This is a genomic window from bacterium (assembly GCA_019695305.1).
Lineage (GTDB): Bacteria > UBA10199 > UBA10199 > UBA10199 > JAIBAG01 > JAIBAG01.
Window position 1 is genome coordinate 1 of sequence record JAIBAG010000005.1, and the last position, 57,671, is coordinate 57,671.

Consider the following 57,671-nt stretch of genomic DNA (forward strand, 5'->3'; position numbering starts at 1 on the left):
AAAACTATGGACTCACCGGGTTAGTGAACAAAAAATGGGTTAATAAAAATAAAAAGTTCAAGACAAAAATGAAAAAAATGTAAATTTTTTTCAAATTAGTGTTGACATTTTTTTTATAAACTTCGTATAATTCAAACAGTTAAGCAATTTTATTAACCCACACCACCTAAAAGGAGGGCAACATGGCTGCAAAGAAAAAAGCTGCTAAGAAAAAAACAGCTAAAAAGAAAACCGCTAAGAAGAAAAAGAAATAACTTAGCGATTCTTTCAAAGAATCAAACCCCCCGCGCAATCGGGGGGTTTTTTTTTGCCTTAAAAAATTTCTGGAACGCTTTCTTGTAACAGACTATCTTCAAAATTATGAAACCGCTCAAAGGAATTACCATTATCGATCTCTCTCGTTTGCTTCCCGGACCTATGTGTACGTATATTTTGGCAACCATGGGGGCTAAAGTTATTAAAGTGGAGGATACGGGCACCGGCGATTATCTCAAAACCATCCCTCCCTTTCTTAAAAATGGGCAGTCGGCACTGTACCAACATTTAAATGGCAATAAAAAAATATCCTTCATTGATTATAAATCCGAAAAAGGACGCTCTAAACTTTTAAGCCTTATTAAAAAGGCAGATGTGGTGGTTGAATCGTTCCGTCCAGGAGCCATGGATCATTTTAAACTTTCCTTTAAAGATCTTAAAAAGATAAATCCTAAAATCATTCTTGCTTCCATTACAGGCTATGGCCAAAAAGGAAAGCTATCGCAAATGGCGGGTCATGATATGAATTTTATGGGCTATGCAGGCTTGCTTGATGCACCTCATCTTTCCAAAGTTCAATGGGCCGATATTGTGGGTGGAGGTGTGATGGGGGCTTTTAAAATTGTGAGTAGTCTTGTGACACCCCGTAAAAACAGAAAAGCCCAGCATTTGGATATTGCCATGGTAAGCGAGATGCTCTCTTTATCGTCTATCCGTACCATTTTTTATAGCCATGGTATGGATGAGCATGCCTTTACAGGTTTATTAGGGCGTTATCGCATTTATGAGACTTTAGATGGCAAATTTGTAGCCATGGGAGCCTTAGAAGAGAAGTTTTGGAACAAGTTTTGTACGCATGTGGGTAAAACCGAATGGATGAATCAGGGCTATATTGATGCTTCTCCTCAAGTGTGTGATGAACTGAAAACAATTTTTAAAAGTAAAACGCGCGATGAATGGGAAGAGATTGGCTTAAAGCTTGATTGTTGTCTTTCTCCCATCCTGGCACCGGGGGAATATGAGGGGGGATAGTGGATGGTGAATGGTGAATGGTCAAAGAAAGCTCTTTCCATTCACTATCCACTATCCACCATTCACTTAATCTTTTGACACTCTATATTGTTTCAACGCCCATTGGTAATTTAAGCGATATCACATTCCGCGCTGTGGAGACTCTTAAAACAGTTGATGCCATTTTAGCTGAAGATACCCGCCATACGCGTCCGCTTTTAAACCATTATGGTATTCAAAAAGAACTCATTTCTTACTTTGAGTATTCCAAAAGCAACAAGGAAGATTATATTTTAAGGCGCCTGGAAGCTGGGGAAAGTATGGCTCTTGTCAGCGATGCCGGAACGCCCACCTTATCTGATCCGGGTGCCCGTTTAGTGGCCGCCGCCTTAGAAAAAGGGATTGAGGTTGTTCCTATTCCGGGGGTATCGGCCTTAATTACAGCACTTTCAGTAGCCGGTTTACCCACCGAACCTTTGCATTTTTGGGGCTTTTTGTCGCCCAAGCCTTCCAAGCGTAAAAGGGTTTACGACAAAGTGTTAAGTTTGGAAGAGGGGATACACTGTTTTTATGAAACCACGCATAAAATAGAGAAGCGTTTAGTGGAGTGGAACGAATATTTTAAAGACTATCATTTTTGTGTAGGACGTGAGATGACCAAAAAGTTTGAAAGTTTTTATTATGGTACCTTGGAAACAATTATCCCTCAAATTAAGGGAGATCAAACCAAGGGCGAATTTGTGGTGTTGTTATCTAAAGAAAAATTCTAATCTGTTAGCAGTATTTCCCCTCCTTTGTAAGGAGGGGTTAGGGGAGGTAGCCAACTTTGACTCCGCCCTGTAGTCCCCCTTACAAAGGGAGACAAGTAAACAAAAGTATTTATGAGCAAAGATTCAAGTTTTTTCCGTGTTAAAAAATCCGAAAAAGGAGTGTGCTTAGAGGCTTTTCTCTATGGCAAATACCCGGATTGGACACACAAAAAAATCAAACAAGTTATCGATCAAAAGCGTGTTCTTGTGAATAACAAAACCGTCTATATTGCCTCGTGGAATTTAAAAGGAGGCGATAGAGTTAATATTTTAGAGGGTGATGCAAGTCTTGATACCATGCCTGAGGCCGCTACAGGCCGTTACCACTTTGTGAACACTCTTTACGAAGACGATTATATTCTAGCGGCAGTAAAACCTGCATTTATCGATTACGATAGTTTTGTGAGCCAGGTGGCGGCTTATCTTAAACGTAAGGTAAAAGGTTCTCATCCCTATTTAGGGCAAATGCATCGTCTCGATAAAGAAACTTCGGGTATTCTGCTTTTTACCAAAAAGAAAATTGCCAACACCTTGGCCGATCAATTTCGCAATAGAACAATTACAAAAGAATATGTGGCTGTGGTGGAAGGGGATGTAGAAAAAGAATATGAACTCATTAAAGAAAAGCTGGTAAAAGGTCAGTTTAAGGGGGGTAAAAAATCACGGGTAGCCGATGAAGATGATGAAGATGCTCTTGAAGCCCGTACCGAGTATTGGGTTAAAGAACGCTATGGAAAGGCTACTTTGCTCTTTGTACGGATTGGTACCGGCCGTACCCATCAAATACGTGTGCATATGAGTAACCTGGGTTACCCTTTAGTGGGTGATAAGGTGTATGGAACTGCCGAAAAAAAGAAGGCTTTTCCTATCAATCGCATGGCTCTTCATGCCCATAAAGTGGAGTTTTATCATCCAATTACGGCTAAAAAGCTAAAGCTTACGGCCCCGCTTCCCGACGACATGAATACTCTCATCGATCGCTTGAGAATGGAGTCTTAATCCTATGATATTACTAAAAAAATACCCCAATCTTTGATTTTTTCATTGCCAGAGCATTATCTATAATATATATACGTGTCCTTAGTTTTGGTTCTACTGGGCCAGAATGGATCTTTCCTTTCTGGCTTTTTTTTTAGTCTTTTACCAAAAAGATTCGTACAGCGTACGAATGTTTTTGGATAAAAGACTTATCCCGCAGTTTGGGGATTACCTTTTACCGAAAAGAGGCATGTATTGCATGGCTGTTTTCGGATAAAAGACTTATCCCGTAGTTGGGGATTATAAATGACAGCAATAACAGACAAAGTATTAGGCGAAATATCTCCTCTAGTTGAGGCTGAAGGTTTTGAAGTAGTGGATGTAGAATGGACCAAAGATTTGGGTCGCAATGTTTTAAGAGTTTATCTGGATAAAGAGGGTGGGGTTAATTTGGACGATTGCTCCAAAGTAAGCCAAATGATTGATACGGTAATTGATGTAAAGTGTGATATCCCGCACCGTTATGATTTAGAAGTGTCGTCTCCAGGTGTTAATCGTCCTTTAAAAAAGAAAAAGCATTTTGAGGCCGCTTTGGGAAAAATGGTAAAGGTAAAAACCCAAATGCCTATTGATGGACGTCAGAATTATAAAGGGGTTTTAAAAAAGTTGGACGAAAAACAAATGGTGATTGAAATTGATAAGAAAGATTTTTTAGTCCCGTTTGATTTGGTTTTAAAAGCTAATTTGGAAGTTTTATAAGGAGAAAAGTATGATGCAGGATTTAAACCGCGTATTAGAACAAATTGAAAAAGATAAAAGTATTCCGCGCAAAGCGCTGGTGGAGGCTATTGAATCGGCTATGCTGATGGCCGCCCGTAAAAAATACGGTTTTTTGGGTGACTTGGAAGCCACCTATAACGAAGAATTGGGAGAAGTAGAAATTTTTGAATTTAAAACCGTTGCCGAAACAATTACCAATCCCCATACCGAAGTATCGGTAGCCGAAGCCGCCAAGCTCGATCCGGATGCAACCGTTGGCGATAGTATTGGTCAAAAAGTTGATGCCTCCATTTTAGGCCGCATTGCTGCTCAAACCGCTAAACAAGTTATTATTCAAAAGTTGCGCGATGCCGAACGTGATGTGATTTTCCAGGAATACAAAGACCGCGTGGGTCAGGTTATCTCAGGTGTGGTTCGTCGTTTTGAAAAAGGAAACCTGATTGTAGATTTGGGTAAAACGGAAGCTATTATTCCTTACAAAGAACAATCTCCTACCGAATCCTATAAAACCAACGATCGTATTCAGGCTTACTTTTTAGAGCTCAACAACTCGGGTAGAGGTTCGCAGGTTATTTTATCGCGCCGTCATCCTGGCTTGGTAAAAGCGTTGTTTGAAATGGAAGTTCCCGAAATTGCCGAAGGGATTGTAGAAATTAAAAGTTGTGCTCGCGAACCCGGAGTGCGTGCCAAGGTAGCTGTTTACTCGGCTGATGGTGATGTGGATCCAGTGGGTGCGTGTGTGGGGATGAAAGGTTCTCGCGTGCAGAGTGTGGTTCAGGAACTGCGCGGTGAAAAAATTGATATTGTGTTGTGGGATGAAGATCCGGCTAAATTTGTTTGTAATGCTATTGCTCCTGCCGAAGTGAGCAAGGTTATTATTAAAGATAACGAAAAAGCCATGGAAATTATTGTAGCCGATGATCAGTTGTCGCTGGCTATTGGTCGTAAAGGACAAAACGTACGCTTGGCCGCCAACCTCACCGGTTGGAATATTGATATTTATTCCGAAACCAAAATGGAAGAATTGGCCAAAATGGCCAAGCAAAAACTGGTGGAAGATTTGGGTATTGATGATGCTACGGCCACCGTTCTTTACAGTCATGCTTTCCGTTCTGCCGAAGAAATTGCCGAAATTGGTTTGGAATCGTTTGTTCAAATTCCAGGTATGTCTAAAGACGTGTTAAACGGTATTTTTGAAAAAGCCAAAGTAATAAATGATGCCAAAAAAGCGGAGGAAGCTGCCGCTCGTGCCCGTTCGGCCGATGTAAAATTAAGAAAGGCCGAAACGGCAGTTGATGACGAAGAACCTACCGAGGTTCTGAGTGCCGATGAACAGGCTTAAAAAATTATGGATGATAAAATTGAAGTCGTTGAAAAACGTGTAAAAACTAACATCATTCGTCGCCGTGCCAAGGCAACGGATGCTCCGGCGCCAGTTGCCGAAGAAATAAAGGTAAAGCCGGCAGAGACTGTTAAAGCTGCGCCCCCTAAGACTATTGTGCCTTCACAGCCTGTAGCGGAACAAGCGCCTCCTACTGCCAAAGTAGGTTCTAGTCGTACTGTGGTTCTTGATAAAAATCATCCTCCCCAGCAAAAAGTAGTAACCGTTATTAAAGCTCCTGATGTGGGTCAGCCTTCTCTTGCTAAGCAAAAAGAATTGCAAGAGCTAGAAGCTAAAAAAGCAAAAGAAGCAATTGTGGCTGAAAATTTGCGCAATGCCAAGCAGGCCGCTAGTGGTGCTGCGGCTCCCGCCAATGGTGAGGTGTCTGCTGTTGATATAGAAGATGAAGAAGATACAAAAAAGAACAAGGCTGCAAAAAAAGGTGGCAAAAAACGTGGTATTGATAGCTTGGATGAGTTTGAAGGTTTTGGGCGTGTAGCTTCTGTAACTCAGCTGAGTCGTTTGGCTGGTAGTGACGCCATTACACGTATTTTTCAACCCTCTAAAGGCGGCGCTAAAAAGAAAAAAATCATTAGCAAAAAAGGACTTAAAAAAACCTCCATTACACAAATTAAAGCTTCTAAGCGTATTGTAGAAGTTGATCAGGCTATTACTGTTGCTAATCTTGCTCAGCAAATGAACGTGAAGGCTGGTGAGCTTATTAAAAAATTGATGGGCATGGGTAGTATGGCTACTCAAAATCAGGCTATCGATATTGAAACAGCAACCTTGCTCGCGCAAGAGTTTGGATACGAAGTGCGCGATGTGGCCTTTAACGAAGAAAAAGTATTGCAAGAATTAAGTATTGAAAGTGAAGAGGGCATGGAACACCGTCCTCCTGTTGTCACCATCATGGGACACGTGGATCATGGTAAAACATCTCTTTTAGATGCTATTCGTTCGGCCAATGTGGCCTCTGGCGAAGCGGGTGGTATTACTCAGCACATTGGCGCCTACACAATTACAATTCCTAAGGGAAAAATTACCTTTCTTGATACGCCTGGCCACGCAGCTTTTACCGCCATGCGTGCCCGTGGGGCCAGTGTTACCGATATTGTGGTGTTAGTTGTGGCTGCAGACGACGGTATTATGCCGCAGACGATTGAATCAATCGATCATGCGCGTGCTGCCGAAGTACCTATTGTGGTGGCTATTAATAAAATTGATAAACCTGAAGCTAATCTCGATCGCATCAAGCGTCAACTTTCCGAAAAAGGACTCTTGATTGAAGATTGGGGTGGTGATGTTTTAAGTTTTGAAGTGTCGGCCAAAACCAAAGTGGGTATTCAAGAATTACTGGATGGTATTTTGCTTCAATCGGAAGTTTTAGAATTAAGAGCCGATCCCTCGGTATTAGCCAAGGGCGTTGTGATTGAATCGGAGTTAGATAAGCAAAAAGGAGCTGTTGCTACTTTATTGGTACAGCAAGGTACGCTTAAGGTAGGAGATGTGTTAGTTGCTGGATTTCATCAAGGTAAAGTACGTGCCATGCTTAATTATCGTGGCGAAATGGTCACCGAAGCCAAGCCTTCGGATGCAGTTCAAATATTAGGTTTAGCAGGTGTTCCTCAGGCTTCCGATACTTTTAACGTATTTAAAGATGAGCAAACAGCTGCCGAAGTAGTTGCAAACCGCGTTGCCGCAAAACGTGCTCAAGATGCCGCTAACCAATCTAAAGTTACTTTGGAAGATTTCTTTGCAAAAGCTGCGGAAGGCGAAGTTAAAGAATTGCCAGTGGTGCTTAAAACAGACGTTTTTGGTTCACTCGAAGCTATTCGTGAAGCCTTAGTGAAACTGTCTACCGAAAAAGTAAAACTTAAAATTATTCACTCATCAGTGGGTGGTATAAATGAATCCGATGTTCTCTTAGCTTCCGCTTCTAACGCTATCATCATTGGTTTTAACGTTCGTCCCGAAACCAAAGCTATTGGTACTGCCAAAGGTGAAGGTGTGGATATTAAGGTTTATAAAATTATCTACGAAATGGTGGAAGATGTAAAACTTGCCATGAAGGGTTTGCTTGCTCCTACTCGCAAAGAAACCTATTTGGGCCGCGCCGAAGTTCGCGATACTTTTACGGTTTCCAAAATTGGTCTTATTGCCGGTTGTATGGTGATTGATGGCAAGGTAACCCGTACCGCCAACCTGCGTCTGTTGCGTGATAACGTCATCTTGTTTGAAGGTAAGATTGGCTCTTTAAAGCGCTTTAAGGACGATGCCAAAGAAGTAGCTCAAGGTATGGAATGCGGTGTTGGTCTTTCGGGTTATCAGGATATTAAACCTGGTGACGTACTTGAATTCTACAATCTCGAATTAATTGCCACCGAATTATAGGAACCGGCCATGGATGACGGACGTCGCATAAAACGTGTTTCGGCCGAGTATTTTGAAGAATTATCCAAAATGCTGATCACCGAAATTAACGAACCTAAATTAAAACACGCCCGTGTTACCGAAGTTTCCTTTACTAAAGATCTCCATTTAGCGCGCGTTTATTATGTAGTGGATGGGGAAAACCCTAATGTTGCTGAAGCAGATAAAGGATTTAAAAAATGCCGCGGTTTTTTAAAGCGTGAACTTTCACAGCGTATACCTCTTCGATATGCCCCCGATTTAGAATTTATCTTTGATGATAAGTACGAATCCAACTTAAGGCTGGAAAAAATCTTCAGCGATCTGGATAAAACTAAAGAAAAAGCAGAGTAGGTCTAATTATGCACGGTTTTTTCCTCATCGATAAACCAGCCGGAATTTCGTCTAACAAGGCGCTTAGCCAAATTAAAAGAAATCTTAAAATTAAAAAAATGGGCCACACGGGCACGCTCGATCCTTTTGCCCAAGGTTTACTGGTGGCTGCCTCGGGCGAGGCCACAAAGTTTATATATTATCTGGAGGCAGCTGATAAATGCTATGAAGCAAAGCTTCAATTAGGTGTTAAAACTGATACTTTAGATAGTTATGGACAAATACTTGAAAAACAAGATATTTCTAAAATAGATAAAGATAAAATTGAGTCTGTTTTTAATCAGTTTTTAGGCCCTCAACTACAAATACCACCGATGTTTTCGGCTAAAAAAGTGGATGGAGATAAACTGTATGACTTAGCCCGGAAGGGAATCGAAGTGGAGCGGAAGGCATGTTCCATTGAGATTAAAAAACTAGTGTTATTGGATCAGCAGTCCGATTCAATGAGCTTTGAAGTCGTCTGTTCCAAAGGAACCTATGTGCGGGTGTTGGGCGAAGATATTGCGGGGGCCTTAGGTAACTTGGGACACTTAAGTTATCTTAAACGGATATCGAGTGACGGGTTTAATGTGAAGGATGCCTTGGCGCCGGAAAAACTTAGCGGGATGAGTATTCCACTTGAGAAACTTCACCATTACCTCAAATATCCATTATTCACTTTGGATGAGACTAGTATCACAGCGTTAAAGGCAGGAAAGTTTGTAGCGCACTCTCAAGCAGGAGGTTTATACTCCGTTCTAAATGACAAGGAAGAGTTCTGTGGCTTGGTTAAAAGCGAAGGCGCGCTTTTAAAACCAGAGCGCATGGCAATGGTGTGAAGAGTAACCCACCCTGTCCCTCCCTTAATCTAAGGGAGGGAACGTTCTTGGCCCCTCCCACTTAAATTAAGGGGGAGGACGGGAGGGGGTTACTCCCCGTACAGCAAATACTTCTCACTACTTTTCACAAACGCTTTTGTCTCCGTCTCCCAACTTTGATACAGCTTGTTCAAATCACCTTTTTCTTCCACGCATTCCCGGTAAGCCGAACTTCCGGTTAGAAGATCAATGGCCGGAATCTCATCAACAAATTCATAAGGCTTGGCTCTCCATTTAAAATCGTTCGGGTAAAGATCTTTCAGTGTTTTAAGCAATACACAGGAGAGATAAAGCGGGATAATTTTGTTTCGATCGGTAATGTGAATCTGCAAGCCGCCACAATTCTGCATGGCTGCCTTTTGAAAAGTAGGGCGATAATAAATGGGACGGAGATGAAAGCCATCGAAACGATAATTATTTAAGGTCTCTAGCCAACGATACGGATCGATAAAGGGAGCGCCGATAAATTCAAAGGGTTTTGTTGTGCCGCGGCCTTCTGATAAGTCTGTTGCTTCTACCAAACACTGGCCGGGATAAACAAGGGCAGCTTCAAGTGTTGGCATGTTGGGTGACGGAAGGACCCAGGGAAGGCCGGTGTCGTCAAAATACATCGTCCTTTTCCACCCCTTCATTTTAATGATTTGCAACTTACATCCAATATTAAATTCTGTATTAAAAAGAAGAGCTAGCTCGCCAACTGTCATGCCGTGGCGATTAGGAAGAGGGTAATAGCCAACAAATGATTCGAACCCTTTTTGAACAAGAGGCCCTTCAACATCAACACCATTAATGGGATTAGGACGATCGAGAACGATCACTTCTACGCCGGTTTTAGCGGCTGTTTGCATGCAAAAAGCGATGGTATAAATAAAGGTATAGTAACGCGATCCAATATCTTGCAAATCGCACACCAGCACATCGATATTTTTAAAATCATTTTCGGTAGGTTTTAACGATTCGAGTGTTGGTCCATACAGGCTTTTTACCGGAAGACCGGTTTGGGAGTCTACCGACGAATCCACATGATCCATATCCTGGGCTTCGCCACGGATACCGTGCTCGGGGCCAAAAAGTTGGGTGATATTGATTTTATTTTTGAGAAGTAAATCTACAATGTGGTTGAATTGACTATCCACACTGGCTGGGTGAGCCAACACACCCACGCGTTTCTTTTTAAGTTTGGGTAAGAAAGATGAAAGTTGACCTAATCCTGTTTTAACCATGGAGTAGTTCTAGGCTATTTAACTCTTTTTTTCTATCTTAAAATCTGTCATTCAAGAGTAACCCCCTCCTGACCTCCCCCTTACTCTAAGGGGGAGGGACGTGTGCTTCTAATAATATCTAGTTATTAGTTCTCCTCCCTTAAGGTAAGGGAGGAGACAGAGGTGGGTTACTCTTCGTTTGGGAAAGTTTTATGACAACTTATTTTACTGAAACCCACAACCAACTCAAAACTACCATTCATAAATTTGTTGAAAAAGAAATTTTGCCTCATATTCACACTTGGGAGGAAAAAAATGAATTTCCCAAGGAACTTTATAAAAAAGTAGGCGACTTGGGTTTTTTAGGTTTGGGATTTGATCCGGCTTTTGGTGGGGTAGAATCGGATATTTTTCACACGATGGTGTTGGTGACTGAAATGATGCGTTCTACCTCGCAGGGTTTGCTGGCGTCTCTTTTTTCTCATTCTATTGCCATTCCGCCTATTGATAAATTAGGAACCGACGAACAAAAAAATAAATTTATGAAACCGGTGTTGGCTGGAAATAAAATTGCCGCACTAGCCATTACCGAGCCTAATGCCGGTTCGGATGTGGCACATATTCAAACTAAGGCTAAACAACAGGGCAATCATTATCTTGTTAATGGATCCAAGATGTTTATCACCAGTGGTTGCCGCGCAGATTTTTATACTACGGCCGTGCGCACTGGTGGAGAAGGGCATGAAGGGATTTCGCTCTTGTTGATTGAACGCAACACACCGGGTCTTGCGGTGGAAAAGAAATTGGACAAGATGGGCTGGTGGGCATCCGATACAGCGCTCATTAGTTTTAACGACTGTAAAGTGCCCGTAGATAATCTCCTCGGCGAAGAAAATAAAGGGTTTTATGGCATCATGGCTAATTTTGAAAGTGAGCGCTTGTTTTTAGCGGGGATGGCAGTGGGGAGTGCTCAAGTTGCCTATGAAAAAGCTTTGGAGTACGCTCAAACACGCGAGGCGTTTGGTGGTGCGCTCATAAAAAAACAAGTGATCCGTCATAAACTGGCCGAGATGACAACCCTTCTTACTGTTTCTCGAGAATATTTATACTCCGTTTGCCAAAAGAAAAAAGACGGCGAACCCATTCTTAAAGAAGCAGCTATGGCTAAAAACTTTTGTGTGACCTCCTGTCAAACGGTAGTGGATGAAGCCGTCCAGATTTTTGGAGGGATGGGCTATATGCGCGAAAACCCCGTGGAACGTCTTTACAGGGATATGCGCCTGCTTTCTATTGGAGGCGGCACGCATGAAGTGATGAATGAAATCATTGCTAAGTTTTTATAGGAATTTCAATGTGTTACAATTAAATTAAATTAAATTAGTGATAACAACTTGTTGCCGCTTTCTATCTAACTCCCTATTTTTTTAGACATTTTTTTGTCCTATTTAGCCGATAACTATAATGGGTGAAAGTTTATAGTTATGGGGAAAGTATCTGTCGAGAAACATCTTTTGGTATTAACTGATCAGGCCGCTAAGGAAGACGTATCGTCAAATCCCCACAAGTCTACTCATCATGATCTTTCATTACACTGGTTTAAAAAGGTCCAAGAACGTTACGATAAAAAACTAAAACCACTAGATGAGTTTGTTGATGATTCCAAAAAAATAATACTGACAAGATCTAAAAGTATGGGGAGTGCATTTGTACCTTCCTTTTTAGCACGCAATCCAAGTTTGGATGTTTCTTTTATTTCGCAAGATCCTATTCCTATAACTCATTTGCGGTTGGGAGCTGAAGGTAAAACCCATGACCTTGATAATGCAACAGAAACGCTAAAGGACAAACTGAAAGTTGTAGAAAGCAAACTTCGTATGTTGAGTATGGCGCAAGCCGAGTTGCGAAAAAAAATACCCGAATCTGAAATGAGAGAAGCAGAGAGTGACGATTTTAAAAATAAATTAAGTCTAGCAGCTAGCACTTTGAAGGGTACGCCCTCATGGGTGAGTAGTGAGGGTAATAAAGAATATGCCTTGGATGCCTACAATGATATTCGTCAGGCTGTGAGTTTATATCAGGATCATATCCGGGATGTACGCCAGAAAGTGGGAGAGTACGAAAAACAATTACGCGGTTTAGATGAACAGTATACGGCTCTCATGCGCGATAAAATTAATTTAGAGATTGATAACCTTGTTTTGATGGCTAAAGCGGGTCAACCCGGTGTGCAAGAACGATTGGAAACTTTGCCATTATGGCTGGCAAATTTGCCAGCCGAATGGATTCCTCAGCGTATGCGGGTTGCTGTTGCGGATGTGCGTCAGTCGCTTGTTGCTAAATCTCCCGACTCTCTTTTGCTGGGCGCTCTCGCTAAAAAAGATTCCACCACAGCCATTGATCAGGCTGCTTGGCTTTATGAGCATAACAATCCACAGCTAAAAAGTGTTCGCGAGTTTGACGAATCGGTGCGCAAATTGGGTAATATTCACGATGATATCAATTACCTCGCAATTTTAAAGTCTGTACCAGGCCAAAAACCCGAAAATATTGCGGCTTTAAGCAAGTTATCCCGCGAACAATTACAGGAGTTGTATGCTATTTCTCTTAGTCAATATGGGAATGTGCAACCAAATTATGAGCTTATTGTAAAAAAATATCCTCAACTTCAAAGTGCTGCGCAAACTGTTATAAAGCAATTTATTGAGAAGGGTTATTATTGCGTTTTTTTGGGGGGATATCCAAATGCTCAGCAACTTAATGATCCCAAGTATTGGGCTTTTGTATGCTTTGAAAATGATAATGATTTTTGGACGGTGTCACGTCTTAATAATTGGTTAGTTAAAAACGGTGAAACAGAGGGGAGTACTTATGTGTCAATGGTATTAGACTATAGTAGCATAACTCTTTTTGAAACAGACGATGTAAAAAAACTTTTAGGTACCCAAGAGCCCGAAGCCGAATTGATGAATAACGTTTTAACTCAAGTTTGGCCTATGGAGGAGTTGAGAAAAGCCGCTCAGGAATTGTGTGGTTGGCAAGAAATTTTAGGTGCTATTACCGGTGCATTGCAAAACCCGCAAACTTACAAAACATCACTGGGAATTGAGGGGCTACGGCACGCTATACGTTGTTTAGAATCGGTTTCTCGAGATGCTATACAAACTGTACGTGAGTTTTTTAGGGAACATGCAGAAGAAGTAGCAAAGTTGGAATCTCTGTTTATTCCTGCTGTTGGTGGAAGCAAGGCCGAACAAACGCTTGCTTATACCCGCAATATGATTTTGGGTTTAAGGGCTATTTTGGGTGATGGTACCCATAAGCAAAGTGGATCGCTCGCTCAATTAAAAATTTATGCCGACGAAGCCATGCCCGATGATTTTTGGAAGTTTTCTCAAAGCTTTTTAGTGCCTACATTGTTATCGGTTGCCACATCGTGTGTCCTGATGCGCATGGCAGGTGTAGGCCTCGCCCGGCTTGGTGTGTGGTTGACAGGCGGAGAAGACTTACTGCTGGCAAGCGGAAGTGCCGAACTTTTTTTAACTACACAGGCATTGTCGGGGTTTGTACAAACAGCAACTCAGGAAGTTGTTAGATATGAATATGATGAAAAATTGAATAAATCAACTCATTGTGCCGGTAGTATTTATAAATGGGTGCATGGGGAAAAAAGTTTATTGGAAGCTTTGGATGATTTTTCTGAATCCTGGCTTGAGGCGTCGGTTGCCTCCGCAGGTACCAGCATTGGTGGCAAAGCCTGGGGAGGGGTTGCAGGAATTTTACAAGAATCAAAACAACCGCTTTTAAAAGCTTTAGGCAAGGCCTCGGATGTTTTTGCCAGAATTTTTGATGATGTAGATGATCAGTTAGGCGAACTCTCTTCAAAATTCTACAAAAAACCGCTGATAGATAGTGTTGGAAAGGAAATGTGGGAGGAGAGCGGTTCGTATTTTATGCAGGTTAATATCGATCCTCTCATGCCTGATTGGTTACCTGTATCCGCCAGTACATTATATGATATGGCAGCTGGAGGTCACAGTAGTAAGGCTTTTGATTCTCAAATTCAAGTGATTAGATCAGAACCTATAATTGCTTCCAATATTTTTTCTGATTTGCAGGCTATCGATTTTGAAACCGCCGCTTATTTACAATGGGCAAAGGATAACAAAGTTGTTGTTCGTTATGTAGAAGGCACACAGGTTGTGTTTAACTTGGCGAGTCAGGAAATTTTAATTGGCAATAATTCTCCAGAAGCACAAACCCCTGCTTTGTTAGTGAGCACCTTGGTGCACGAAATCCGTCACCGACAGGTGCAAGAAGCATTATCCAAGCAAGAAACACCGGCTACAATGACACGTGAGGAATTTATAGCTCTCAATTTAGAGTCCGAGCGTGAAGCATTTGAAGCCCAGCTGTTGGCTGCTGGCCGATTGCAGCGCATCGGTAAACATCCAGGCTTGGTGTTGAGCGGTCAAAAGCCTGATGGCAGTATACTAGCAATTGATGCCGAAACATTTTTATCTAGCTATGAAAATAATCCAGCCGCTGCCAGAAAACAGCTAAGTACATGGATTAATGAAGCAGCTGTTAAGCTTGCTGGTATAATTCAAACTTATCCCCGTTATTATGGAAATATGTTTGATGAAACTTCACACGATTTAGGAGGTATAGATAAGCTGAATCAGCCCATGGCCATAAAAGCTGCTTCTAATACAAGATTTTTTTATGTTTGGAATGATACCTCCCTTGAAGAAAAGGTTTTTGAGGAGCTTAATAGAGCTTCGGCCTTCGTATGGGCTAACAAGAATGGCCAATGGAAGGAACGAGTTTTTCTTGGAATTATCGATGAATCAACTATTTCAAAATCAGAGCTATGGATGACAATCCGTATTTTAGACGAAAAGTTATCATTTACTTACACAGAAGATGGAATTTCTAAAGCTCTTTTGGATTTGATTAATAGATTTATTATAGAAGCAGAAAGTAAAATAATTCATGATAACTTTACCAGCGAAGAAAAACCTAATGATAATATAAAATATAAAAAAAATTCGGCAAATTTGCCTAGTGATATGCAGGAAGCTATCAGGATCTTGGATGATCCTGATGCAGAGCCATTATTTAAAGCATATCTGATTTACGAGCTTTTTGGATATAATAATGGAAATCCTTCAGTGGCCTTTGATTCTTTAAGGCTACTCCCTCCCATGCCCGAGATAGCTATTATAGTGAGCGAAGTAGAGGCTTTTACAGGTTTGTCTAGCTCCCAGGTAAAAATTTTGTATGACGCAATCCAGAGAATGATATCGGCTTTTAAAAAACCAAGCAATATAGATGAGCTATCTATACGGGAATTAGATATAGCCATGGCCTTGGAATCCTTATGCAGTAAGCATGAGCTAACTCAAGATCAACTAGATGAAATTACTAAAGATGTTTCCAATTTACAAGACGCGAGAAATAAGGCCAGGGTTTATTATGCCTTATCAAGAAATTCAAGATTATCGGATGATGTTAAAACTCATTTTAAACAATTAGCAATAGGGACAGATCATGAGACCTCTTCGACAGCTGTTCTAGGGGAAGGTGAGAGTCGGTTTTTTGACCAATATCCAGAATTTGCTATCACTCAGCTGGAAGAGATTAAAAAATTGGGAAATATTTTTTCCAATGCATCGGAACGAGCCCGTTTTGTAGAATTGTATAATAGGGATTCTGTTAATTTTGATAAAATTAGCTTAGACGATACTGATAGACATTTGCGCAATGCAATTACAGTTTATATTGAATTCTTATGCGGGAAATGCCCTTTGGAGTATGCCGTCAACAATTCTAGCATTATGGCGATACGTTATGGTGATCTCAATCGCAATAAAAATACGCGATTATTGTATGCCATAGGTATATCTGACGATTTTAATCCCCAACAAAAATTATTTTATTTTAGGGCTCACGAAAGTGGCCTGACACTTCCTCTTGATCAAATCCTGCCCCTTGCTAGGCATTTTGATGGAAATGAGTACTGGTTAAATAATTTATACAGAACTTCCTATTCACAACTAACGGATAAACTATTTGTATCATTACAGGGTCTATCTGCCACAATGTCAACAGACGAGCATCAGGGCGTGGTGGAGTTGGCTCGGAAATTTTTGGAACTTCCCTATACTGAACAATTAGCAGCTTTAAAGACTGTTGGTTTCAATGCTGATTTGATTGATATTGATACCAATATTCGTAAGATCGCTGATTCACAGAGCCCAGCAGATTGTATTGCCCTTATATCAAAGTTAGAGCGGTCTCTTAATATAAGCAATGGTGCATTAGACGGCATGACTCCATTAAGAGTTTTAAGTGATGATCAAATTATAGTCCCTGTTCGTAGAGTTATTGTAAAAGATGCAGGTCATTATGATCCTATTGAAAATGATTTTGTTAATGTTGTTTTAAATCAAGAGCTGGAAGGTTCTCATTATGCCGCCTTTCGGGCTGAACGTTTGGCCTATTTTAAAATTAAAAGAATTAACATTAACGAACAAACCTATTTAAGGATTATGGCGGAGTATGCTCTACAACGTTTATTAGATATTTTTAAAAGTGTTTCTTTAAGCTACCCAGACTCTGATGATGTGAGTGTGAGTGAATATCTTAAAAAAGCTGGTGACGTTGTAATAATGGGCTTTGAGGAACTATTAGGCTTGCCTGGCATTGAGGATGATCCACTTTTTCAAAAAATGTGGGGAGATGCTGCCTCTTATCGTATTACTCATTTATTGGGATATGAAGGAAATGACTCTGCACATAGGATGTTGTATAACAAATATCCTCGGGTTTATATGAAAATAAATCCTTTGCCGGCCGATATGACCAACTATGCGGCCTTACTACGAGCTCTTAGGTCGGGTGATTTTTTTGCGCCGGGTGTCGTGCATGCAATGAGTACTGTTCCAGATTGTTTTAAACAGACTTCTGATATGGCGATTGATGTTTATGAAGCTCTGTTAAGAGAATCATTTCATAACACTCCTATCCAATATCATCAGATGGTCTATCTTTATTTTTGGTACCAATGGGCCTTAGCCAATGGACAAGAAGTAGAGGTTGGTAGAAGAATAGTAATTTTATTGAGTATAGCAAGCAGAACAGATATGGGAGCGGTATCGGACTTAATCAGCGATTTAAATTTGAAAGACACAGCAAATATATTTCAACCAGTAATAATTCAATTTGAAACAGCTTCCGCTATTAAACTTGGAAGCCCCTATGCGGCTTCAGTGAGTGATTTTAAAATCGGGAATGAGTCTGCAAGAAACCCTGCCCGCGCAGCCAATATTTTACAGGCAAATGGCTTATTTCCAGGATATAAGCCGCAGCTAAAAACTCAACCTTATGGAGCCATGATGCTTTTAAGAAGATTGCCTCCAATGGAAATAAGTCCATCACCATTTGTACCAGTCTATTCTCATATAGAAGCATATGCAAAACCAAGAGGCACTCATTTTTTAGGTATGATTCAAAGTTTTGCAGACTTGATAAAGCAACCTATAAAGATAGATAGCAGTGCTGTTTCCCAAGGCTCTGAGCCGTTAGCTACAGCTTCTGGGTTAGTTAATTTGTCGCTTGAGGGTTTTAGGGGAGATATAAGAATGGCCTACATTTTTAATTCAGGTGGCAAGGCTACATTCAATAATCAAAGTTTTCCCGCATCCTATTCCAGTTGGGGCGGAGTTAGAGCTTATCTTACTCCAAACAATGGTGACTTTTATTTAAAAAGGGGAGCACCCTTAGCAACTACGATGCTGAGAAGTGTTGATAATTTTTATATTAGCCCTACTCAAGTACTTTTTCCGTCGGGTCAGACTTTTTTAGGAGAAGGAAGCGGAATTAGTAGTAGAAGAAATTTGATTATCTCTTCAGGAACTTCTCTTGCAGATACAAATAAAAATGTTTTTGATAGTTTCGCGGCGAGACTTCCTGCCTCTATCGATTTTAGAATGCTAAAGGTTGAACCGTTTGCAAATGATGCCTTCAAGCGTTTAGATTATATTCGTTATTTGGCAGCCCAATATTTTGTTTTTGATGCCAACATTGATAATGATGCAGTATATCAGCAATTAATAGTTAGCGGAAATGCTGGTTTGGAAAATGAAGAGGGCATGAGAAATTTATGGGGATTTATGACAAATCCTGAATCGTTACCACTGGGAAAAATTGCCAGGGGAGGTTACCGAGAGCTCACTCTTTTTATCTTGGTTTTGGCGTCGCGAGCCAATCTCTCGGTGGATGCTGGTAAGATAGCACGTGTAGCGCCGGATGGTGATACTTATTTAACCGATTATCCTGTTTTTAAATTTAAAGAACGACACAACAATGATGTTTTTTTAGCCGTTGCAGAAATTCCTGTGGCGGGGGATTCCCTTATTATGGATGAGAGGTTGGCTGCGATTGTTGATGAAATTAATAAAACGCTAAGAGGAAATGTCAAAGGAAGGCAAGTTACTACAAATGATGCAAAATCTTATCCAGCAGCTATTTCAAAAAATACTGTTATGCGGCCGCACACTTCTGATTTAACAACACTCGATGGAAGTGAAAATCTTTTTACTTATAAGGTCTATGGTACAAGGAAACATCCTTCTTTTATTACTATTTCATACTCTTCCGACTATTCTAATGAACATGCGCTAGGTGATACTTTTATTCAAATCACTCAAAGCCCTGCAGAAGCTCTGCCTTCTACATCAACTGTAACTGTCCAATTAACTGAAAACGGAAAAAAAGCTTATCGTGGTAAGATGCCTCCTGTTTCTTTCCCAGAAGCAAGAGGAATAGAGTATATAAATAATGTTGCTGTGTTTGGAATTGATGAGATGTCGATAAATTGGGAAGCATTTTTAAATAATGAATTGGTAAGCGAGGCTATTCATAGATCTTTATTTGAAACAGAAGTTCCGCGCGATATGATTGTTGCGACGCATCCAAAACTTGAATTTATAATGTCTTTAAGACCAGCAAACCGATATCAGGAGGTTCTTAGATTATTTAGGGAGCACTATATTTATAATGTTAATCCCTCACAAGACTTAATACATAAGCAATTTTCTGAAGGGTTTACAGGTAATTTGCAAAGTTATTGGGAGCATATTCATAATCCCACTAGAATGGTAAGAGGTAAATATCCCGGCGCTTGCCCAGAACATAGTTTTGTTTTGGTGCAAATGCTAAGAGCTGTTGGCTTGCCAGCACTTTATGGCAGGGGCGTATTAGCGTTATCAAATGGAAAAACTAGTGGCTATCATGCCAATGCCATACTTCTTTGGACAGATGAAACTGGCTCCCCTCGTATGCTAACGGTGGATCAAAGTAGTGAAACGGACAAACCTGTACCGGAAAGCATGAGAGAAAATGCCATGCCCATGCAAGCTGATAACTTGCGTATGCAAATAGGCAATCCAATAGATTGGTTGAAGGGCGCCTGGCAGATGGTATCGGCCCCCGTAGCTTACCTGCAAACGGCTTGGGATATGGCGAGAGACTTATTGGATAGTGCGTACCATTATTATGAACTCTACCGGGGTGAAGAAGCAATAGATCCTTTGGAATTAACAATTTCAAGTGAGCCTGTTGTTTTACCTAATCCTGATATTATTTTAGAAGCCTTGGGCGGTGTTACAGTACCACGCAATATATCGCCATCGGCGTTAGTGGCATGTGGCCACATTTTGGCCGATCTCACCCATGAAGGCATATTGGCAATAAATGTATTGAGGGATTCAAAGAAAGCTTTCTTATTGTCCGATTTGGAAGAAGTCATTCGTAAAGATATTTTTAGGATTCCGGAAGACAGTTTTTTTGATGTACAAGCTATGACAAATAAATGGAATGACGTTGACGTCAAGGTGCAGATCGCCATGGTGCGCACTATCGCACTTGAAAGAGTATCCCCTAAATCGAAAAAAATAGTTAAAGCCCTCGAAGACCTCCAAAGACAATGGAGTGCTTTAACTACTGACGAGCAGAAAATAGCCTTTTTACAAAGCCATGGCGCTTTGAATGTGGCCTTGCCTGGCATGCCAGCAAAAATGATGTGGGATTACAGCCGTTATTCGCCGCAGGATTTTTCGATGGCTTTGGATTATTTGATTGGTATTTTTAAACAACTGGAAACAGATAAAGTGCCCCCCATTCCAGAATAGTCTCAAAATCGGACTGTGTGAGACTCAAAATCGGACTCCTATAATTTTTTATTTTTATCTAGTTTTTATAAATCTTTGATTTTTCTTGTTTTTACTCTTCACCTTTCACTCTTCACCCTTCACTGTCTTTTGGCACTAATTTTGAATAATACCTCGGCATGTTATCCAAGGTTTCATCAGCAGGACTTGTTGGGATAGAAGCTTATCCATTAGACGTGGAAGTAGATATTGCCATGCAGGGCATGCCTCAATGGCATACGGTGGGACTTCCCGAAAGCGAAGTGAAGGAAAGTAAAGAACGGGTTATATCGGCTATTAAAAATAGCGGATACGATTTTGCCCAGCGGAAAATAACCATTAACCTGGCTCCCGCCGATGTGCGGAAGGAAGGGACAGCGCTGGATTTACCAATTGCTTTGGGCTTACTGGCGTCGTCAAGTCTGATAACCAATCCTGATTTATCCCGTTTTCTTTGTTTGGGCGAGTTATCGCTTAATGGTGACTTGCGTCCTATAAAAGGAGCGCTCCCAATGGCGATGATGGCCAGTCCTCATTTATATACCGGAATTATTTTACCAAAGGTGAATGCGCCGGAAGCAGCCATGGTGGGAAAGGTACCGGTTTATGGCGTTAAACATTTAAGTGAAGCGGTAGAATTTATTGAGGGACGTTTACACTTAGCTCCCGAACCAAAAACTGAATTTAATAGTTTACATGCAGCACCCACGCCCGGAACGGATTTTGAAGATATTTGTGGGCAGTATCAAGCCAAACGGGCGCTGGAGGTAGCCGCCAGTGGTGGACACAATATCTTATTTTTAGGACCGCCTGGATCGGGAAAAACGATGCTGGCTTCGCGACTACCCAGTATTTTACCGCCACTAACTTTTGAAGAATCTCTTGAGACCAGCCGCGTTTATTCGGTTGTTTCACTCTTAAAAGAACAATCGCTTATGAGCGAGCGTCCGTTCAGGTCCCCGCATCATAGTATATCCGATGCAGGCTTGGTGGGAGGAGGAGGGTATCCAAGGCCAGGCGAAGTAAGTTTGGCGCACAATGGTGTTTTGTTTTTGGATGAATTACCCGAGTTTAAAAAGAATGTTTTGGAACTTTTGCGTCAACCGCTCGAATCGTCTAGCGTTACTATTTCGCGTGCGGCCACAAGTCTTACTTATCCGGCCCGCTTTATGTTGGTGGCCGCCATGAACCCATGTCCGTGTGGTTACTATGGGCATCCGCGTACCGCTTGCCGTTGTACCACATCAAGCTTACATAAATACAAAACCAAGTTATCAGGTCCTCTTTTAGATCGTATCGATATTCAAATTGAAGTTCCGCCGGTTTCATTTAACGACATGGTCAAGCGTGATGAAAAGCGGGAGACCTCGCTTGAAATTCGCGAAAGAGTTAATCAAGTGAGAGCCATACAAAAAGAGCGCTATAAAAATGAAAAAGTTTTGGTGAATGCTCAAATGACGGCGAAGCATTTAAAAAAATACGGAAAGCTCAATAACGAATGTCAGCAAATTATGAAAGGCATCATGGAAAAATTTCAATTATCGGGACGGGCGTTTGATAGAATTTTACGCGTGGCTAAAACCTTGGCTGATATGGAAAGGGTAGATGATATTCAAACGGCCCATCTCTTGGAAGCGGTACAATATCGTTGTTTGGATAGGCAGTATCTATAATTTTTTGTTTTTTTGACTTTTACAAACTCATTGTTTATGGTGACGATATGGTAAAAAAAGATCTTGAAAAGATAGAGCATTATAATGCTGTTTTACTAGAAGAAATGAATTCTAAGCTTAAATTTGTGGTGGAATATGTTCAATCGACGGATGAAAGATATCAGAAAAAAATTGATGAATTTAGACAGAAACATGATCAGGACATAGAAGATATCAAGCTGATTTTAAAAATGCATGAAAAACGCTTTGATTCCATTGAGTTTACTTTGGATTTACATGGCAAGTTACTGATTCAGAATGAAAAACGCTGGGATGAAAATAATAGACGCTGGGATGAAAATCAAAAACAATGGACTGAAAATCAGCAACGCTGGGATCTAAATCAAGAACGGTGGGAAGGAAATAACCTGCAGTTGCAGGGCATGCATCAATTACTTAATATTTTAGTAAACGAAGTAAAGGATATTAAATTGCATCTTATAAACAGGGATAACTATTTCCAGACCGAAATCAGCACCATTAAAACTCACTTAAATTTGTAAATTTATTCTTCAGTCGCTTCTTCTTCTGTGGCGCTTGCTTCTAAGCGACGCACTTTGCCAAAAGCAATTTCTCGGAGCGATTCAACGATGTTTTTGTTTTTGCTGCCAATCATGCGGTAAGCGCCTTTTTCAAGCTGACGCACGCGGCGGGAAGCCACATGAACTAACACAAAGCGGTTTTCAACATGTTCTAAACAATCTTCTACAGTAACTCTTGCCATAAATTCTCCAAAGAAAAAGGTAAAATAACTTATTGATATATATTATCTTTTAATTAAATATACCCCCTCCCGTCAAGGGATTTTATGAAAATTGCCCTCATACAGCTCAATACCCTGGTAGGAGATATTGCTGGGAATACTCAAAAAGTCATCCGCTCGCTTGAAAAAGCCCAAAAAGAGGGCGCCAAGCTCGCGATTTTTCAGGAGATGGTGTTAACGGGCTATCCGCCACGCGATTTGCTTTATTTGCCTTACTTTATGGCCCAGCACGAAGAAGCGCTGAAAAATATTTTGCCCTACACTCAGGGTATTGCCTGTGTTTTGGGGGGGATTGTAGTTAATAAGAACGTTGAAGGTTTGCCCTTATATAATGCCGCTTTCTGGTGTCAGGACGGAACGATTCGGGAGGTGGCGAGAAAACGCTTATTGCCTATGTATGATGTGTTCGATGAGAACCGTTATTTTGAACCGGGCCAAGAGGCGGTGGTGGTGGCGTATCAAGGCTATCATTTTGGCCTCAGTATTTGTGAAGATATCTGGAGAGGTGGTTTGTATTCGGTTGATCCTGTAAGTGAACTTAAAACTGCCGGCGCTCAGGTGCTTATCAATATTTCGGCGTCTCCTTATAGCTGTGGCAAGATTAAGGAACGGCGAAAAATTTTGTCTCAATTATCATCCAAATATTTTCTTAAAAGCATTTATGTGAATCAGGTGGGCGGTAACGATGAACTTGTTTTTGATGGCGGATCGATGATTTACAATGCTCAAGGCGATTTGTGTCATCAATCCCCATTTTTTAAAGAAGATACACAAGTTATCGACCTTGATCATCTTCAAAAAGTAGAATTAGTAGACGATGAATTGAATTCATTGGAACAGGCCTTAATTCTAGGTTTGAAAGATTATGTAAAAAAATGTGGCTTTAAAAAAGTTGCCTTGGGTTTATCGGGCGGGATCGATTCGGCTCTTGTTGCCACCCTTGCTGCTAAAGCTTTAGGAAAAGATCATGTGTTGGGGCTTATGATGCCATCCCGCTATTCCAGCAAGGGGAGTGTGGCCGATTCTAAAAAATTAGCCAAAAATTTGGGTATAAAAACAAAACTGTTGCCTATTGATGGCCAGCATAAAGCCTACGAAAAAAGTTTTAAAACAATGTTTAGAGGTAAAAAGCCGGATACCACTGAAGAAAATATTCAGGCCCGTATACGCGGTAACTTGTTGATGGCGGTTTCTAATAAGTTGGGGCACCTGGTTCTGACCACCGGTAACAAATCGGAAGTGGCTACTGGGTATTGCACGCTTTATGGTGACATGGCTGGTGGGTTAGCGGTTATTTCGGATGTTCCCAAAACTTTGGTTTACGATTTGTGTCGGTATATTAATCGTAAAAAGGAAATTATTCCCCAAACCATTATTGATAAAGAGCCATCAGCTGAGCTGCGTCCTAATCAGCGGGATCAGGATAGTTTGCCGCCCTATGAGGTGCTCGATAAAATCATGCGATCTTATGTGGAAGATTTAAAAAGTGAAGAAGAAATTATTGCCGAAGGCCATGATGCTGTAACAGTCAAAAGAATCATCCGCCTTATTAAACTTAACGAATACAAACGTCGCCAGGCGGCCCCTGGTTTAAAAGTAACTTCTAAAGCGTTTGGAGTAGGGCGGCGCTTTCCTATTGCGGCAAAATTTTAAACTTTGGTGGTAGCGCTTGCGCCTTGTTGTAAATTGCGAATCGCTTCTTCCATGCGTTGACGAATAAGACGGCGTGATTCTTGAGCACTGTTTAGGTGTTCATCTGCAATTGACACTTTATAATTTTCTGCTTCCGCTTTTTTAGATGCTTCTTGAGCTTTGACGCCATAATCACCAGCTTTTTTGTTATGAGGGTTAATTGACATAAGGCCCTGACAGAGCCCTTGTACAAATTTATTGGCAATAGTGAGTGCGGGAGCTGCAGCTGGAAAAATAATACTTAACGCTCCTAAAACACCACTTACTATATTGGCAAACATCCCAACAAAGAAATTAAAAAAGCCGCCTTTACCAATTTGATCCTGTTGTTTTTTTAGGAAAGCAATGTTTTTATCAAGCTCTACCATGCGTTTATCACATTGAATTTTTTTCATCAGTTGATTATCTTTTTTGATGTCACCCATGGCCTGGTCGGCCTCCCCTAAGAGAGTAACTAAATCAACATTACCGCTGGTTGTAGATGGAATATTCATAAATTTCTCCTTATAGAGCCTTTAAGCAGTCGTTAGACTGGTATTTGGGCTCATTTTTTCTTGTGTAAGCTAGATTTTATTCAAAGTCGAAAAAGACTGTTCAATTTCATTTAATATTTCCATAATGCGTTGGCTTTCCTTGTTTGTATGCTCGTCTAATTGTTGTAAGTGTGATGTGTCATCGGACATCATTTTTTTTAGTGAGTCGATGACTTTAAGTATTTCCTGACTTTTTACCTTGAGCCCCAAAAGCGCCTGTTGATTTTTAGCATCCTTAAGCATGTCCAATGTTTTGGTAAGCTCAATTTTAAATTGTCCCATAGTAACGGCTGAGAGCGGTTTTAAGAGAAAGTCAAAAACTTTGGTGACTACTCTTAAAAATTTAAAACATCCACCACCCACTGCATGGTGCATTTGTCTTTTTAAGTTATCAATGTAATCGGCCCGCTTATCGCGTATTTTATGTGCTTGTGAGGAAATTTGGGCCTTACTGGCTTTTTTGTCCTCAATATCTCCCTTGCCAAAATCAGCGGCCAGGTTATTGAGCATGCTTTCCATGTCCAAATTGCCCGTGGGGTTAATACTTGTCATAATTATCCTTTGATATTTCGCACGATGTTGGATAGACCTTCATCCTGTTTATTGATGAGATTACTTACCGAATCGAGAGCGATTTTACGTTGACTTGTAATTGACTGAAGGCTTAATGAGCTTATTTCGCTTTGTTCATTTAGACCTTCCATTTTTTGCTTTAAGGTTTCAATTTTGGTTTCGATATCCTTTTTAAGGACACTACAACTTTCGATAGTACTTGAATTTTTCATTTTCCCTGTTTTTTTGTCTTTTATTTGAACATATTTGATATCCGATTTTGCAGATTTTTCCATTAGCTTATCTTTTTGTAAATCATCGCTCTTATCTTTAGTTAGATGCCGATAGTCATCAGTGAGTTTCCCTTCACTATTAATTCTATAATCAGGATTTTTATTTACTAAAAAATTATATTCGTCCCCTGATACTTTAACTTTAGGATTATCCTTATCGCCGACGTTTTCTCTTCCCAAAAGAGACTGTAACTGCTCAATGTCTTTGCGGTATGCGCCTTTAAGAGTGGTTATATTTTTTATTTCCTTTCCCATGCTTTTTAGTTGAGCATCATAGTCCTGGACTAAAAGAAGCTGTATATAAATGAGGGAATCAACTCCCGAGAAAGATGAGCTATTTATATTTATTGCCGATAAGTTAGCGGTGGCGCTGCTGATATTGCTGGTCATAGTTTCTCCTTAACCACAGGGTGGCTAGTTTTTGATGTTCCTCACGATAGCCGACAATGTTTCATTGTTTGAGGCCATCATGTTGGATAATAACATCATCATGTTTTTACGTTGGTCCATGAGCGACTGCACTTTAAGCATGCTTAGTTCGTCCATGGAGTTTAAATTTTGTTTTTGTGTTTTAAAATTTTCGGATAAGGCATTAACGGATTCGGGGGTGACATAGAGTTGCCCGTCAACTTCTTTAAAATTCTCTTCTTTTAAACCCAGCTCTTTTAATTTTTCTTTTTCCTCGGCGCTTATTGTTAAATACAAAACATTATCGATGGTTTGTGGGGTGTGGGTTGAAATGGTGCCTAAATAATTTGTTTTTTCATCCAGAGCCTGTTTTTGCTCAAGGCTACTTTGTAAATCTTGACTCATTTGAGTAAGTTGCGTGTTGATGTCGTCTATTAATCCTGTAGCTACCGACACCTCCAAGTCATGATCCGATTTAAGAGAAGTAGAAGATGTGCCAGATGTTCTGCTAACACCAATATTAATGTTTTGTGTGTACATAGTTATACCCTCAGTCCGGCCATCATTTTTAAACTTTTATGACCGTCCATGTAGTGCCGGCTTTTTTCAACCGACCGTGTTTTTAAATCGTCTTTCATTTTTTCGTATTTCTTTTTAAAAGTTTCATCCTGCATATTAAAATTTTTGGCCACATACTCACGGGTTGCTTCAAAAAGCGCCTTTGGAGTTACACCCGCTTTTTTCCAAAATGGATGGTTTTCAAATTCTATTTGAGATTCATGTATCATCTTTAATGCCTTTTCTTCCGATTCCATTTTTTTAAACAACCCCCACTTGGCAAATGGCAAAGCGTGGGTCTAGTTCTTGAAACGACAACACGGTAATGTTTGGGAAATAAGCATCCAATAATTTTTTAACGTGTCGCCTAATTTCAAGCTGGGTTAAAATGACAAACTTTTTGTTGATTTCTGGGGTTATGCGGTCGAAACCTTCCGACACTTGCTTGATAATAGATTCAATGTTGGCAGGGTCTAATACCAAATAATTTTCGCTGCCATTTTTTTGAATGCCCGATTGTATTTCTTCTTCAACATTTTTATCTAAAAGCACGGCATGGATTTCGCGTCCGTTGGCATGCATTTGGGTAATGGTACGCGATAGACCAATACGAACTTGCTCGGTTAACGTTACGGGATCTTTCATGTCGGGTTGGCTTACTGCAATGGTTTCTAAAATGCGGCGCATATCTTTAACCGGAATACCTTCTTCTACCAGGCGTTTTACAACCTCGGTTAGTTTTTGCAGCGAGATATAACGAGGGAATACTTCCTTTACCAGCTCAGGATAATGCGCTTCGGTCATATCTAGCATGTGACGTACTTCTTGAATGCCTACAAATTCGGCTGCGTGTATTTTAAGTGTTTTGGCAATATGGCGCAGGAGCATTTCTTCCGGTTTTAAAGCATTAAAGCCCTGGTTTTTAAGCCATTCAATTTTATTTAAATCCCATAACCCAAAGCGTGAACCGTGTGTGGTGTTCATTTCGGAAGAGCCTTCGGTGTTACCGGCAACCAAACACGAATCGGGATACAAGGTGCCTTGATCAACTTCCTCTCCGTACACCAGAAGACTGTAGTGGTGCATCCCCATCGCTTGGGGGGAAGCGATGAGGCGCACTTCGGGGAAATGAATACCCATGTATTGTCCAAGATAGCGGCGCATTTTAGGCAGCATATGACCAAACAAATTTTTCCAGCGATCTTCCTTTGAGAATAAATTAAACAGGTAGGGGCTTACCATCACGCTAAAAGCAGATGCCGGCGCCGGGGCTATAGACTGATCATCTGTTAATTCCAGATGCGACTCAATGGGCATGGGCTCCTGTATTTTTTTATGGGCTATGTACAGGATGAGTAACCCGGCGCCGGATAAGAGGGCTGCAATGAAGGCAAAAGGAAGAAAAGGAAATCCTGGTAAACATGACATTACTAACGATAAACCCGAGGCTCCAATGAGTGTTTTGGGTTTTTCTAAAATTTCGCGGCCAATATCGGCTCCAAGCGAACGTGTATTTTTTTCATCGGCAACACGTGTGACTACAAAGCCTGCCGTGATGGTCATGATGAGGGCTGGAATTTGTGTGACTAAACCATCACCAATGGTGAGTATGGTATACAAGCTCAAAGCCTTACTTAAGCTTAATCCATTTGATAAAACGCCTACGGCAAAGCCGCCCAGTATGTTGACAAACACAATAAGAATACCGGCAATAGCATCGCCTTTTACAAATTTCATGGCGCCGTCCATAGAGCCGTAAAGTTTAGATTCGCGGTGTAAATTATCACGCGCTGTTTTTGCTTCTTCGCTTGTAAGAAGGCCGGCTCGTAAATCGGCATCAATGCTCATCTGCTTGCCGGGTAGGGCATCTAAGGTAAATCGGGCGGCTACTTCCGAAACGCGTTCGGCGCCTTTGGCTATCACAATAAATTGAATGATGGTGAGAACTACAAAAATTACAAAACCTACAGCTAAATTGCCGCCTGTTACCATTTCGCCAAAAGTGTGAATAATATGTCCGGCTTCACCAGTAGTAAGGATGAGACGTGTGGACGATACATTAAGTGCCATTCTAAAAAGAGTGGCAACCAAAAGAAGCGAAGGAAAAGTGGAGAGCTTCATTGGATTTCCCACCGATAAAGCTACAAATAATAATGTTAAGGTTGCCATAATGTTAATAGCCAACAAAACATCGAGCATCCATGAATGAAGAGGATAGATGAGCATCACAACCACAAACGAGAGCCCGCCAATTAAAAAAAGATGCGTAAAGCTTGAAAACCGGCTGATAATACCTTGGCGTATCAGGGTTGATTTTTCGGTCAGTGACATCATGATACCTTGTTAAAGCAAGGGGAGTGCCAACAGAAGAGGTGGATGGTGGATAGTGGATGGTGGATAGAAAAAGATGAAAAAACAAGAGCTTATGATTTTATGACTTATTGTGAAGAGTGGAGAAAATAAGGAAAGAGTCCGATGATGAGACTGGAGAGTCCGATTTTGAGACTATGGATGAGACTCTACTTGTGGCGTTTGATGATTTGGCCCGAACTTAAATAGCCCCACAACATTCCCATTGCTAGACCAACACCATGCACTGTATTGGCTACAGGCCCTAAAAGACCTGTAAGGCAAACAAAAAACCAAACAATCATCATCACCACAACCTGTTTATTTAAAATAATATGATAGTAGGGGTCGCATTTACCGCGAATCCATAAAAAGCCCAATAAACCATAGACCACACCCGACATCCCCCCAAAGGAGGGACCACTCACTAAAAACTGGGCCAGGTTAGAAGCGCCGGCAATCACCAGCATCAGAATAATATAATAGAGAGAGCCATGATGCTTTTCAATAATACTGCCCAAATCTTTAAGCCACATCATGTTAAATACCAGGTGTAAAATGCCAAAATGTAAAAAAATGGGTGTAAAGAGGCGATAAAAATCAAAACCAAGGTATTGAGATAGCTGTGTGGAGTAACTAATATAGCGACCGGCCTTTTCAAAATTGGTGATGTATAAAAAAGAAACCGGATCGGTATTACGCCCTAATTGACTGACCAGAGCTACTAAAACAGAAATACCTATAAAAGTTATAGTGATAGGCCCCCATGAACGGTTAGAAACAGCAAGAGAACGGCGTAAATCTTTTACTTCTTTTTCGTATTGGCGTTGCTCTTTAGCTTGAGTTTTTTCAAGGGCTCGTGCTGCACCCTTGCTCTTTAAATATTTTTCATCAAAGGGATTAAAAATATACTGGTTTAACTCGCTTGTGGCTAGGTCTAATTGACTGTCATTTAAAACCCATATTTCAAAAAAACTTTCTTCGGTACGCACCTGGTTTTCAATATCAAGAGAGGCCAGGTAATCGCTAAAAGTATGGGCCATTTCTAAACTTCTAACGCTTCCAATTTTACGCATAAAAATTACTCTTACATGTTATTCCAAGTGTATCAAGAAAATGTTGTTTGTACGGTTCTTGTTTTGCGATTGCAATTTGTACAGCGTTTGTTAAAAACTGTTTTCTTATGGCACCTCAAAAAGAAACTATTGGCATTATTGGCGGCAGTGGCCTTTATGCCATGAAAGATTTTAAGCTTACCAAAAAAGTAAATTTAAAAACACCGTTTGGAAAACCATCCGATTCCTTCATGTGCGGAACTCTTGAAGGGAAGAGCGTAGTGTTTTTGCCACGTCACGGAGTGGGGCATCGTATTAATCCTTCCGAAATTAATTTTAAGGCTAACATCTGGGGGATGAAAAAACTGGGTGTTACCAGTATTTTTTCGGTATCCGCTGTAGGATCCCTTAAAGAAGAAATTAAACCGGGACATATGGTGGTGATCGATCAATTTATTGATCGTACCCGTTTGCGACCGTCTACATTTTACGAAAAGGGAATTGTAGCGCATGTTAGTTTTGCCGATCCGGTATGCTCTCATGTGAGAGAAAATTTAATTACATCATCTCGTTCTTGCGGGTTAGTGACGCACGATAAGGGGACATATGTGTGCATGGAAGGCCCCATGTTTTCCACACGTGCCGAGTCTCATTGGTATCGTAGTCTTAATGCTTCGGTGATTGGAATGACCAATTTACAAGAGGCTAAACTCGCCCGTGAAGCCGAAATTTGCTACGCCACTCTTGCGCTATCAACCGATTATGATTGCTGGCATGAATCGGAAGAGCCGGTGACCACCGATCAAATTTTGGCTATTTTGCATCAAAATATTGAAGCCGCACAAAGTATTATTAAAACAGCGGTTAAAAATTATTCAGGCTTGTCCTCGTGTTCGTGCCGCAGTGCAGTGGCTCATGCCATATTAACAGATAAGAAAAAAATAAGCCCGGTGGCTAAACAACGTTTAAAACTTTTAATTGGGAGATACCTATGAGTATTTTAGTGGTGGGAACCGTAGCCCTGGATACTGTTTCAACACCTTTTGGTAAAATAGATGAAGGGCTGGGTGGTTCGGCCATGCACTTTGCAGTTTCTTCTTCTTACTACACGCCTGTTTCAATTGTTGCCATTGTGGGGCAAGATTTTCCTCAAAAACATCTCGATTTTTTAAAAAGCCGTAACATTAATATAGATGGTATTCACCGTCATGAAGGTAAAACCTTTCGCTGGACAGGTAAATATGACTACGATTTAAACAATGCCCAAACTCTTAAAACCGAACTCAATGTGCTGCTTGAGTTTTCACCAAAACTGACCGACGCACAAAAAAAGAACGATTTTTTATTTTTGGCCAATGTCGATCCCGATATTCAACGTCAGGTGATTGAGCAAATGCCGCGTCCCAAACTAATTGCCTGCGATACTATGAATTTTTGGATTGAAGGCAAAAAAGATTCTCTCTTAAAAACATTTAAGATGGTGGATATGGTTACCATCAACGAAGGCGAAGCTCGATTACTTTCCGGTGAAGCTAATTTAATGAAAGCAGCCAAAGCTATCATTAAGATGGGTCCTAAAACCGTGGTGATTAAACAGGGAGAGTACGGAGCTTTGCTGTTTCACGATAATCATGTATTCTCGGCCCCCGGATTACCTTTAGAAACGGTTATGGATCCAACGGGTGCGGGTGATAGTTTTGCTGGCGGCCTGATGGGTTATTTATCGCGTGCTGGTGAAGTGAATTTAAAAAACTTAAAGCAAGGTTTAATTGCCGGTAGCGTGATGGCTTCACTGAATGTGGAAGCTTTTAGCTGTGAAAGAATTAAAAATCTTTCCGAAGCCGATTTAAAAAACCGCTATGCCGAATTTAGGGCTTTAAGTCATTTTGAAGATTTAAGTTTCTGATAACTCAAACGCGTCGGACTTGTCCGGCTGGTTTGAGTCCGACTATGGCTCGTCAAACTATTCAGGGTATTTACGATACGGCCTTTAGGCTGTTGCGCCATCATGCTACCGATAATTTAAAAAAGCTTCTTTTTCGCCTGCATCCTGCAGATTTAGCCGATGTTATTCAAAAATTTACAGTTCACGACCAAGACGTGATTATTGGTCTTATTCACGATTATTCAAAATTGCCCGAAATGTTTTCCGAATTAGAAGGTGATTTTTTAAAAGAATATTTGGAACGTAACAATAACTTTGCCTGGCTTTCTGAAATTTTACAAAAGTTACCCTCCGACGATTTAACCGATTTGGTGGGGAAATTGCCCCAGGAAATGGCAGATGAACTTTTAAGTCATTTTCAAACCGAACAATCACAGGATGTAACCGGCTTGTTGCAATATCAAGAATCTACCGCGGGCGGACTTATGTCTACCGAGGTTTTTAAATTGGCCGAAACAATATCGGTTAAAGAAGCCATTTTGAGTTTGCAAAATATTTCACAGGTAGCCACATTTTTTTATATTTATGTGGTTAATAGTGTAGATCAGCTTACCGGCGTTATTTCTATTCGGCAGCTTTTTCAAAATTCTCCCGACAAACAGTTAAAAGATATCATGATTCGTGATGTGATTAGGGTTGGTACTCAAGAATCTCAGGATGTAGTGGCGCGTATAGTGGCACAGTATAATTTGGTAGCCATTCCGGTAGTAGAAGAAAATAATACTTTGGTTGGTGTGATTACTGTTGATGACGTGATTGATGTTATTCATGAGGAGGCTAAAGAAACAGCCCTTAAAATGGGTATTGTAGAATCGGAAGATTTAAACGAGCAGGGCTTGATAAAAAGTTTAACGCATAAAATCCCGTGGTTTGTTATTTTTTTACTGGGGGCCATTGTTAATTCTGAAATTATTAATCATTATTACAGTTTTTTACCTGCCATGGGTATTTTTGCAGGATTTATCCCGCTGATGTTGCGTATGGGCGGCATTATTTCACGGCAAAGTGCCACCATCATGATTCAGAGTATTTACTCCAATCAATTTAATTTAAGGTCTATTCTTAAAACCTTTTTAAGACAGGCTATCATTAACAGTGTTATTGCTCTTGTGGCTATTGGCATTATGGCATTTTACAGCTATTTTCGTTTTCATCAGGTGGGGTTATTGCCCTTAGCTATTGGTATTTGTTTATTTGCCGCTATGTTGGTATCGCATGTGTTGGGTAATACCTTGCCTTATCTTTTTTCTAAAATTAAACTCGATCCGGGTCTTGCTAGTCATTCGCTTATTAATTTTGTGCTGGATGTTTTGGTGCTGTTTATTTACTTTAAGGTTCTAATCGTCTTTTTCCAAAAAAGTTAAATATGAACTCAAACCAGATTACCGGTATTGTGTTAAAAAAAATCCCTTATGGAGATAGTGATTGGATTGTCACTATTCTTACCGAAGAGGGGATGAAGCTATCGGCTATGGCTAAGGGTGCTAAAGGTTCAGCCAAGCGTTTTCAGGGTGGACTCGATCTGTTTAGCGTTTTTCGTTTCATGATAAAGCCTAAGGGAGCTGATTTTAACTGGCTTGAGTCGAGCGATATGACTTGGGGTTTTGCGGGAGCAAGGCGAGATGTGCTTAAGTTTGCCTGTGCTTCTTATTTTTCTGAAATTATTTTGGAGTTTATGCAAGAAAAAGAAGAAATGCCTCACGTTTATTCTACGTTTTTGTCTTTTCTAAAAGATCTTAATACCGAATTGCCGCTCTTGCCTCAAACCATTCCCGTATTTGAACATCATATGCTGTCTTTGTTTGGCTATAAGCCAAGTTTAGAGCAATGTGTGGAATGTTCCTGTAAAATTACACCGGAACAACAGTATCATTTTAGTACCAATAGAGGTGGGGTCATTTGCTCGGTTTGTTTTCGTGGTAAAAGCGATTATCCTCTTACATATCAGGTAATCACAAAAATGATGGATGGTTTTTCTGGTGAAGCTTTTCCGGTTTGGAAAAGTGAAGAGGTGGCTCAGGCTCGTCATGTGTTAGAATATTTTTTGCAATATACAGCCGGAAAGCCTTTTAAGTCTCTCTCTTTTTTAAGCTCAATTCTTCAGTGACAAATTAACGCACTGCATCAATAAAAATAACGCAAGTCTTTCAGATTGTTGACAAAATTTAGAAATATTTAATTGACACACAGAGGGAATCAATTTACATCCCTAAAGTCATTAAAGCAGTTCTATCTATATATAAGGGGTCTGAAGGAGCGAAAAATGCCACAATTTGTTAGAGGAAAGGTAGCTAGCGCCTTTATCCTTATTTTATCCGTTTATCTTTTTGCTAATTGTACTCCCAAACAAATCGCGTCTGATATCACGTCGCAAATTATGAGAAGTGGGGCTCCTGCTTTTGAAATGGAGTCGGATGTTGATATTGCCGAAACATCTGGGCTTACCATGATTAAAATGATGGAAGCTTTCCAGCATGATAATCCCAACAATAAAAATTATCTCATACTTCTCTCTCGTTCTTATGCCAACTATGGTTTTGGTTTTTTAGAATGGAACATGCTCAAGTATAAAAGCGTGGATGAAGGCAAAAGAGCTTTAAATGAAAGCCGTGCTAAACAATTTTATGCCAAAGGTAAGGCTTATGGCTTGCAATTGTTAACCCGCAATAGTGCTTTTGAAGGAACACTTAAAAAGGATATGGATTCTTTTAAGAAAGCGTTAAAAGGCATGGGAAGAGGGTCGCTAGAACCTTTGTTTTGGACCGCATTAAATTGGGGTAGTTACATTAACCTTAATAAAGATTCGCCGCTGGCCATTGCCGAATTTCCCCGTGCCGAAGCCATGATGCAGCGTGTTTATGAAATTGACGAAAATTTTTATTATGGTGGTCCCTTGCTCTTTTTTGGGGTCTCTTTTGGATCGCGTCCTACCATGTTTGGTGGTAATCCCCAAAAATCGAAAGAATTTTTTGAAAAAGCCTTAGCGGCTTATAAACGTAAATTTTTGATGACGCAGGTGTTGTATGCACAAACATACTGTGTCCAAAACCAGGATAAAGCCATGTTTGAAACTCTACTCAACGAGGTTTTATCTACCGATGCTGCCGTGCTTCCCGAAGCAAGGCTTGCCAACGAAATAGCCAAGCAAAAAGCGGCTTGGCTTTTGTCCCACGAAAATCAATATTTTTAACCCCATCTATAAGGAGATTGTATGAAATCGTTTTCATTAAAATTATTAACTTTGGCACTTGTAAGCGCCGGGTTTATAGCCTCTTCCAGTGTTCAAGCGGCTCCCTGTGCTGCGCCTTCAACCGTTCTTAAATTAGCAACTGTAGCTCCCGAAGGAACCACTCTTTATAAAGGGCTCATGAATGTTAAAACAGCCATCAATACTCAAACTGAAGGTTGTGTGGATATTCAAATTTTTGCCGGTAGCGTTCAGGGTGATGAAAAAGACGTGATCCGTAAAATCCGTATTGGTCAGCTTGATATTGCGGCCTTAACCGGTGTGGGTTTAGGAGATATTGTTCCCGAAGTACGTGTTTTAGAATTGCCCTTCCTCTTTAAAACAGAAGCACAGGTAAATTCGGTATACGCGGCTATGCGCCCATATTTTGATAAAGCCTACGAAGCTAAAGGCTTCAAACTGATGGGCTGGGCTGGTATTGGTTTTATCCAAATTTTCTCTAACAAATCTATTACCAAAAAAGCCGACATGAACGGCGTTAAAATGTGGATGTGGGAAGGTGATCCTTTGGCTCAGGCTATGTATGAATCGTTAAAAGTGGTTCCTGTGCCCTTGGCTTTACCCGATGTGCTATCGTCTCTTACCACTGGCCTTATTGATGGCGCTTATGGTCCTGGTTTAGGTGCTATTGCTCTTCAATGGCATACCAAGGTAAAATATATGACCAAAGTCGATTTAAGCTACGGCAGTGGTGGTTTGGTTATTTCAAATGCAGCTTGGGCTAAGTTAAATCCGTCTCAACAGACTATTGTTAAAAATGTAATTGATCAAGAAGCTGCTAAGCTTACAACACAAACCAACATTGATAGCGCTCAATCGGAACAAATTTTACAGGCTAGCGGTATTCAAATTGTACAATTGGATCCAGCTTCTAAAACCGAATTGGAAGGTATCAGCAAAGAAGTTCAAGCCAAACTGGTTGGCAAACTGTATTCGCAGGAACTCCTAAACCAGGTTTTAGCTTTAATTAAATAATTTAAATTAGCGAATAGAGGGGCGGTTTATCCGCCCCTCACTCGTTTTATTGTATGAAAGCTCTTTTCTTTATTGATAAGCTTCTTTTAAAAATTGAAGCCTCGCTTCTTAATATCATTCTTATCACCATGCTCGCTTTTGCCAGTACCCAAGTAATTTTACGAAATTTTTTTGATACCGGCATTGAATGGGGCGATGTTTTTGCCCGTCATTTGGTTTTAGTGCTTTGCTTTTTTGGAGCCACTATTTCTACAAAGGAAGATAAACACATCCGTATTGATGCATTGTTAAAAGTGATTAGTAAACGTTGGTTGCCTTTGGTGGAGTTTTTTGTGTCGGTTTTTTGTATTATTGTGAGCTTTTTACTGACTCTGGCGGCTCGCAAATTTATGATGGATGAAAGAATGGCCGATACCGTTTTGTTTGGTAAAGTGAAAACCTGGTATTTTTTAACCGTGATGCCAATTGGCTTTTCTATTATCACTTTTCGTTTTTTTATTAAAACCGTTGAAAGTTTATTCGCCTTAACCGGAAAAAAGGCTGATTTGAAAAAACTCGAGAATTCCGAACTCGATATATCCGTGAATATCAATATAAAATGAGCTCAACAATAATATTTAGCGTTGTGGCCCTTTTAGGGGCTCCCTTATTCATCATTTTTGGTGCGGTGGCGCTCTTGTCATTTTCGCAGGCAGGGATAGATACCTCGGCGATCATGATTGAGTTTTACCGTATGGCAGCAGCGCCCACACTCATTACTATCCCACTTTTTACTTTTGCTGGTTACATGATGGCCGAAAGTTCTACTCCTAAACGCTTGGTAAACCTCACTCAGGCTATTATAGGTTGGATGCCAGGCGGTTTGGCTGTTGTTACCTTGCTTGCTTGTGCATTTTTTACAGCATTTACCGGTGCCAGTGGCGTTACTATAATTGCTTTGGGTGGTTTGCTCTATCCTATTTTGCTCAAAGAAAAATATGATGATAAGTTTAGCATGGGTTTAGTGACCAGTTGCGGTAGCTTGGGTTTACTTTTTCCTCCCAGCTTGCCCATTATTTTATACGGTTTAGTAGCCACTGTTAGTATCGACAAATTATTTTTGGCCGGTATTTTACCGGGACTGTTATTGATTATGGTGTTAGGTGCTTACAGCATTTACATGGGGCACAAGTCGGGTGTTCGCCGTGTTCCCTTTGAATTTAGTAATTTGGGTAAGTCTATTAAAGAAGCAATCTGGGAAATACCTTTGCCCATTATTATTTTGGTGGGCATTTACGGTGGCATTATTACCGCCTCCGAAGCGGCTTCGGTAACAGCCTTATATGTATTTATTGTTCATGTTTTTATCTATCGTGATCTTAAAATTTTTACCGACATCCCGCGTATTATTCGTGAATCGATGGTGCTGGTGGGTGGTATTCTCATCATTTTGGGTGTGGCCTTGGGGATGACGGGTTATATTGTAGATGCTCAAGTTCCGTTTAAAATTTTCAATTGGGTAAGCCAATACATTAGTTCTCAATTCATGTTTTTGGTGTGCCTCAATCTATTTTTGTTGGTGGTGGGTTGTTTAATGGATATTTTCTCGGCTACCATTGTGGTGGTGCCCATTATCACACCCATTGCTTACAAGTATGGTGTAGATCCCATTCATTTGGGGATTATTTTCTTAACTAATTTAGAAATTGGTTATTTAACTCCGCCGGTGGGGCTTAATCTGTTTATCTCGTCTTTCCGCTTTAAAAAGCCCATTTTTGAATTGTATCGTATTGCGATACCTTTTCTTATTTTACTTATTTTTTGTTTGATGATTATTACCTACGTGCCTTGGCTTTCTACATATTTGGTGAGTGTTGTGGGAGTGAAGTAGACGTATTGGGTGAAATACTTTTAAGATAATGGAAGAGGGGAATAGAAACCCCTACCATGGCTACAATAAGCCCTATTACTATAATTAATTCTTTAATGGTCATGCCGTTTTGGTTGATTTTTTTCATGTGACCAGAATATAGCGAACCGTTTTAAAACATCAAATAAATTCGCCGTACTTCCCGTTGACACACCTCTTTGTGTTTGTTACATCTCACTCTCAAATTTTTAATTTTATTATTTTAGACTAATGGAGGTTTTATGCGTGATGTTGTGATTGTAGGCGCCGCCCGTACACCGGTTGGCAGTTTTATGGGTTCTCTTTCGTCTCTTACTGCTCCTCAACTAGGTGCTATTGCTATTAAAGAGGCTGTTAAACGGGCCGGAATTAAACCCGAACTTGTGGAAGAAGCCATCATGGGTAACGTACTGACGGGTGCTGTTGGTCAATCGCCGGCTCGTCAGGCTATTTTAGGTGCCGGCCTTCCTAAAGAAGTATCGGCATTAACCATTGGTAAAGTGTGTGGCTCGGGTTTAAAAAGCGTGATGCTCGCTGTTCAGGCTATTAAATCGGGCGAAGCCGATTGTGTGGTGGCTGGTGGCATGGAAAGTATGTCGAAGGCCCCTTATGCTTTAACCGAAGCCAGAGCCGGCCTGCGCATGGGCCATGGCAAGATGATTGATACCATGATCCACGATGGTTTGTGGGATCCGTATAATAATGTGCACATGGGCAACTGCGCCGAAAAATGCGCTAAAGAATATAATGTGACACGCGAAATGCAGGATGCTCATGCGGCCGAATCGTACCGTCGGGCTCAAAAGGCAGTAAAAGAGGGTGTGTTTAAAGACGAAATTGCTGCTGTTACCATCTCTTCCAAAAAAGGTGATGTGGTGATTGATAGCGATGAAGAACCGGGTAAGGGTAGTATCGATAAATTAGCTACGCTGCGTCCTGCTTTTGATAAAGAAGGCACAGTTACTGCCGGTAATGCCTCTAGCATCAACGACGGTGCTGCGGCTCTCGTTCTCATGAGTGCCGATAAAGCTAATGAATTGGGTTTAAAACCCCTCGCTAAAATTGTAGCGAGCGCGCAAGCCAGCATAGAACCCGTATGGTTTACCATGGCTCCCTCTGTGGCCATGGAAAAAGCTTTGGAAAAGGCCAAACTCAAAGCCTCCGATATTGACTTATGGGAAGTGAACGAAGCCTTTTCGGTTGTGGCTGTAGCGAACAACAAAAAAATCGGTATTCCAGATGACAAAGTAAACGTGAACGGTGGCGCGGTGGCTATTGGTCATCCCATTGGTGCAAGTGGTGCCCGTATTTTGGTAACGCTTTTATACGCTTTAAAAGCCCGCAATGCAAAACGCGGATTGGCATCTTTGTGTATTGGTGGTGGCGAAGGTGTAGCGCTTATTGTTGAACGCGTATAAAAGAAAGGCATTTTCATGCCTCAAAAACTCATCGGCATTTTGGGTGTTCATCCGGCGCTTACGCTTTTGGCCAAAGCTTGCGCTTTGCATGGATATTCCGTGCTGTGGGTAGATGCCGATAAAAACGCACTCGAAAAAAGTATCACAGCTCTTAAAAATTCATTTGATGACGGTAATAACTTAAGCATACAGGGCTTATCGGCTAAAGATGAATGTTTGGCGCGTATTCAGTTGTCGCTGGATATGAAAGCCCTGAGTGAAGCCAGTTTTATTTTGGCATCATCTGATGCGCCTGTTAACGAACTAGTCACTACAACACCGCTTGCCTTTATCGATAGCGATATTGGCACTACAAGTCTTGCTCATAGTCTTAGTTCTCCCGAACGTGCTTTAGGTTTTTTTCCGGTTATTTACGAGAATCAAATTAAACTTGTAGAAATGATTCGTGCCGTTAAAACCAGCGATAACACGCTTCAGCTTTTTGGTAATTTTTTAAAAGAGCTAAAACTGGATACCATTTATGTACACGATTTTACCGGTTCTGTATTTGAACGTGTGGTGTATGCCGGTATTAACGAGGCTATTCAGGTTTTATACGAGGGAATTACCAGTGCCGAAAGCATTGACAGGGTGGTGAGTGTTGGGTTATCCCATCCTATCGGCCCCTTAAAACTGGCCGATTTATTAGGCTTGGACAGGGTTAAAAAGCGTTTGGAAAATTTGTTCACCGCTACCGCCAATCCCAAGTTTTTGCCGTCGCCTTTACTCACCAAATTAACCGAAGCCGGTTTTACGGGAGTAAAAGCCGGACGAGGTTTTTATCAGTATAAATCATCCCTCTGAAAGGACATTTATGAGTTTTGAAACTTTATTAGTAGAAATAAACGAAGGCATTGCCACGGTTCAGGTAAATCGTCCCAAGGCGCTTAATGCTATCAACCGCCAAGTACTTATTGATTTAGGCAACGCTTTTAAACAGCTGGAAGGTGATTCAAATGTAAAAGGTATCATCTTAACCGGTAACGGCGATAAAGCTTTTGTGGCTGGTGCCGATATTGTGAGTATGCAGAATATGACGGTTCTTGAAGCAACAGAATTTGGCAAGTTAGGTCATGACACCATGAAGACTATCGAAAACTGCGGTAAGCCCGTGGTTGCTGCTGTTAACGGTTTTGCTTTAGGTGGTGGTTTGGAACTGGCTCTCTCGTGCGATTTTATCTATGCCTCAAGCACCGCTAAATTGGGTTTACCTGAAGTTAACTTGGGAATTTTCCCTGGCTTTGGTGGTACTCAGCGTTTGTCGCGCTTGATCGGTAAAAACCGTGCTAAGGAACTCGTTTACACCGCTAAAATCATCTCGGCAGAAGAGGGGCTTAATATTGGTATTGTAAACAAAGTATCCGCTCCTGAAACTTTATTGGCCGATGTTAAAGCCACCTTATCTACAATTTTAACTAAAGGTTTAGTGGCTATCCGCTTAGCTAAGAAAGTGATGAATGAAGGAACGGATTTAGATTTAGCCAGTGGTTTGGCGATGGAAGAAAATACTTTCCCGTTAACATTCTCCACCGACGATAAAAAAGAAGGTGTAGCGGCGTTTATTGAAAAGAGAAAAGCTAATTTTACGGGAAAGTAAGAATAACCCACCCTGTCCCTCCTTTAATCTAAGGGAGGGGACCTTCTTACTCTCCCCCTTAAGTTAAGGGGGAGTGGGAGGGGGTTACAACGCATAAGGAAAAATATGAACTTTGAACTTTCTGAAGAACAAACAATGATTCAAAAAATGGCACGCGATTTTGCGCAAAAAGAACTCGCGCCTTTAGCTGCCGAACGCGATGAAAAAGCGGAATTCCCTACATCTTCACTTCCTAAAATGGCGGAGCTGGGTTTGATGGGCATGATGGTTCCTGAACAATGGGGCGGAGCAGGGCTCGATATGCTCTCATATGTATTAGCTTTAGAAGAAATTTCGGCCGCTTGTGCCTCTACCGGTGTTACCATGTCGGTGAATAACTCACTCTACTGCGGACCCATCACACGTTTTGCCAATGACGAACAAAAGAAAAAGTATTTAACACCCTTTGCTCAAGGTCAAAAACTGGGAGCGTATTGCTTGTCGGAACCAGGTACCGGTTCGGATGCAGCTAACCAGCAAACAACCGCTGTTGATAAAGGCAGCCATTATCTTTTAAATGGTACCAAAAACTTTATCACCAACGGGCCTCATGCAGATGCCATGGTGGTGTTTGCCATGACTGATAAATCTAAAAAGCATAAAGGCATTTCGGCTTTTATTGTAGATAAAAACTTTAAGGGTTTCTCGGTAGGTAAAGTTGAAAAGAAACTTGGTATTCGTGCTTCGGCTACCTCGTCCATCGTTTTAGAAAACTGCGAAGTTCCTAAAGATTGCCTCTTGGGTGAAGTTGGCCAGGGTTTTACTATTGCCATGAATACGCTCGATTACGGTCGCATTGGTATTGCCACCCAGGCGTTGGGTATTTCGCGCGCGGCTATTGAAGCGGCGGTAAAATACGCCAAAGAACGCGAAGCCTTTGGGCAATCCATTTCTAATTTTCAGGCCATCCAATGGATGATTGCCGATATGACCACACGTTTTGAAGCCTCGCGCATGCTCACTTATAAAGCGGCCGAGCTTAAGCAGGCCGGTAAACCTGCCAGTGTAGAAGCGTGTCAGGCCAAACTTTTTGCCTCGGAATCGTCAAACTTCATCACCAATAAAGCCGTGCAGATACACGGTGGTTATGGCTATTGCCGTGAGTATCCCGTAGAACGTCTCTTGCGTGATGCTCGTATTACCGAAATTTACGAGGGAACTTCCGAAATTCAGCGTTTGGTGATCGCAAAGAATACGTTAAAGTAACCCCCTCCCGTCCTCCCCCTTAGCCTAAGGGGGAGGGGCTAAGAACGCTCCCTCCCTTAAGCTAAGGGGGGGGTGGGGTGGGTTACTCTTCTTATGACCAAGAACCTTAAAGAATGGGAAGAGGGGACTTTAAAATCCTTTCTCGCTAAAGCGCCGGAGTCACAGAAAGAGTTTACCACTCTTTCGTCCGAACCCATCGAGCGTTTATACACGGCCGATCAAGTAGGCCAGAATCATCAAGAAGACATTGGTTTTCCCGGCGAATATCCTTTTACGCGCGGTGTTTATCCCACCATGTATCGCGGTAAATTATGGACCATGCGGCAGTTTGCCGGGTTTGGAACTCCCGAAGATACCAACACGCGTTTCCACTATTTGTTATCTCAGGGGCAAACGGGTCTCTCAACCGCTTTCCATTTTCCTACACTCATGGGTTATGACAGCGACTCGCCCCGTTCGCGCGGTGAAGTGGGCGTGTGCGGCGTTGCAGTTGATTCTCTGGCCGATATGGAAATTCTTTTTAAAGGAATTCCACTGGAAAAAGTAACGGTATCCATGACAATCAATGGCCCGGCCAGCATTCTTTTAGCCTTTTATCTGGCCAATGCCGAGAAACAAAAATGTGATCTTAAAAAAGTGGGCGGCACCATACAGAACGATGTTTTAAAAGAATATATTGCTCAAAATTCATATTTGGTTCCACCGGATCCTGCCATGCGTATAGTGGTGGACATGATCGAATATTGCTCTCAGCATGTGCCCAAATGGAATCCCATTTCTATCTCCGGTTATCATATCCGCGAAGCAGGATCTACTGCTGTTCAGGAGTTAGCCTTTACCATTGCTGATGGTGTGGCTTACGTGGATGCTTGCATCAAACGCGGGTTAGATGTGGATAGCTTTGCGCCGCGTCTCTCGTACTTTTTTAATGCACACATGGATTTCTTTGAAGAAGTGGCCAAGTATCGTGCAGCCCGTCGTTTATGGGCACGCCTCATGAAAGAACGTTTTGGTGCTAAAAAAGCGGAATCCATGAAATGCCGCTTCCACGTTCAAACCGCGGGTTGTAGTTTAACCGCTCAACAACCCGAAAATAATATTATCCGTACCACGTTGCAGGCTCTCTCGGCCGTTTTGGGTGGCTGCCAATCGCTTCATACTAATTCCATGGATGAAACATTGGCATTACCTACCGAGAAAGCCGTGCAGATTGCTTTAAGAACTCAACAAGTCATCGCGTTTGAATCTGGCGTGACCAACACCATTGATCCTTTGGCCGGTTCTTATTTTGTCGAAGCCTTGACCGATAAAATGGAAAAAGAAGCCATGGCCTACATCGAAAAAATCGATAGTTTGGGCGGCATGGTAGAGGCGATTAAAAAAGGGTTTCCCCAGATGGAAATTGTTTTGGCCAGCCACAAGTATCAAAATCAGCTGGAGAAAAAGGAAAAAATTGTAGTGGGGGTGAATGAATTTATTACCGATGAAAAACCGAATACTGATTTGTTAAAGGTAGATTCCGAGGCAGTGACCAAAAAACAGACGGAACGCTTGAATGCTTTAAAAGCGAAACGCGACAGCGAAAAAGTGAATGCTGGTTTAGCTGCTTTAAAAGCTTCTGCTTCGTCCAAAACCAATATTTTCCCCGATTTACTGGCCTGTGCTCATGCTTATTGTACTGTGGAAGAAATTTCGAACGTGTTGCGGGGCGTTTTTGGCGAGTATCACGACCCCGGTATATACTGACCGGCTGTATAAAAACCCTTGAAATTCGCGTTGCTTTTATATTAAAAGGCCTCACCCTATGCAAAAGAAACTCCGCATCTTAATTGGTAAACCCGGCTTAGACGGCCACGATCGTGGCGCTAAAATTATTGCACGTACCCTGCGTGATGCTGGTTACGAGGTAATATATTCAGGTTTACACCAAACTCCTGAGATGATTGTGAACACGGCTATCCAAGAAGATGTGGATGCGATTGGGCTTTCTATTTTATCTGGCGCTCACAACTATCTTTTCCCTGCCGTAATTAAGCTTTTAAAGGCTAATAAAGCTGAAGATGTGGTGGTATTTGGTGGCGGTATTATCCCCGAAGACGAAATTGCTGGCCTTAAAAAAGAGGGCGTAGCCGAGATTTTTACTCCCGGCGCCGACACCCGTGATATCGTCAAATGGATTGAGTCTAACGTCCAGCCGCGTATATAGATGAGTACCAAGGCCGTCCTTTAGGGCAGCCGCGTATATAGATGAGTACCAAGGCCGTCCTTTAGGGCAGCCGCGTATATAGATGAGTACCAAGGCCGTCCTTTAGGGCAGCCGCGTATATAGATTTGGAATGCGCAGCAACTTCCTAATTTGCCAAACGTTTTTTCAAGAATCTAAATCCTAATAATCCCATCAATAAAACAAGTATTGAATAGTCTATTTGGTTTGAGCTTTTTATGGATAGAGCACAGCTACTACCACTTCCCTGTACTTGTATTGCAGAAATAGCGGGTGCTGGAACAATAGCCGGTGTACTGGGTTTGCCCGCATTATCATCTTCTTGAGGTGTCTCCGGATTTTCTGGCGTAGTAGGTTCTTCGGGTGTTTCTGGATTGGTGGGATCTTCTGGGTTTTCAGGTGTGCTGGGTGTTTCATCGCAATTTTCTTCAGGGTCATTAGGATTGGTTCCATTTTTTAATTCTACCCAGTCCCAGCAATCGTCTTCATCATCATCAAATACGTTTTTTGTTTTTGTAATATAATCATCGCCAATACCGGCATCAACGTTACTGCCTGCAAACACATAGAGAGTCACACGCGGGTCTATTTGGTAGCCTTGTGTAAAAGCAGGAATGCTAAATTCTGAATAAGGATAAGTTTGTGAGGGTTGTGCAAAAGGAGTGATGGTGGATTCCAAATTGTAAAAGCTTTCATTTTGGGGGAGAAATGTAATGAAAGTAGAGTTGGGAATATAGCGCCCAAAATCAGCATAGTTATGGCCAAACGCAAGACCTGTCATAATATCAACTGAACCGCCGTTCATTCCAATGATGCCTTCAGCGGGAAGGGTTTTGGCATCACCGTTTAAGTCCCATAATATAAAAAAGGCTTCACCTGCAGAGTTTCCTTTTCGTCCTAAGTTGGCTAAGTCTTCATATTCTAAACCTGGAACAGTTTCTCCGGAAGAGGGGTCGCCATTTCCATCAGCGTCACCAAAAATTTTACCATCGTATGTTTTAACGCCCACATGCATGGTGTCTTCGGAGCCATCGTAAAAGAAACACACTTTTTCCATGTCCCAACCGCTAGTATTTAAACCAAGGTTTTGGAGCGCTTCAGGAATACCCACATCTAAAGGATCTGTTATGCAATTAATGTCTTTAAAATCAGCCTCAATATCGCCCGTAAAAACAAAAGCATGAGCCTTAAGAGAAAAAATTAAGATGAACGTGATAAAAAAGAGCTTTGTAAACGTACGCATAGAGTTCCTTTCGAAATATAGAGGGAACTCTTTACGATAAAAAAAGACAATTGGTCAACTTATTTATAAATCAGTCTATGTTATTGATTAAATTACGTTTTTTTTGAGTGGGATATTGCTTAATTTGATATTCCCGAATGAGTGCTTCCGAGCGATTATTGAGAGTCTCTTGATATTTAAGGGTAACAGGCCTGCGTGTCCGTGTGTATTTAGCGCCTTTACCCAAATTATGTTGTTCAAAGCGGCGTTCTAAATCGTTGGTGATGCCAGTATACAAGGTGCCATCCGCACATTCCAAGATATACAAAAACCATTGCTCAAGAGCTGCATGGTTCTTGAGATCTTCGGCTTTTAAGCCTTTAATCATTTGTTTGTATTTTGGTTTCAAGATTTTGCTTTATTGTGATGATTTACTTTCTTATTGTCAAAAATAATTCTTTAGGAGCAATTCCTTTTAAAGCTTTTGGAGCTATGAGCGACATTTTTCTCATTTGGTTTTGAATATAAATACAGTCAAGCACATGCTTTGCTTCAAAAATAGATTGCAAATCATCCAAGTCTTTGTAACGTCGAGGGTCATTTTTGTAAGAATAGAACTTGGAAATAATAATATCTTCCACGGTAATGCACGGTATTTTTTTATTCCATCCAAAATCAATCAAGTTAAGGCTCGATCTTTCCAAGGCTTCTTTAAACCATGGCATGGAAGGTAAAATAAAATCGAGACCGATCGCCCCAGGCTTACTACTATCTTTTCCGACGACCATATAGGGTTCGGTATTTTTCCTTTTAATCGCAAAAAGAGGGCCTCCTTCTAAATCGGCTTTTCGTATAATATGAGGGTTAAGAGCCTGAGCCTTAATAAGTTCTTCAGCTTTTTGCTGAGAGGAGGATTCTGAAATAATTAAAAAATCAAGGTCGCGTGTAGTGCGTTCTTCTTTGCGGTAGACAGAAGCAACTAAGCCGCCCGCCACAGCATATTGCAGTCTTTCTTGCTCGAGCACTTCAATCATCTGTTTTAAAAAATGAATGATGTTCATGATCTTATATGATTAAAAAGTTCATGTATCTCTGCGCAAAAATTGAGAACCCTTTCTGCTTTTTCATGATACATCTGAGCTCGTAGAGCAATATGGGTTTTATTTTCTAGTTCAAAAAGCTGAGTTAAAAAAGAATGATAGGGATGATCTGGGTTAAGCGAGAAAAAAGATCGGTTTTTCCGTTTTTTTTGAATAATTAATTTTTCGTTTGTCAGTTGTTCTAAGGCGCGTTGAACAGAAAAAACAGGAGCTTGAATAAGATAAGAAAGTTGCCGAAGGGGCAATGGTTCATCGCTTCTGGAAAGAGCTTTTAACACTTTAAAACGAGTGGGATTCGCTAAAATACTAGAACTGTCTAACATGCTAAAAGTGTACAAATATTTATACACATTTTCAACTATATACTTATAATATATTGAAATTATTAACTATTTTCCTTTAAACCATGGGGCTCTTTTTTCACGAATAGCCAAAATTCCTTCTTTAATATCTTCGGTTGTAAAACATTGGGCCTGCATGCTGGAATCGTATTCAAAAAGCTCTTCCAAAGTTTCATGCTGAGCCCTTTGAATACCTTTTTTAATGGCAGCAACAGAAATCGGGGCGTTAGCGGCCAGTTTTTCGGCTATTTTTTGCACTTCGGCCAGCAATTGATCGGGGTCAAAAACACCATTGATGAGCCCCATATCTAAAGCGCGTTCGGCCGTAAAGAGTTCGCCTAACATCAAAATTTCTGCAGCATTCACAGGGCCTGCTAAGCGGGTCACCAAATAAGTACCTCCCATACCGGGAGCTAGGCCTAATTTAGAAAAGTTAGCACCCAATTTGGCCCCTTTGGCAGCATAACGAAGATCACTGGCTAAGGTCATACAAAAACCAGCCCCCACTGCAGGGCCATTGATAGCTGCAATCACGGGAACGCGAATTTTACGCATATCCAAAAAGAGCTGATAAAAGGCCATAAGCTCGCGCTTGTTGGTCTCAGGTGTACGTTTAACCCGGTCTTCAAGCATATCCAAATTACCACCGCTCGAAAAGGCACGGCCGGCTCCGGTAATCACCATTACCCGTATATCTTTGTTGGCTTCCACTCTGGCTAAAATCTTTTGAAAAGCATCGCCCATGGCATCATCTAACGCATTGAGCTTATCGGGCTGATTGAACGTAACAAGTGCTACATGGCCTATTTCTTGATAAATAATAATATCTTGTGACATATTTTTTTCCCTGAGATAATAATTTAATCGATGGATACCCGAATTAACGCACCCATTCAAGCGCAAATACTAGGAACAATTGCTTATAACGATGCTATGAGCGTGATGAAAACCCTGTACGATAAACGTCATGCTGGTGAAATTTCCGATACGCTTTTAGTGCTCGAACATCCACCCGTCATTACTTCGGGTCGGCAACAATCCGATCACGATCTCAAACTTTCTATAGATGAATTAAAGAACAAAAAAATAGATTTTGTTCATTCCGATCGTGGAGGTAAGCTTACCTGTCATGAACCTGGTCAGTTGGTTGTGTACTTTATTTTTAATCTCCATGAACGTAAATGGTCCGTTGAAAAACTAGTATGGATGGCCGAAGAGGGTTTAAAGCGAGCGCTTTCTAAAATGGGGATTGAAGTGGAGCGTGATAAAGAGCATCCCGGCCTATGGGTAGAGCATAATAAAAAAATTGCAGCACTTGGTTTTCATATTTCACGGGGCATTACAACACATGGAATAGCCTTAAATGTGAACAATACTCTCAATACTTTTCTGTACATAATTCCGTGCGGAATTGAAGGTCGTAGTGTTACAACTATTTCAAAAGAATTAAATAAAACAGTAGGTTTAAAAGAAACAGTTGATGTTTTGCTGGAATCTTTTGAAGAAGCTTTTGGAAATACAATTATCCTAAAAACACCGAGCGGCGTTTTTGCAACAAATCCTTAATTATGTTCTGAATTTCGGAACGTACTTTTTCGGAAAGTTTATGAATTAAAAGTTCATCGCGTAAAGCGCTGTCATCATACTTATCAAACGACATGGGCTTTCCAAAATGGATAGACCATTTAGTGGGAAGCGGTATTAACCCCAAGGGACCCAGTAAAGGAAAAGAAGGAGTGATGGGAATATAAGGGAGCCCAATCATTTTAGCCAGAACGTTAGACTTAAAAATAATGGGGTGAATTTCTTCGGCCCCCACAATACCTACTGGCACTAGGGGCGATTTAGTGTTCATGCATAACTTAATAAAACCACCGCGTCCAAAGCGTTGTAAATTGTAGCGCTGCTTATAAAACTTACCAATACCCTTTACGCCTTCTGGAAAAACAACCACTAAGTGACCAGAATTTAATAAGTATTGAGCATTTTCTGGGCAGGCACGCACACCTCCAATACGGTACATCAGGCTGCCCATCATGGGCATGTGGTATACAAAGTTTTCCACTAAAAAACGGGCGTCTTTGCGGGCTTTATGTTCGTTTAAAATAGCCGCTTTAATCATGGCTCCATCATAAGGAACTGTTCCCGAGTGATTGGCTACAATAAGGGCTCGGCCTTCATCGGGAATGTTATCAATACCGGTAGTGTGTACTCGCCAGTACTTGTAATATAAAAAGTCAAAAACAGGCTTAATGCGCTCTACCAAATGCCTATCCATGCCAAAAGGATCTACTTCTTCCTCGTCGTCGGCAAAACCTAAGCGATTGATAACATCTTTGTAAAAATCAACCGACAACACTTTAATGGCCCGACTAGTGAGCTCTTTAACCATTTCTAGCTGGCTTTTTTCGGCAGTGCTTTTGGCTTCGTTGTCTTTAAGATAAGTAATGGCCTTTTTAACCCGTTGATCGAGCAATTCGTAAAGGGTATTGAGATCTTTTTGTACATCTTTATCGTGGCGGCGTACCTTAGACTTTTTTACCGATTGTTCCAAATCGGTTTCTAAGGCTTCAAGTGTTTCTTTAAAAGTAGTTTCAATGTGAGAAATGCGATCTTCCAGGCGAGAGGCTAAGGTTTTAAAATCTACAAACTCTTCATTGGCCTTGGGTTTAGTTTTATTTTCAACTGGCAAGACATGAACATTAGACGGTTCGTCTTCTTTAGTGAATGTTTTGGTTTTTGTTTTTTCGGCCATTTTAGGGAGTTGCTTGAATTAAATTAACCTCACGCAGGCGTTCGGCCCCAATAAAGCTTAATAAGGCTTCTTTAGTAGAAAAACGGGGCACAAAACCCAATTCTTTTTTGGCTTTACTGCCATCGGCAATGCATAAATAACGTAAAAAATTAACGTGCGAGGCAGGTGCAGGCGCCATATCTAAAAACCATAAAATTTGAACCATACTTTTAAAACCAATTTGTGGGAGAGGTACTTTTATTTTGCCCAAAATTTTAATCACGCGTGATAAAGGCAAAACGCCATCACCCACAATATTAAAAACACCGTTAGCATCCTTTTCAATAGCTAGTAAAAAAGCACGTACCATGTCGTCCTCGTGCAAAAATTGAAAGAGGGGGTCAAAGCCCATCATGCTGGTGATAAAAAAACGTTTAAAAAAACGGGTTTTGTAGCTTTCAATAGTGGGTCCTAATATAGAACAGGGGCGTAAAATAGTGACAATAGAACCAGGATGACGTTTGCCGTACTTTAAAATGGTATTTTCAGCTTCAATTTTATCTACCAAATAACGGCTTAGGCCGCGACCATTTGGAGTATGTAGGTCTTCATGTAAAAAATTGGGATTATCCGGGTTAGCGCCATAAACATCGGTAGTAGACGATAAAATAATTTTACGTACTTTGGCTTCGGCACAGGCATTGGTGATGTACATGGTGCCAATAGAAATAAGCTCATGCGCATACGATTCGTTTTTTGGAGGGGTAATGGGAACTGCACAGTGCACTAAAGTATCGCATTTTTCTTTTTTCAAAATTTCAGCTAACTGAACATCGGCCAAGGTTTCGGTTAAATCAAATTTATAATAAACGGTTTTTTTGAGTGGGATCGACGGTTTCTTTTTGTCCAGTGCCACAATACGAGTATAACGTGGATCTTCTTCTAAGGCTTTTAATACACGCATCCCCTTAAAGCTAGAGGTGCCTGTGATAACAATACTTTTATCTTTTAAAACCTTAGTTTTGGGCATTGGTTAAATGCTCCTTTGCCTTGCTGTAAAATAAATACGTAATAAGAAAAATTGGACCATCCGAAAGCACGCCTACCAAATAGGCAAACGACTTTTGATAGGTAAGAAAGAAAATCATAAAAAAAGTAGTGGATACAAACTTAGAAAGCAAGATGGGTGGTACTACCACATGATTTTTTAAAATGTCTTTTTGGCCCAGGTAACAGAGAAAAACCAAAGTAAACATGAGCGACATGGTGAGTGTTAGCCAAAAATGCTCGCTGGGCATAGGTAGCATGCCCAAATGAGGGGCAACTCTTAAACCAATAGCATTAATGGTGGTCAGTAACCTGTCACCAAAAAAGAGGAACACAATGGAAGAGCCTAAAAAGGCAAACATCCAGAATTTAAGTAAGTTTTTTAATCTGTTAACGGATGGGTGCATGGGCGCATCTTATGAGAAAAGCTAGTGCAGTAGCAAGAAAAAAGGGCTTTATTTGTTAGAATAACGCAGAAATTCCAGGAAGGTATGTGGTTTTTTATCTACGAGGGCGTGGTAGAGAACTTTTACATAAAACAGCGGGCCAAACAGCTTGGCTATAAGCCAGGGGTGACTAAGGATTTGCTTATTGTTCACTAATCCCGATACCATCTTTACTCCTCATAGTCTTAAACGGCTTATCTTTATTAAAACTCAACCTTTCTTTTGGGTTAAAAATCCGTTATAAACAAGTGTATGAAAAACCTTATATTTTCGTTCTTTATTCTTATCCTTACCTCCCAAACGGCTTGGGCCATTGAAGGCATCCATGGCCAAAAAACCCCTTGTTTTAACTTTGAAAAAGGCAAATTTGATAATTGTTTGGTAAATGTAGAAGCCTCTCAAATGACTTTACTAAGACCTTTTCCGGGTGAAAAAAGCATTGTGCTAGGCGCCACCATTAAGCGTTTGGTGCAGTACAGTTCTCAAGCCAACGCTCCCAGCACACTACCGGTAAGTTTAGATGTGATCACGGTTTCGGTTCCTTTTAGCGGTAGTCCACAGGATGTGATGCTGGGCGTGGTGTATGAAGAAGATGCTAAAACCAAGGTACTGCTCTTAAAAATGAAAGAAACCGAGGTAACGCCACTTAAATTGTGGTTGGAAACAGCGAGCGGCAAGCGTTTTGAGCTACAATAAAGGCGTTGACGCTAAGGCCATATCCTATTATCACTAGCTCCTCATGGATCCTTTTTTACAGTCAATAGAACATAAAATTGATAATGCAATTAGGCTTACCACCGATGATGCCTTAAAGCTTTATGAAACCAATGATTTAGTAGCTTTAGGCAAACTGGCCAATAAAGTACGCGAAAAAAAACACGGCTCTAAAACCTATTATATTGTGAACAAGCATATCGATTATTCCAATGTGTGCGTTCTTTCCTGCAAATTTTGCGCTTTTTACCGCCGTAAAGGTGAAGAGGGCAGTTTTGAGTATTCCATCCAAGACATTGTAAATAAGGTAAAATCGGGCGTTCCTAAAGGGATTACAGAAGTCCATATTGTGGGTGGTTTTCATCCCACGCACCCTTGGGAATTTTATACGGGCATGGTGCAGGCTATTAAAAAGGAAGCGCCGCATGTGCATGTAAAGGCTTTTACAGCTGCCGAAATTCGCTATTTTTCCAAACGCTTTAAAAAAACAGAAGAACAGGTATTAAAAGAACTGATGGTTGCAGGCCTTGATTCGATGCCTGGTGGTGGTGCCGAAATTTTTGATTGGGAAGTACGCAAAGAAATTTGCGGGCCCAAGGGGCCGGCTGAGCAATGGATTGATACGCATCGTTTAGCGCACAAGATGGGATTAAGAAGTAATGCTACAATGCTATATGGTCATATAGAAAATTTAAGACATCGCGTAAATCACATGGAAACTGTACGTACCTTACAGGATGAAACGGGCGGTTTTTTGTCGTTTATTCCTTTGTCTTTTAACCCCAAAGATACCGAATACGAAAGCCGTGGTTATACCAGCGGCATGGATGATTTAAAAACCTTGGCTGTGGCTCGCCTCTTTATGGATAATATCCGCCATATTAAAGCCTATTGGATTATGTCCGGTTTAGAATCCGCACAACTCGCCCAATATTTTGGTGCGGATGATTTGCATGGTACCGTGATGGAAGAAAATATCACACACATGGCCGGCGGCATTGCCCCCGAAGACATGCCTGATTATCAATTACGCAATCTTATTTTTGAATCGGGCCGTACTCCTGTAGAACGTGATTCGCTGTATAACGAACTGCGTACTTTTACACCTTCTTTAGTAGCTTAATTCCACTTCACCAATAATCCCGTGACATTTTGTATGGGTGGCAACGATAGCATGGGTGGTTTTGTTACTCATCAGACGTTCCCATTCGTTAGCAATTTTTTGAATAGAAATACCCACCACGCCGTAAGCTAATTGCGGGCAGTTGAAGATATGTGCGGTGTGGGTTTTATTTTCAAACTTCATTTTAAGATCTGCGAGCGATAGCTCAAAATCCCAATCGCGTTTATCATTTTTACCAGGGCAAAAGGAGGGCTCATCACAATCGATAGGGCATACCCAGGTGGCGTAACTGATGGCGCATACGCCTGAATCAAAAGTTTTTTGGAAGGGGAGATTAAGATCGGTTTCAAAGTTTTTGATTTGAGTTTTAATATTTTCTTGTTCTGCTAATTTGAGAAAAAGCTGAAATAGAACATGCGGGGCGGTGTGATCGGGGATTAAGATATCAAAAGAACCTACCCCACCTGGCCTCCCCTTACAAAGGGGAGGAACGTTTTTTTTCCCTCCTTTGTAAGGAGGGGTTAGGGAAGGTAGAGAGCTTAAAAAACCGGCATACGTGTTTACAATTTGCTTTACTTCCGGATGTTCTTTTGCGGCCCAACCGCCAAGCACTTCATCTATATAATAGATGTTATTAAAATGAAGAAGTCCCTCGTTTTGGGCACGTTTTAGTTTGGTGATGTAATCGGAGGAGAGTTTGTGGGAACCTAAGACGTAGATGTTACGAATAGTGGTCATCCCCGTAATTCCGAATACCCCATCAAATGCTCATCAATAGCTTTGGCACACTGGCGGCCTTCGGCAATGGCCCAAACAATCAGCGATTGACCGCGGCGCATGTCACCAGCAGTAAAGACACCTTTTACGCTCGTCATCTTGTTTTTATCGGCTTTTACATTGCCGCGTTCGTCGATTTCGAGTTTGAGATCGGTTAAAAGATTCTTTTTATCGGGGCCCACAAAACCCATGGCTAAAAAGACATAATCGGCCGGTAAGCTAAATTCGCTGCCCGGGATTTCTTTAAAGCTGGTTTTGCCATTGGCATCTTGCGTCCATTCAATTTTTACAGCGTTAAGTTTTTTAACACCGTTTGCATCACCTTCAAAATTTTTGGTGAGGATGGCAAATTCACGCACGCCACCTTCGGCGTGGGCCGTGGACACACGGTAAATCACCGGCCATTGTGGCCAGGGGTTTTTAGCATCGCGTGTTTCGGGAGGACGGCTTAAAAGTTCAATCTGATGAATGCTTTTAGCCCCCTGACGGTGAGCAGTACCCAAACAATCGGCACCGGTATCACCACCACCGATGATAATCACATTTTTATCTTTTACATTGATGGCATCTTTAACTTCCATGCCGGCATTAAGACGGTTCTGGCGAGTTAAATATTCCATCGCAAAATGAATGTTTTTAAACTCACGGCCGGGGATGGGGAGATCACGAGGGATGGTTGATCCACCGCACAAGGCAACAGCATCAAAATCTTTTTTAAGTTGGTCGGCGGTGATGTCTACACCTACATTCACGCTGGTCTTAAAGGTAACGCCTTCGGCTGTCATCTGTTCCATACGCGTATCAATACGGTATTTTTCCATTTTAAAATCAGGGATACCATAACGGAGGAGGCCACCGATTTTATCATCACGTTCAAAAACGGTAACGCTATGACCGGCACGCGCTAATTCCTGCGCACAAGCAAGTCCTGCAGGGCCGCTACCTACTACAGCCACTTTTTTGCCCGTTTTACTTTTTGGAGGCAGCGGTTTTACCCAGCCTTCTTTAAAAGCATGGTCGATAATATTAAATTCGAGATATTTAATGGTAACAGGTGGCTCATGTATACCCAGCACGCACGAACCTTCGCAGGGAGCGGGGCAGAGGAGACCGGTAAATTCCGGAAAATTATTGGTGGCATGCAGTTCATCAATGGCATCTTTCCATTGATTTTTGTACACCATGTCGTTCCAATTGGGGATTAAGTTTCCTAAGGGGCAGCCCTGATGGCAAAAGGGCACGCCACAATCCATACAACGGGCGCCTTGTTTCTTGATTTCTTCTTCGGGATACTCGAGATAGAGTTCCTTATAATCTTTTAAACGTTCCGGAATAGCGCGCTCGGGGTAGGAGGTGCGTTTATATTCCATGAAGCCAGTTGGTTTACCCATACATGGCCTCCTTTTCGGTAATATTTAATTCTTTCATTTTCTTTCTCACGCCAGCAATAGCGGCTTTATAATCTTTAGGCATAACTCGTACAAAATTGCCTATTTCATTTTTTAAATTATCCAATATTTTTTTACCAACTGTACTGCCTGTATATTGAACATGGTTTGTTAGAAGCGTTTTTAAAGTTTCTAAATCTTCGGGCTCGTCACAGGGTTCCATTTCTACCATTTCGGTGTTGCAATTGATGGAAAAGCTTTTATCGGCATCGTAGACATACGCAATGCCTCCGCTCATACCGGCACCAAAATTACGTCCGGTTTTACCCAGTACCACCACGCGGCCACCAGTCATGTATTCACAGCCATGGTCGCCCACACCTTCTACAACGGTAACAGCACCGCTGTTGCGTACGCAAAAACGTTCGCCGGCAACTCCTCTAAAATAGGCTTCACCACCCGTTGCGCCATACAACACCACATTGCCTACCACCATGTTGGCTTCGGGCACAAAGGGCGCTTTTTTATCGGGATACACAATCACTTTGCCGCCCGATAAACCTTTGCCCACGTAATCGTTAGCATCACCTTCTAATTCAAGCGTGATGCCTTTGGGAACAAAAGCTCCAAAACTTTGTCCGGCAGAGCCTTTAAAATTAAAGTGGATGGTATCGTTTGCAAGTCCTTCGCCACCATAACGTTTGGTGAGCTCGTGGCCCAACATGGTACCGGTGGTGCGGTTACGGTTGTTGATGGTAAATTCGGCGCGCACTTGCTTTTTACTGTCTAAAGCAGGGGCTGCTTTTTTAATAAGATCATTATCTAAAACTTTATCTAAACCATGATCTTGCTCAATCACCTTGCGTACAGGCACTTTATTAGCAAGTGCAGGGCGATGGAAAATTTTGGAATAATCTAGGCCTTTGGCTTTGTAATGAAGAATTGCCTGATTGAGATCTAATTTATCCACGCGGCCAATCATGTCGTCTACGGTTCTAAAACCAAGCTCGGCCATAATTTCGCGTAATTCTTGCGCCACAAATTTAAAAAAGCGCACAGCGTATTCGGGTTTTCCAATAAATTTTTTGCGTAATTCCGGATTTTGCGTGGCAATACCAGCAGGACAGGTATCGAGATGACAGACACGCATCAGAATACAACCCATGGTTACAAGAGGAGCCGTAGAAAATCCAAATTCTTCAGCTCCTAAAAGAGCGCCAATAGCCACATCGCGGCCCGTTTTTAACTGACCGTCAACTTCTACGCGGATGCGGTCACGCAATTTATTAGTCACAAGCGTTTGCTGTGTTTCGGCTAAACCCAATTCCCACGGGATACCGGCGTGCTTAATGCTGGTAAGAGGAGAAGCACCCGTTCCGCCGTCGTAACCCGAAATAAGCACTAAATCGGCGTGCGCTTTAGCCACACCAGCGGCTACTGTTCCTACACCCACTTCCGAAACAAGTTTTACCGAAATCCCGGCTTTAGGATTTGAATTTTTTAAATCAAAAATAAGCTGAGCCAAATCTTCGATGGAATAAATGTCGTGATGCGGAGGAGGCGAAATAAGACCCACATACGGCGTAGAGTGACGTACTTTGGCAATCCAGGGCCAAACTTTTTTTCCAGGCAATTGTCCGCCTTCGCCGGGCTTAGCGCCTTGTGCCATCTTAATTTGAATTTCGTCGGCCTCAGTTAAGTAATGGCTTGTTACACCAAAACGGCCGCTGGCTACTTGTTTAATTCGGCTGCGTTTTAAATCGCCATTAGCCGCTGGCACAAAACGAGCAGGATCTTCGCCACCTTCACCGGTGTTTGATTTGCCGCCAATGCGATTCATGGCAATAGCTAGCCCCTCATGAGCTTCGGCACTAATAGAACCAAACGACATAGCACCCGTTTTAAAACGTTTTAAAATAGATTCAATAGGCTCTACTTGCTCAATAGGGATAGGACTTTGATTCACAAACTTCATCAAGCCACGCAAAGTGCATAAA

At 41.3% G+C, this 57,671-nt stretch carries 50 protein-coding genes (1 of these 50 running past the window's edge); 30 read left to right on the forward strand and 20 right to left on the reverse strand.

The annotated features are described in order from the left end of the window. The first annotated feature begins 360 nt into the window (after positions 1 to 360). From K1X76_03695 to truB, 8 genes are all read left to right on the forward strand, one after another. Positions 361 to 1,287: a CoA transferase gene (locus tag K1X76_03695; protein ID MBX7148163.1), complete on the forward strand. Its 927-nt coding sequence runs from the start codon at positions 361 to 363 to the stop codon at positions 1,285 to 1,287. Positions 1,288 to 1,304: 17 nt separating this feature from the next. Continuing rightward, entirely contained in the window at positions 1,305 to 2,036 is a 732-nt protein-coding gene (gene rsmI, locus K1X76_03700; protein MBX7148164.1) for a 16S rRNA (cytidine(1402)-2'-O)-methyltransferase, read from the forward strand. A 111-nt stretch (positions 2,037 to 2,147) separates the two neighbouring features. After that, positions 2,148 to 3,074, forward strand: coding sequence for an RluA family pseudouridine synthase (locus K1X76_03705; GenBank protein MBX7148165.1), 927 nt, complete (start codon positions 2,148 to 2,150; stop codon positions 3,072 to 3,074). Positions 3,075 to 3,359: 285 nt separating this feature from the next. Then, the gene (locus K1X76_03710) at positions 3,360 to 3,812 is read left to right on the forward strand and encodes a ribosome maturation factor RimP (protein MBX7148166.1); all 453 of its coding nucleotides are present in this window, start codon (positions 3,360 to 3,362) and stop codon (positions 3,810 to 3,812) included. A gap of 13 nt (positions 3,813 to 3,825) precedes the next feature. Then, on the forward strand, positions 3,826 to 5,175 hold the full coding sequence (nusA, locus tag K1X76_03715; protein ID MBX7148167.1) for a transcription termination factor NusA: 1,350 nt from the start codon (positions 3,826 to 3,828) through the stop codon (positions 5,173 to 5,175). Positions 5,176 to 5,181: 6 nt separating this feature from the next. Further along, positions 5,182 to 7,608: a translation initiation factor IF-2 gene (infB, locus tag K1X76_03720; GenBank protein MBX7148168.1), complete on the forward strand. Its 2,427-nt coding sequence runs from the start codon at positions 5,182 to 5,184 to the stop codon at positions 7,606 to 7,608. Between the two features lie 9 nt (positions 7,609 to 7,617). Continuing rightward, on the forward strand, positions 7,618 to 7,980 hold the full coding sequence (rbfA, locus tag K1X76_03725; protein MBX7148169.1) for a 30S ribosome-binding factor RbfA: 363 nt from the start codon (positions 7,618 to 7,620) through the stop codon (positions 7,978 to 7,980). Between the two features lie 8 nt (positions 7,981 to 7,988). Beyond that, positions 7,989 to 8,837, forward strand: a complete 849-nt coding sequence (gene truB, locus K1X76_03730) for a tRNA pseudouridine(55) synthase TruB (GenBank protein MBX7148170.1) — start codon at positions 7,989 to 7,991, stop codon at positions 8,835 to 8,837. Between the two features lie 89 nt (positions 8,838 to 8,926). On the opposite strand, the gene K1X76_03735 is transcribed toward truB, so the two are convergent. Further along, the gene (locus K1X76_03735; GenBank protein ID MBX7148171.1) at positions 8,927 to 10,099 is read right to left on the reverse strand and encodes a DUF1343 domain-containing protein; all 1,173 of its coding nucleotides are present in this window, start codon (positions 10,097 to 10,099) and stop codon (positions 8,927 to 8,929) included. 191 nt (positions 10,100 to 10,290) lie between these two features. On the opposite strand from K1X76_03735, the gene K1X76_03740 reads away from it, so the two are divergent. From K1X76_03740 to K1X76_03755, 4 genes are all read left to right on the forward strand, one after another. Next, positions 10,291 to 11,421, forward strand: coding sequence for an acyl-CoA dehydrogenase family protein (locus K1X76_03740; GenBank protein MBX7148172.1), 1,131 nt, complete (start codon positions 10,291 to 10,293; stop codon positions 11,419 to 11,421). A 138-nt stretch (positions 11,422 to 11,559) separates the two neighbouring features. Beyond that, entirely contained in the window at positions 11,560 to 20,271 is an 8,712-nt protein-coding gene (locus tag K1X76_03745; GenBank protein ID MBX7148173.1) for a hypothetical protein, read from the forward strand. 158 nt (positions 20,272 to 20,429) lie between these two features. Further along, the gene (locus K1X76_03750) at positions 20,430 to 21,962 is read left to right on the forward strand and encodes a YifB family Mg chelatase-like AAA ATPase (GenBank protein MBX7148174.1); all 1,533 of its coding nucleotides are present in this window, start codon (positions 20,430 to 20,432) and stop codon (positions 21,960 to 21,962) included. Between the two features lie 47 nt (positions 21,963 to 22,009). Further along, positions 22,010 to 22,504 (forward strand): hypothetical protein, encoded by a 495-nt coding sequence (locus tag K1X76_03755; protein ID MBX7148175.1) that lies wholly within the window; start codon positions 22,010 to 22,012, stop codon positions 22,502 to 22,504. Between the two features lie 2 nt (positions 22,505 to 22,506). Here K1X76_03755 and rpoZ read toward each other — a convergent pair whose 3' ends face one another. Continuing rightward, on the reverse strand, positions 22,507 to 22,725 hold the full coding sequence (gene rpoZ / locus K1X76_03760; protein MBX7148176.1) for a DNA-directed RNA polymerase subunit omega: 219 nt from the start codon (positions 22,723 to 22,725) through the stop codon (positions 22,507 to 22,509). Between the two features lie 84 nt (positions 22,726 to 22,809). On the opposite strand from rpoZ, the gene K1X76_03765 reads away from it, so the two are divergent. Beyond that, positions 22,810 to 24,417: an NAD+ synthase gene (locus tag K1X76_03765; GenBank protein MBX7148177.1), complete on the forward strand. Its 1,608-nt coding sequence runs from the start codon at positions 22,810 to 22,812 to the stop codon at positions 24,415 to 24,417. On the opposite strand, the gene K1X76_03770 is transcribed toward K1X76_03765, so the two are convergent. The 7 genes from K1X76_03770 to K1X76_03800 all read right to left on the reverse strand — a co-directional run bounded on the left by K1X76_03770 (position 24,414) and on the right by K1X76_03800 (position 30,225). After that, entirely contained in the window at positions 24,414 to 24,881 is a 468-nt protein-coding gene (locus tag K1X76_03770; protein ID MBX7148178.1) for a hypothetical protein, read from the reverse strand. The genes K1X76_03765 and K1X76_03770 overlap by 4 nt on opposite strands. Before the next feature lie 138 nt (positions 24,882 to 25,019). Further along, positions 25,020 to 25,541 (reverse strand): hypothetical protein, encoded by a 522-nt coding sequence (locus K1X76_03775; GenBank protein ID MBX7148179.1) that lies wholly within the window; start codon positions 25,539 to 25,541, stop codon positions 25,020 to 25,022. Positions 25,542 to 25,543: 2 nt separating this feature from the next. Then, positions 25,544 to 26,224 (reverse strand): hypothetical protein, encoded by a 681-nt coding sequence (locus K1X76_03780; protein ID MBX7148180.1) that lies wholly within the window; start codon positions 26,222 to 26,224, stop codon positions 25,544 to 25,546. 24 nt (positions 26,225 to 26,248) lie between these two features. Beyond that, the gene (locus tag K1X76_03785; protein ID MBX7148181.1) at positions 26,249 to 26,782 is read right to left on the reverse strand and encodes a hypothetical protein; all 534 of its coding nucleotides are present in this window, start codon (positions 26,780 to 26,782) and stop codon (positions 26,249 to 26,251) included. 2 nt (positions 26,783 to 26,784) lie between these two features. Further along, positions 26,785 to 27,057: a hypothetical protein gene (locus K1X76_03790; GenBank protein MBX7148182.1), complete on the reverse strand. Its 273-nt coding sequence runs from the start codon at positions 27,055 to 27,057 to the stop codon at positions 26,785 to 26,787. Positions 27,058 to 27,061: 4 nt separating this feature from the next. Continuing rightward, complete coding sequence (sctV, locus tag K1X76_03795; GenBank protein MBX7148183.1) at positions 27,062 to 29,134, reverse strand: type III secretion system export apparatus subunit SctV; 2,073 nt, start codon at positions 29,132 to 29,134, stop codon at positions 27,062 to 27,064. Between the two features lie 185 nt (positions 29,135 to 29,319). Next, entirely contained in the window at positions 29,320 to 30,225 is a 906-nt protein-coding gene (locus K1X76_03800; GenBank protein MBX7148184.1) for a rhomboid family intramembrane serine protease, read from the reverse strand. Between the two features lie 107 nt (positions 30,226 to 30,332). Here K1X76_03800 and mtnP point away from each other — a divergent pair, with 107 nt between their 5' ends. The 8 genes from mtnP (at position 30,333) to K1X76_03840 (ending at position 38,241) form a co-directional block, all read left to right on the forward strand. Beyond that, positions 30,333 to 31,199: an S-methyl-5'-thioadenosine phosphorylase gene (gene mtnP / locus K1X76_03805; GenBank protein MBX7148185.1), complete on the forward strand. Its 867-nt coding sequence runs from the start codon at positions 30,333 to 30,335 to the stop codon at positions 31,197 to 31,199. Then, positions 31,196 to 32,110, forward strand: a complete 915-nt coding sequence (locus tag K1X76_03810) for a sugar kinase (GenBank protein ID MBX7148186.1) — start codon at positions 31,196 to 31,198, stop codon at positions 32,108 to 32,110. The genes mtnP and K1X76_03810 overlap by 4 nt, the downstream gene beginning before the upstream one ends. Positions 32,111 to 32,154: 44 nt before the next feature. Continuing rightward, positions 32,155 to 33,513 carry a magnesium transporter gene (gene mgtE, locus K1X76_03815; protein ID MBX7148187.1) on the forward strand — a complete coding sequence of 453 codons (1,359 nt, stop codon included), beginning with the start codon at positions 32,155 to 32,157 and terminating at the stop codon, positions 33,511 to 33,513. Positions 33,514 to 33,515: 2 nt separating this feature from the next. Beyond that, a complete protein-coding gene (recO, locus tag K1X76_03820; GenBank protein ID MBX7148188.1) occupies positions 33,516 to 34,256 on the forward strand; it encodes a DNA repair protein RecO in 741 nt (246 codons plus the stop codon). 156 nt (positions 34,257 to 34,412) lie between these two features. Continuing rightward, the gene (locus tag K1X76_03825) at positions 34,413 to 35,339 is read left to right on the forward strand and encodes a TRAP transporter TatT component family protein (GenBank protein ID MBX7148189.1); all 927 of its coding nucleotides are present in this window, start codon (positions 34,413 to 34,415) and stop codon (positions 35,337 to 35,339) included. A gap of 21 nt (positions 35,340 to 35,360) precedes the next feature. Further along, on the forward strand, positions 35,361 to 36,371 hold the full coding sequence (gene dctP, locus K1X76_03830; protein ID MBX7148190.1) for a TRAP transporter substrate-binding protein DctP: 1,011 nt from the start codon (positions 35,361 to 35,363) through the stop codon (positions 36,369 to 36,371). A 53-nt stretch (positions 36,372 to 36,424) separates the two neighbouring features. Continuing rightward, positions 36,425 to 36,973: a TRAP transporter small permease gene (locus K1X76_03835; GenBank protein MBX7148191.1), complete on the forward strand. Its 549-nt coding sequence runs from the start codon at positions 36,425 to 36,427 to the stop codon at positions 36,971 to 36,973. Beyond that, positions 36,970 to 38,241, forward strand: a complete 1,272-nt coding sequence (locus K1X76_03840; protein ID MBX7148192.1) for a TRAP transporter large permease subunit — start codon at positions 36,970 to 36,972, stop codon at positions 38,239 to 38,241. The genes K1X76_03835 and K1X76_03840 overlap by 4 nt, the downstream gene beginning before the upstream one ends. Here the strand turns inward: K1X76_03840 and K1X76_03845 are convergent. Next, entirely contained in the window at positions 38,207 to 38,368 is a 162-nt protein-coding gene (locus K1X76_03845; GenBank protein ID MBX7148193.1) for a hypothetical protein, read from the reverse strand. The genes K1X76_03840 and K1X76_03845 overlap by 35 nt on opposite strands. Positions 38,369 to 38,501: 133 nt before the next feature. Between K1X76_03845 and K1X76_03850 the strand changes: the two genes are divergently transcribed. From K1X76_03850 to K1X76_03875, 6 genes are all read left to right on the forward strand, one after another. Then, positions 38,502 to 39,677 carry an acetyl-CoA C-acetyltransferase gene (locus tag K1X76_03850; protein MBX7148194.1) on the forward strand — a complete coding sequence of 392 codons (1,176 nt, stop codon included), beginning with the start codon at positions 38,502 to 38,504 and terminating at the stop codon, positions 39,675 to 39,677. Positions 39,678 to 39,692: 15 nt separating this feature from the next. Next, positions 39,693 to 40,520, forward strand: a complete 828-nt coding sequence (locus K1X76_03855) for a hypothetical protein (protein MBX7148195.1) — start codon at positions 39,693 to 39,695, stop codon at positions 40,518 to 40,520. Between the two features lie 10 nt (positions 40,521 to 40,530). Next, complete coding sequence (locus K1X76_03860) at positions 40,531 to 41,313, forward strand: enoyl-CoA hydratase/isomerase family protein (protein ID MBX7148196.1); 783 nt, start codon at positions 40,531 to 40,533, stop codon at positions 41,311 to 41,313. Positions 41,314 to 41,418: 105 nt separating this feature from the next. Further along, positions 41,419 to 42,558: an acyl-CoA dehydrogenase gene (locus K1X76_03865; GenBank protein ID MBX7148197.1), complete on the forward strand. Its 1,140-nt coding sequence runs from the start codon at positions 41,419 to 41,421 to the stop codon at positions 42,556 to 42,558. A gap of 93 nt (positions 42,559 to 42,651) precedes the next feature. Beyond that, positions 42,652 to 44,304, forward strand: coding sequence for a methylmalonyl-CoA mutase family protein (locus K1X76_03870; GenBank protein ID MBX7148198.1), 1,653 nt, complete (start codon positions 42,652 to 42,654; stop codon positions 44,302 to 44,304). A gap of 58 nt (positions 44,305 to 44,362) precedes the next feature. Continuing rightward, the gene (locus K1X76_03875; protein MBX7148199.1) at positions 44,363 to 44,764 is read left to right on the forward strand and encodes a cobalamin B12-binding domain-containing protein; all 402 of its coding nucleotides are present in this window, start codon (positions 44,363 to 44,365) and stop codon (positions 44,762 to 44,764) included. Between the two features lie 145 nt (positions 44,765 to 44,909). On the opposite strand, the gene K1X76_03880 is transcribed toward K1X76_03875, so the two are convergent. The 4 genes from K1X76_03880 to K1X76_03895 form a co-directional block, all read right to left on the reverse strand. After that, entirely contained in the window at positions 44,910 to 46,025 is a 1,116-nt protein-coding gene (locus K1X76_03880; protein ID MBX7148200.1) for a hypothetical protein, read from the reverse strand. 70 nt (positions 46,026 to 46,095) lie between these two features. Continuing rightward, on the reverse strand, positions 46,096 to 46,392 hold the full coding sequence (locus K1X76_03885; GenBank protein ID MBX7148201.1) for a GIY-YIG nuclease family protein: 297 nt from the start codon (positions 46,390 to 46,392) through the stop codon (positions 46,096 to 46,098). Between the two features lie 43 nt (positions 46,393 to 46,435). Then, positions 46,436 to 47,065 carry a nucleotidyl transferase AbiEii/AbiGii toxin family protein gene (locus K1X76_03890; GenBank protein MBX7148202.1) on the reverse strand — a complete coding sequence of 210 codons (630 nt, stop codon included), beginning with the start codon at positions 47,063 to 47,065 and terminating at the stop codon, positions 46,436 to 46,438. A 428-nt stretch (positions 47,066 to 47,493) separates the two neighbouring features. Further along, a complete protein-coding gene (locus tag K1X76_03895) occupies positions 47,494 to 48,282 on the reverse strand; it encodes an enoyl-CoA hydratase/isomerase family protein (protein MBX7148203.1) in 789 nt (262 codons plus the stop codon). Between the two features lie 30 nt (positions 48,283 to 48,312). Here K1X76_03895 and lipB point away from each other — a divergent pair, with 30 nt between their 5' ends. After that, on the forward strand, positions 48,313 to 49,011 hold the full coding sequence (lipB, locus tag K1X76_03900) for a lipoyl(octanoyl) transferase LipB (protein ID MBX7148204.1): 699 nt from the start codon (positions 48,313 to 48,315) through the stop codon (positions 49,009 to 49,011). Here lipB and K1X76_03905 read toward each other — a convergent pair. From K1X76_03905 to K1X76_03915, 3 genes are read right to left on the reverse strand one after another with little or no spacing between them, the layout of a single operon-like run. Beyond that, positions 48,968 to 50,200 carry an acyltransferase family protein gene (locus tag K1X76_03905; protein MBX7148205.1) on the reverse strand — a complete coding sequence of 411 codons (1,233 nt, stop codon included), beginning with the start codon at positions 50,198 to 50,200 and terminating at the stop codon, positions 48,968 to 48,970. The genes lipB and K1X76_03905 overlap by 44 nt on opposite strands. A gap of 1 nt (position 50,201) precedes the next feature. Beyond that, a complete protein-coding gene (locus K1X76_03910) occupies positions 50,202 to 51,209 on the reverse strand; it encodes an NAD-dependent epimerase/dehydratase family protein (protein ID MBX7148206.1) in 1,008 nt (335 codons plus the stop codon). Beyond that, positions 51,196 to 51,633 carry a hypothetical protein gene (locus tag K1X76_03915; protein ID MBX7148207.1) on the reverse strand — a complete coding sequence of 146 codons (438 nt, stop codon included), beginning with the start codon at positions 51,631 to 51,633 and terminating at the stop codon, positions 51,196 to 51,198. Before K1X76_03915 ends, K1X76_03910 begins: the two co-directional genes overlap by 14 nt. A gap of 291 nt (positions 51,634 to 51,924) precedes the next feature. Between K1X76_03915 and K1X76_03920 the strand changes: the two genes are divergently transcribed. Together K1X76_03920 and mqnE are read left to right on the forward strand one after the other, a co-directional pair. Continuing rightward, positions 51,925 to 52,368: a hypothetical protein gene (locus K1X76_03920; GenBank protein MBX7148208.1), complete on the forward strand. Its 444-nt coding sequence runs from the start codon at positions 51,925 to 51,927 to the stop codon at positions 52,366 to 52,368. Positions 52,369 to 52,411: 43 nt separating this feature from the next. After that, entirely contained in the window at positions 52,412 to 53,509 is a 1,098-nt protein-coding gene (gene mqnE, locus K1X76_03925; protein ID MBX7148209.1) for an aminofutalosine synthase MqnE, read from the forward strand. Here the strand turns inward: mqnE and K1X76_03930 are convergent. The 3 genes in view from K1X76_03930 to gltB are tightly spaced (each overlapping or abutting the next) and all read right to left on the reverse strand, a layout consistent with a single transcriptional unit that may run on beyond the window. Continuing rightward, entirely contained in the window at positions 53,498 to 54,247 is a 750-nt protein-coding gene (locus K1X76_03930) for a hypothetical protein (GenBank protein ID MBX7148210.1), read from the reverse strand. The genes mqnE and K1X76_03930 overlap by 12 nt on opposite strands. Continuing rightward, the gene (locus K1X76_03935; GenBank protein MBX7148211.1) at positions 54,244 to 55,677 is read right to left on the reverse strand and encodes a glutamate synthase subunit beta; all 1,434 of its coding nucleotides are present in this window, start codon (positions 55,675 to 55,677) and stop codon (positions 54,244 to 54,246) included. The genes K1X76_03930 and K1X76_03935 overlap by 4 nt, the downstream gene beginning before the upstream one ends. Then, a protein-coding gene (gene gltB / locus K1X76_03940; protein MBX7148212.1) for a glutamate synthase large subunit crosses the window boundary here: on the reverse strand, positions 55,670 to 57,671 show its 3' end. The gene runs 2,591 nt beyond the window's last position; 2,002 of the gene's 4,593 nt are visible here — the last part of the coding sequence; its start codon lies beyond the right edge, outside the window — the gene reads right to left on this strand; it ends in the stop codon at positions 55,670 to 55,672. The genes K1X76_03935 and gltB overlap by 8 nt, the downstream gene beginning before the upstream one ends.

Bases quoted from the DNA above. Each gene is read 5' to 3' on its own strand.
- K1X76_03695 (MBX7148163.1), top strand. From the start codon at position 361: ATGAAACCGCTCAAAGGAATTACCATTATCGATCTCTCTCGTTTGCTT.
- rsmI (MBX7148164.1), top strand. From the start codon at position 1,305: ATGGTCAAAGAAAGCTCTTTCCATTCACTATCCACTATCCACCATTCA.
- K1X76_03705 (MBX7148165.1), top strand. From the start codon at position 2,148: ATGAGCAAAGATTCAAGTTTTTTCCGTGTTAAAAAATCCGAAAAAGGA.
- K1X76_03710 (MBX7148166.1), top strand. From the start codon at position 3,360: ATGACAGCAATAACAGACAAAGTATTAGGCGAAATATCTCCTCTAGTT.
- nusA (MBX7148167.1), top strand. From the start codon at position 3,826: ATGCAGGATTTAAACCGCGTATTAGAACAAATTGAAAAAGATAAAAGT.
- infB (MBX7148168.1), top strand. From the start codon at position 5,182: ATGGATGATAAAATTGAAGTCGTTGAAAAACGTGTAAAAACTAACATC.
- rbfA (MBX7148169.1), top strand. From the start codon at position 7,618: ATGGATGACGGACGTCGCATAAAACGTGTTTCGGCCGAGTATTTTGAA.
- truB (MBX7148170.1), top strand. From the start codon at position 7,989: ATGCACGGTTTTTTCCTCATCGATAAACCAGCCGGAATTTCGTCTAAC.
- K1X76_03735 (MBX7148171.1), bottom strand. From the start codon at position 10,099: ATGGTTAAAACAGGATTAGGTCAACTTTCATCTTTCTTACCCAAACTT.
- K1X76_03740 (MBX7148172.1), top strand. From the start codon at position 10,291: ATGACAACTTATTTTACTGAAACCCACAACCAACTCAAAACTACCATT.
- K1X76_03745 (MBX7148173.1), top strand. From the start codon at position 11,560: ATGGGGAAAGTATCTGTCGAGAAACATCTTTTGGTATTAACTGATCAG.
- K1X76_03750 (MBX7148174.1), top strand. From the start codon at position 20,430: ATGTTATCCAAGGTTTCATCAGCAGGACTTGTTGGGATAGAAGCTTAT.
- K1X76_03755 (MBX7148175.1), top strand. From the start codon at position 22,010: ATGGTAAAAAAAGATCTTGAAAAGATAGAGCATTATAATGCTGTTTTA.
- rpoZ (MBX7148176.1), bottom strand. From the start codon at position 22,725: ATGGCAAGAGTTACTGTAGAAGATTGTTTAGAACATGTTGAAAACCGC.
- K1X76_03765 (MBX7148177.1), top strand. From the start codon at position 22,810: ATGAAAATTGCCCTCATACAGCTCAATACCCTGGTAGGAGATATTGCT.
- K1X76_03770 (MBX7148178.1), bottom strand. From the start codon at position 24,881: ATGGGTGACATCAAAAAAGATAATCAACTGATGAAAAAAATTCAATGT.
- K1X76_03775 (MBX7148179.1), bottom strand. From the start codon at position 25,541: ATGACAAGTATTAACCCCACGGGCAATTTGGACATGGAAAGCATGCTC.
- K1X76_03780 (MBX7148180.1), bottom strand. From the start codon at position 26,224: ATGACCAGCAATATCAGCAGCGCCACCGCTAACTTATCGGCAATAAAT.
- K1X76_03785 (MBX7148181.1), bottom strand. From the start codon at position 26,782: ATGTACACACAAAACATTAATATTGGTGTTAGCAGAACATCTGGCACA.
- K1X76_03790 (MBX7148182.1), bottom strand. From the start codon at position 27,057: ATGGAATCGGAAGAAAAGGCATTAAAGATGATACATGAATCTCAAATA.
- sctV (MBX7148183.1), bottom strand. From the start codon at position 29,134: ATGATGTCACTGACCGAAAAATCAACCCTGATACGCCAAGGTATTATC.
- K1X76_03800 (MBX7148184.1), bottom strand. From the start codon at position 30,225: ATGCGTAAAATTGGAAGCGTTAGAAGTTTAGAAATGGCCCATACTTTT.
- mtnP (MBX7148185.1), top strand. From the start codon at position 30,333: ATGGCACCTCAAAAAGAAACTATTGGCATTATTGGCGGCAGTGGCCTT.
- K1X76_03810 (MBX7148186.1), top strand. From the start codon at position 31,196: ATGAGTATTTTAGTGGTGGGAACCGTAGCCCTGGATACTGTTTCAACA.
- mgtE (MBX7148187.1), top strand. From the start codon at position 32,155: ATGGCTCGTCAAACTATTCAGGGTATTTACGATACGGCCTTTAGGCTG.
- recO (MBX7148188.1), top strand. From the start codon at position 33,516: ATGAACTCAAACCAGATTACCGGTATTGTGTTAAAAAAAATCCCTTAT.
- K1X76_03825 (MBX7148189.1), top strand. From the start codon at position 34,413: ATGCCACAATTTGTTAGAGGAAAGGTAGCTAGCGCCTTTATCCTTATT.
- dctP (MBX7148190.1), top strand. From the start codon at position 35,361: ATGAAATCGTTTTCATTAAAATTATTAACTTTGGCACTTGTAAGCGCC.
- K1X76_03835 (MBX7148191.1), top strand. From the start codon at position 36,425: ATGAAAGCTCTTTTCTTTATTGATAAGCTTCTTTTAAAAATTGAAGCC.
- K1X76_03840 (MBX7148192.1), top strand. From the start codon at position 36,970: ATGAGCTCAACAATAATATTTAGCGTTGTGGCCCTTTTAGGGGCTCCC.
- K1X76_03845 (MBX7148193.1), bottom strand. From the start codon at position 38,368: ATGAAAAAAATCAACCAAAACGGCATGACCATTAAAGAATTAATTATA.
- K1X76_03850 (MBX7148194.1), top strand. From the start codon at position 38,502: ATGCGTGATGTTGTGATTGTAGGCGCCGCCCGTACACCGGTTGGCAGT.
- K1X76_03855 (MBX7148195.1), top strand. From the start codon at position 39,693: ATGCCTCAAAAACTCATCGGCATTTTGGGTGTTCATCCGGCGCTTACG.
- K1X76_03860 (MBX7148196.1), top strand. From the start codon at position 40,531: ATGAGTTTTGAAACTTTATTAGTAGAAATAAACGAAGGCATTGCCACG.
- K1X76_03865 (MBX7148197.1), top strand. From the start codon at position 41,419: ATGAACTTTGAACTTTCTGAAGAACAAACAATGATTCAAAAAATGGCA.
- K1X76_03870 (MBX7148198.1), top strand. From the start codon at position 42,652: ATGACCAAGAACCTTAAAGAATGGGAAGAGGGGACTTTAAAATCCTTT.
- K1X76_03875 (MBX7148199.1), top strand. From the start codon at position 44,363: ATGCAAAAGAAACTCCGCATCTTAATTGGTAAACCCGGCTTAGACGGC.
- K1X76_03880 (MBX7148200.1), bottom strand. From the start codon at position 46,025: ATGCGTACGTTTACAAAGCTCTTTTTTATCACGTTCATCTTAATTTTT.
- K1X76_03885 (MBX7148201.1), bottom strand. From the start codon at position 46,392: ATGATTAAAGGCTTAAAAGCCGAAGATCTCAAGAACCATGCAGCTCTT.
- K1X76_03890 (MBX7148202.1), bottom strand. From the start codon at position 47,065: ATGAACATCATTCATTTTTTAAAACAGATGATTGAAGTGCTCGAGCAA.
- K1X76_03895 (MBX7148203.1), bottom strand. From the start codon at position 48,282: ATGTCACAAGATATTATTATTTATCAAGAAATAGGCCATGTAGCACTT.
- lipB (MBX7148204.1), top strand. From the start codon at position 48,313: ATGGATACCCGAATTAACGCACCCATTCAAGCGCAAATACTAGGAACA.
- K1X76_03905 (MBX7148205.1), bottom strand. From the start codon at position 50,200: ATGGCCGAAAAAACAAAAACCAAAACATTCACTAAAGAAGACGAACCG.
- K1X76_03910 (MBX7148206.1), bottom strand. From the start codon at position 51,209: ATGCCCAAAACTAAGGTTTTAAAAGATAAAAGTATTGTTATCACAGGC.
- K1X76_03915 (MBX7148207.1), bottom strand. From the start codon at position 51,633: ATGCACCCATCCGTTAACAGATTAAAAAACTTACTTAAATTCTGGATG.
- K1X76_03920 (MBX7148208.1), top strand. From the start codon at position 51,925: ATGAAAAACCTTATATTTTCGTTCTTTATTCTTATCCTTACCTCCCAA.
- mqnE (MBX7148209.1), top strand. From the start codon at position 52,412: ATGGATCCTTTTTTACAGTCAATAGAACATAAAATTGATAATGCAATT.
- K1X76_03930 (MBX7148210.1), bottom strand. From the start codon at position 54,247: ATGACCACTATTCGTAACATCTACGTCTTAGGTTCCCACAAACTCTCC.
- K1X76_03935 (MBX7148211.1), bottom strand. From the start codon at position 55,677: ATGGGTAAACCAACTGGCTTCATGGAATATAAACGCACCTCCTACCCC.